Raw genomic sequence first — 57,671 nt, 5'->3', positions numbered from 1 at the left:
GTTAATTGGTATTGAATTAAACAATCCAAATGATTATATTTCATTTATAGAACGGTTAAAGGAATACAAATTCGACTTTATCGAGGTCAATAAAGACCAAACATTGTTCGAATACCTCGTTTAAACAGCAACTAACCCTCCACTATAATAGGATGTAACGGCCGACAGAAATTGTTGGCCGTTGCTCTTTTACACGTAATCCCAACAATTTTTGTTACAATTCAATAAATTATTTCGCTTTAATCAAGCTCCTGAAAATTATTTTTTTTGTTAATAATCAAACTATTACGCTTTAATTTTATTTTAGATATATAGAAACCTATAAAATCAGGAGGAAAACATGAAAGCTTATTCAATCATTTTATGCTTGATGGTCATGTGCAGCCTTGGCTTTGCACAGATAAAAACACCGCCACAAGCACCAGGTCAAAAAGCACCCGCTCAAAAAGCACTTGCCCAGAAACTAAGTCCAGCAGACAGTACGATGGTCAAAACCAACGATGGGGTTACCATTAATATCCATTACAGCAGCCCTTCCTTAAAAGGCCGCAAGATCGGAACGGAGGTGGCAGAATTTGGTAAAGTATGGCGCACAGGCGCAAATGCTACCACCACCATCTCCTTCGACAACAATGTCACCATCAATGGAAAAGCCTTAGAAGCTGGAAAATACGGCATCCATACCATCCCTGGCGAAGCCAATACCACCATTATCTTCAATAAGACTTGGGACCAATGGGGTACTAAATACGATCAGAAGGATGATGCGTTGCGCGTTGATGTCAAGAACGACAAATTATCGAGTAGCCAGGAAAGGATGAAAATCATGGCCGATAAATCTGGCAAGGTGAGCATTGCTTGGGGAACTTATGGCGCTTCCTTCCAAGTAAAAGTAGCCAATTAACAAACGCAGCCAAGAAGCCGCAAAAAGAAACTAAAAGAAACTAAAAAGCCCCCCAGAAATAATATCCAGGGGGCTTTTTTGATAACAAAGAGTTTATTCTTAAATATCCACTACCGCATCCATCATGAAATCCTCATTCTTCAAATGCACGATTTCGGTTGCTTTTTCGTAGTTCGTCGATTTCTTCGAGAAGAAATCGTGTTGTGTCGTCTCGGTGTTCAAACCGTTCAAAACAATCGGATTGACCTGTTTTACTTCAAAAATAGGATCAAACCCTAAGTTCATCAAGGCTTTATTACCATTGTAGCGAACGTATTCCTTTACCTCAGCTGTTAAACCTACCACCGTATACAATTCTTCGGTGTATTTGATCTCATTTTCATAAAGATCGTTCAATAAGGCTAAGAAACGTTGTTTCACTTCTTCCTTGTTTGGAAGCTTCGCAAATACTTCCTGCGCGATCAATCCTACGAATACTCCGTGGATGGACTCATCGGCAACAATTTTTTTGATGATATCGGCAGATGCAACCATCTGTCCTTGTCCACACAACCATAATGGCAGGAAGAATCCAGAGTAGAAAAGGAAAGATTCCAACAGTACGGAAGCAGCCAAAGCCATGAACAATTCTTCATCCGTCACCTTTTCCTTATCGATTGCACGGTAATGGCTATCGATGGTAGATGCTTTATACTGTAAGAATTTGTTCTGGGCAACCCAACCGAATACATCGTTGATCTCGTTGGTGGTAGAAACCGTGGTAAAAATGGTCGAATATGATTTGGCGTGGATCGCTTCCATCATACACATGTACGATAATACAGCTTTGTTCTGTAAGGAATCGATATGATCGATGATCTTAGGCATACCGGTGTGGCTCTGAAGGGTATCCAACAGTGTCAAACCACCTAAGGCTTTCTTATAACACTCTTTCATATCCCAACTCAATCCTTTCCAGCTATCAATATCCTTGGAAGGAATGTATTCCGTATCGATCCAGAACTGGCGGATATTTTGTTCCCAGAACATCAATGCATAGTCGTTGTCCGGTGTATTCCAGTTTACGGCTGTAAATTGTTTACTCATTTTTATAGGTGTCCCCTCTTTTTAATATTTTAATAATTCTTTTCTGACAGCTTATGCTGAACAAGAAATACATTCTTCAATAGTTGATTTACGCGTACGGGTATAGTACAGCGATTTTAATCCCAGTTTATGGGCGTAGATGTAATATTTTGCCAAGTCACGGGTAGAATCCTTTGAATTCGTGTGCAAGATCGTCGATACCCCTTGGTCAATGTGACGTTGGATCACCGAGATCAGTTTCAACACCTTCATCTGATCCATMTCGTATGCCGATTTGAAGTAGAAGTAGTTATCATTCGTCAAATAAGGCATTGGGTAGTAAGTGGTACTATCTCCATACTCTCTCACCTCGATGATGTCCACGATAGGCATAACAGAAGCCGTCGCGTTCATGATGTAAGAAGTAGATTGGTTCGGAGCAATGGCCAAACGGTAAGCATGGTAGATACCGTGTTCCGCCACCTGTGCTTTTAGGTTGGTCCAATCTTCTACGGTTGGAATATGGATGCCTGCGAACAATTCTTTCACCTTGTCGGTTTTAGGTTGGAATTCACGGATCAAATATTGATCGAAATACGTTCCATCCGCATAGCCCGATTTTTCAAATCCTACGAAAGTTCTTTGGCGTTCCTTAGCAATCTCCATCGATGCCTCCAACGAATAGTAGTTCATCATCATGAAGAAGGTATTGGCGAAATCCAATGCTTCTGTAGATTCGTACATGATGAAGCTCTTCGCTAAATACCCGTGAAGGTTCATGGCACCTAGTCCTACCGAATGCAATTCGCGGTTAGCTTTAGCGATGGAGGGAACCATTTCGATATCCGTTACATCGGTTACTACTGTTAAGGCACGCATAGCGGTCTTCACCGTTTCCTTGATGCGTTTATTATCCATCACTGTAGCAATGTTCAAAGATCCCAGGTTACAGGAGATCCCGTAACGGATGGTATCTTCTTTACCGTAGATGTTGATATCAGAAACTTCGGAGATCTGCATGATCTCTGTACATAGGTTCGAGAATTTAACTCTTCCCAATCCGTTCAACGCGTGTGCACGGTTGGTGTTCTCCTTGAAGAAGATGTATGGGTATCCCGACTCTTTTTGCGTTTGTGCAATTTTCACTAACAAGTGACGGGCATTGATTTTTTTCTTTTTAACGTTAGGGTTCGTGATCAGTTCATCATACATCACGTCCATATCCAACTCATCCAGGTACTGACCATACTCCTGCATAACCGTATGCGGATAGATCAAATAACAAGGCTCATCTTTCTCTGCCAATTCCATGAATTTATCTGGAACGATGATACCAATGGATAAAGACTTGATACGTACTTTCTCATCCACATTGATTTTCTTACAATCCAAGAATTCTTCAATGTCCGAGTGGAAAATATTCAAATAGACAGCTCCTGCACCAGGACGTTGTCCCAATTGATTGGCATACGAGAAGGTATCTTCCATGATTTTCATGATCGGAAGAACACCACCTGCGCGGCCATCAACTCCTTTGATCGCTTCACCACGTGCGCGGATCTTTGAAATATTGAAAGACACACCACCACCAATAGATGATAATTTCATGGCCGAATCCACCGCATAACCAATACCGTTCAGGTTATCGCCGATCTCATCCAAGAAACAGGAAACCAATTCGCCGGAACGTTTCTTTCCAGCGTTCAAGAACGTCGGGGTAGCGGGTTGATATTCTTGATTGATCATGATCTCTGCATACTCGATAGCTTTTTGAACGCCTTCTTCTCTTGCTAAGAACAAAGAAACCGCCACCACACGGTCTTCGTAACGCTCTAGGAATTTCTCACCAGAATCATCGCGAAGCGCATAACTTTGGAAAAACTTGAAGGCCGCCATAAAAGATTGGAAACGGAATTTCTTTGCATACACAAAGTTGAATACCTCTTCCATTTGCTCAAACGTAAACCATTCGTAGAAATTGATGTAATAGTTGTTTTCTACCAAATAATCGATTTTTTCCTTCAAGTTGTAGAAGAACACGGTGTTCTTGTTCACATACTCCAAGAAATAGGCGCGCACAGCCTCCTTGTCCTTATCAAGGCTGTACTCGTCATCATGTTTGATCATGATTTCGTTATTAAGCAATATCCAATTTTTCGCTACCTCGTTTGCTATCATAGTATTGGTTTTTAATGATGTCAATAAATTGATTAATATCTTCCAATGTACCAGAAAGTTCGAATTTCATGGCCGTTGGGATTTCGAATTCTGTGCTGATCTTATCAGCTGCTATCGCATAGTTCCTTCCCCAGTTGCGGTTTCCGCTGGATGTTACCGAGTAGATCATATGGCTTTGCATGGTCAATAACTGAGCGGTCTTATCCGGTACTTTACCAAAATTGGTGGTATAAGTGACCAAATGTCCCGGCTCCGAGATCTCCATATGCTCCTCAATACGGATGGCTTTCCATCCCGTAACTTGGATCACCTTGTTGATAAAGCGCTCCACATTACCGGTTCTTGAATCGTAATATAAATTAATCATGGTCCTTTAGGTTTATGGATTAATTACAGGGCAATCTGATCCAACTCTTCTGGCTTAAATCCGATGATTCTATTTTTGATTTCGTCGTTCTCCAATACAATCACGGTAGGAACGGTACGTACTTTGAACTTAACAGCTAATTCCGGCTCATCAAATGGATTGATAGTTTCGTAGGCAATACCTTTGTTGTCTAGGTAAGCCGATACCTGTGCGCATGGTGCACAGTCATTTTTTTCGAATTTAATGATTCTTGCCATGTTATATTAAGTTGAAAAAGAATTTGGGCTTTTTGAGCTCTGCTTCTTTGTTTAAATAAAAAAACGATTGAAATGAGATGGTTTCATACTCATGTAGAACAAATATCCCATATTTTTTAACGTAGGAGGTAATGATACTTTTCCACATTCATGTGGATTCCGTTGGTAAAACCCACTTGGTTACCTCGAATAATTAGTAAGGTGTTCGTTTTCAATTCACTGAGGATGTTGATAACTTTAAATTAGCACTTTGTAGCTATTTGTTGACTCCCTTTTTCTTCCTCTTTTTATTGTCAAAATATAAGAGAATTTTTGGTTAATTATAACAAATTAGTTATATATAAATCTTCCCTTAGCATCCCAATAATATATTGTTAAATTAGCGTTATCAATTTCGAAACAAACACCCAAATGATTATGAAATTCAAATTTTTATTACCCTTTTTATTTCTGAGTTCTTTTGGAAGCCTACAAGCTCAAGAAAGCTTGACCTTTCAAAAACCACCAACAGAAATAATGGCACTCGCCGATTATCAGCGACCTCCGACCGTAAGGATCAGTACCGATAAAAAATGGGTACTCTTCTCCTACCGCCCAACCTACAAAAACTTGGCAGAACTGGGCGTGGAAGAAACCAGATTGGCCGGTCTACGCATCAATGCCAAAGCGAGTATTTCTAGTACCGAAACCTACTTTGATGCCTTGAGCCTGCAGTCTATTGATGGCGAGGACCTGATCAAGATCAACCTTCCGGAGAATGCCTTGATCTCCAATATCGATTTTTCCCCAGATTCCAAAAAACTGGCGTTTACCAATACTAATGAAAACGGCGTTGCCCTTTTCATTTACGATATTGCCAGCAAAGAATTGAAAAAAATAACGGATTACAACCTGAATGCCATTGTACATTCACCGTTCACTTGGTACACGCAGCCGTCATCGCGAGGAACGACGCCATCTTCCGACAAACTTTTAATAAGCTTGGTCAATCCATCTACCGCGCAAACCGACAAGAAAAACAGCTTGGCTACCGGTCCGATTATTTCCAATGCGGATGGTACAGTTTCCCAATTAAGAACTTACCAGGATCTATTGAAAACACCGGCTGATGAGGCTGAATTCCAACGATTGGTCACTTCCACCCTGGTTTGGGTAGACCTTTCCGGAAAAACGGAACCCTTCAAAGCTGCGGATATGTATATGGGCTCTTCCATCTCTCCAGACGGACAATACGTGATGGTCACAACCCTTAAAAAACCATTTTCCTATGTGGTTTCTTTAGGAAGTTTCCCTACCGAGACCAATGTATATGACCTGAAGGGCAACCTGATCAAAAAAGTGAATGAAACTGCATTGATGGAGATCATGCCGAAGGGCTTCTCTTCAACCCGTCCTGGAAAAAGATCCATGTCATGGCGTTCGGACAAAGCAGCAACCCTATCCTTTGTTCAAGCATTGGATGGTGGAGATGCGAACAAACCGGCGGAATTCCGTGATGAGCTCTTCAACTGGGAAGCTCCATTTCAGTCGGAGCCAAAATCAATGATGAAAATCGCAGACCGCTACGCGGGAGTGGTTTGGGGGAATGATGACTATGCCTTGGTATACAGCCAATGGTATGATACCAGAAACTCGAAAACCTACCTGTTGAATCCAAAAACCGGAAGCAATAAGGTGATCTATGATAGAAATAGCCAGGATGTATATTCCGATCCGGGATCGCCTTACCGCGATAAAAATGAATTCGGAACGTACAGCATGTACATCAAAAACGGCAAATCCTACTGGATAGGTTCTGGATTTACCAAAGAAGGTGAATTCCCTTTCATCGAAGAATACGACTTCAAGACCGGCAAGAAAAAACGCATTTATACAGCGAAGGAATCCGATATGCAGGAACGTATCAGCTCGGTGGTCGACATCGAAAAAGGCGATATCTTGGTATCCCTTCAATCGGCTTCCCAATTCCCGAACTATTACGCGAAAAACATCAAATCCGGTAAGCAATCAGCCGTAACCAGCATCGAGAACCCTTTCAAATCGTTGGATGGAGTCCACAAAGAGGTGTTGAACTACAAGCGTAAGGATGGGGTAGAATTATCCGGTACACTTTACCTTCCTGCAGGTTATGACAAGAACAAGAAGGAAAAACTTCCTTTATTGATCTGGGCTTACCCAAGGGAGTATAAAGACAAATCCACTGCCGGACAAAGTACAGCCAATCCGAAAGAATTCACTTTCCCAAGCTATGGTTCCTTCATCTATTGGGTATCCCGTGGTTATGCGGTACTGGATAATGCAGCTTTCCCTATTGTGGGCGAAGGTAAACAAGAACCGAACGATTCCTTCATTCCGCAATTGGTGGCGAATGCTGAAGCAGCCATTGACGCCGTTGATCAATTGGGTTATATCGACCGCAACAAGGTGGCCGTTGGTGGACACTCCTATGGTGCTTTCATGACCGCCCATTTATTGAGCAACTCCAACCTATTTGCAGCTGGAATTGCCCGTTCTGGAGCTTACAACCGTACCTTGACGCCTTTTGGTTTCCAAAGCGAGCAGCGTAACTTCTGGGATGACCCGCAACTGTACATGACCATGTCGCCCTTCATGAGCGCACATAAAATGAAAACACCAATTTTATTGATCCATGGTGCTGCCGATAATAATCCTGGAACATTTACCCTACAGACCGAGCGTTACTTCCAAGCCTTGAAAAACTTGGGTGCAACCGCTAGAATGGTGATCCTTCCAGGTGAATCGCACGGTTATGCAGCGAAAGAAAATATCTTCCATGTACTTTGGGAACAAGATCAATTCCTAGAGAAATATGTGAAAAACAGAGCGGCAACGAAATAAGCCATTCAACAAAAAAATAAGCGGGAATCAATTTTCATTGAATTCCCGCTTTTTATTTGAGAAAGGTATTTTACTTAACCACCATTATATCCTGGATTCTGTTTCAGATTTGGATTAATGGCCATTTGGGTCTGTGGAATCGGAAAGATTTCCTTATTCACATCGCCCGTGGCTTTATGGTCCCACCAGGTTCCGGTGGTGAACTTACCAAAACGGATCAGATCGGTCCGACGCTTCCCTTCAAAGATAAACTCCCGGCCGCGTTCAGCCAACAATTCATCCAGTGTAAGGGTTGCGGTGGTATACCTGTTGGCCGTCCAGTCAGCTGCCGCAAAAGCACGTTGACGGCTGGAATTGATCAGGTCTACTGCCGCTTGATTGGCAGCTCCACCATTCTTACGCATTAAAGCCTCCGCTTTATTGAAGATCACCTCGGTCAAGCGATAGATCACATAATCATTCTCCTGATAATTCTCGTCGGAGGTAATCCCTGATTTATATTTGTTGAACCGAGCACCGGAGTTTTCTTCTCCTTCAGCCATGGATCCTTCCGATGTTTTATCACCCTCACTTTCCCGACGGATGGAATTCACGAAGGATAAGGGTTGTTTGGCATATTCTTCCGTTCCCAGCACCGGTGTGGTCGTCCCGCGTTTGTACTGTGGTCCGAACAGGAACCAATCCTTTTTACGCAGATCCTGTGCATTGTAGGCATCGAAGGCTGTAGGGATCACCACAAAAGCATTCCAACCGCCATAACTTACGCCCAATGCTTCTTTCATATAATCATAGCCCATAAAGAAGCCTCCCCAATCAAAGGTGAATCCGCCCTTACGGCTGTACTGAAATTGAAAGATCGATTCTGGATTTGCCGAATTGGTATTGCTGAAGATCGCGTTGATGTTCGGAGATAATTTTGGTGTACCACCAATCCCGCCACCAGCACCGCTGATCACCTTATCCGCAGCCGCGATACATTCATCCCACATCGGGGTTCCCGTCCATTTTTGGGCGTTCAGGTAAAGCTCTGACAGCATGGCATAACCCGCCGCACGGTTTACTTTACCCACCGTTTCTGCATTCAGGTCCGGAAGTTTGGTCACTTCTGCTTCCAACTCCGTTTTAATGAAATCGAACACTTCCTTGCGGGTCTTGGTCTCCGGATTTACAGGACTGTTGGCAACTTCTGTCACAATGGGAATATTCCCCCACATGTCCATCATGCGGATGTAATGGTATGCCCGTAGGACCTTCAGCTGTGAAACCACGGATTGTACCTCTTCCGCTGTCATGCCGATTTTTTCAGCATCCAAGGTACTAATGTCAGCAATCGCATTGTTGACAAATCCTACCCCGGTCCACATGAGGTTCCATGCATCGCGCATCCGGTTTTCCGTTTCTGTCCAGGTGTGGTAGTGCATGCGGAAATGGTCTCCACCATCATAACCATGACGACCTTTCTGTGGCCAAGCAAGTTGATCAGCCGAAAGTTCAGAATGGTAATAGAATGCACTTGCTCCAGTTGGTGCCAACCAGGCCTGCATATGCGTAAATGGACGTAAGGCCGCCTGCATCACCTCCAGTTTGTTCTTATAGAAAGATTCCTTCTCCAATTTACTGTACATGGTCTCATCCAGGTTGGTACAACCTGTCATCAGACTTGTCCCAATAAAAAGTGCAGCCGCAAATCGTATCGTTTTTTTATCTAGTAATTTCATAATTCCCTCCTTTAAAAGCCAATATTTAATCCCATCGTCCATGATTGCGTCCTCGGATAAAAACCACGCGAATCTATCCCGCCATCAAAACCAGTATCCTGCAGCTCCGGATCGATCCCTGAATAGGACGTAATCGTCGCAATATTTCTTGCTGTCAGGTATACATACATATTGCGGATCAACGGGGTCTTGGTTCTGATGTTATAACCTAAGGTGATGTTGTCGATCTTGACAAAGGAACCATTCTCTAGGTAATAATCGGAATACTGTGGATCATCGTTCAATTGATCATGCTTTCCAAAAGCAGACTCAAAAACATTGTTCGGAATCCATTTCTTGTTACCAAAGAACATGTCGGCCGTATTCAGGATATCATACTTGAATTTTCCACGAAGGAATACCGTCAGGTCAAAACCTTTATAGGTAAAACGGTTACCCAGGGAAGCCTGGAATTTTGGTATCCCGTTTCCGATATACGCACGGTCATCGTTGTTCATATCGCCGGCATGGGCGGTGCTGCCATCTGCTTTATAGAAAAGCCATTTCCCTTCGTCATCGAATCCGGCAAAACGTTTACCATAGAAATTCCCGATCTCGCCGCCTTCTTCCAAACGCATGGCATTACCTAAATTCCCCGGACTAGGAAGTCCTCCGAATTCCAACCAGTTGCTTTTGAAGATATCGCTGGAAAGTTTTGCCAATTTATTTTTCTGGTAATTACCGGTGAAATCGACCTGCCAAGTGAAGTTTTCCCTAGAGATCGGGAAAGCGGTCAATTGCAGTTCCACCCCTTTGTTCACCACCTCTCCTACGTTATACCAAATGCTTGGCTGCACATAGGCAGGCAATTGCGCATTATATTCGTACAGAAGGTCGGTGGTCTTCCGATGGTAGACATCCAATGCACCAGTGATCTTGCTGTTTAGGAGCGCAAAATCCAAACCGATGTTGGTCTCTGCCTTCTGTTCCCATTTCAGATCCGGGTTGGCATTGTTCTCTACACCATAGGTCTGGTAATATACCCCATCCTGTGGGTAATACCCGCCCGTACCTAAACGGATAAAGGAAAGGTAATTCGGGATCCCTTGGTTACCTGTAACCCCATATCCAGCGCGAAGTTTCAATTCATTGACCACGTCCTTGTTGCCGAAGAAATCTTCGTTGCTGATGTTCCAACCAGCGGAGATCGCTGGGAAGTTACCCCATTTATTGTTCGCTCCAAACTTAGAGGAACCCTCTCTACGAAGGATCGCCGTCACGAAATATTTATCCGCATAATTGTAGTTAACCCTTCCAAAAAAGGCGATCAGCGTATTTTCATCCTTGAAAGATCCTAAAGCTGGTCTAGGGTATTTGGTATTGATGATAGCTGTTCCGGAATTGAAATCCCAATCCAGGAATCCATCGGTGGAAAAGCCCGAGTTCGACATGTTGAAATACTCCGCGGTCATGTATTGGTAACTGTAGCCCAATAGACCGGTGAAGGTATGTACATCGTTGAAGGTTTTGTTATAGTCGATGGTACTTTCGAACGTTTTGGTCCAGTTCAGGTCGTTACGCTTATAGGCATACCCTGTTCCGTCATATTCGGTATCATCCGGCCGTTGGTCCCAATCCAGGATCGACCGATATTGTCGGTCATTCCAGTTGTCGCGAACGTAGGAACCGAAAGCGGACACGCTTAATTCATCCAATATCTGGAATTTCAAGCGAGCATCACCGGAGAAGGTCTGCTGGTTTCGCTCTTCGATCCTATGGGCCAAACGGCTCATCGGGTTATAGTTGTTATATTCTTGTGTTTGATAGTAGGTCCCATCTGGATTCATGATAGGTGCCGTCGGATTTCTTTGGATGGTCTGCTCAAAATCGCCTGTTTTTCCGCCTAAAAGATTGGCCTTATTGAAATTGGCAGCCAGGTTAGCGGTCAATGTCAAACGGTTATCCAAACCTGTCTGATTGAAGTTGATACGCCCCCCAAATTGTTCTCTTCCATTCTGTTTGGCAATACCCTTCGCATTTTCATAGTTGAAGGATGCCCGGTAAGTGGAATTTTCTCCCCCACCACTGGCGATGAAATTATGGAAATGGGAAAAATTGTCCTTATTGATCAGCTCATCGTATAGATCGGTGGAAGCACCAAGATCAAGATCGGGTTTGTTTTCACCTTGAACGATCAGCTGTCGGAATTGATCGGCACTTAACATGCTAGGTTTTCGGTTGACTCTTTCGGTCTGTCCATAGGTCATGTATTCGAATTGGGCGGCTCCTGCTTTCCCTTTCTTGGTAGTGACCAAGATGACCCCGCCATTACCGCGGGTACCATAGATCGCAGCGGCGGAACCGTCCTTCAGGACATCGATGGATTCGATATCGCCCTGTTTGATCAGATCCAAGTTCCCGCCCGGAATACCATCGACTACAATCAAGGGTGAATTGGTTCCTTTTAGGGAAGCCATACCCCGTAATTGGATGCTGGTACTGGAATTGGGATTGCTACCTTGGGTACGGGTGATGTTCAGACCGGCCACTTTTCCCTGAACAAGGTCCATGGGACTACGCATCCCGCCTTTATTGAAATCTTTTTCTTTTACGGAGGCTACAGCAGAGGTGATTTCCTTCCTTCTTTGTGTACCGTATCCGACCACCACTACTTCCTCCAGACTTTCTTCTTCGGAAATCAGATTGACATTGGCCATGGTGCCACTAACGGTGACCTCCTGGTTGGCGAAGCCAATATAGCTTACCTGTAGGACATCGCCATTTTCGGCGGCAATGCTGAATTTTCCGGAGGCATCTGTTTGGGTGCTGGCATCCTTTCCTTTGACCTTAATGGTAACCCCTGATAAGGGTGATCCATTGGCACCGTTCTTCACCGTTCCGGTAACTGTCTGTTGAGCGATTACGGAATTTACCTCAACGGTGGCAGCTTTAGGCATGGCATTGGCATACCCATAGCTGCAGGCCAAGAGGGCAAAGCATAAAATACTCCCCCGTACAAAGCCTGTGCGATGATTTTGTTTACTGTAATAGTTCGGCATGTTAATTAACGTTTAGTATATAATTATTTAAAGGTTTATATGTTTCAATGTAATTACTAAAACGGTTTAGTTTTTTAGTAAGATTTGTATCAGATTAGTTACAGTAAGATTAGAACGCTGGCTAAATGGATTTATTATCCATGAGTTGTTAATTTTTGGAAAAAATTGGAAAAATTATGTTAAATGTTGAGGTGGAGGGGGTTGGGTGGGTGTTAGGTTGTTGGTTGTTGGTTGAGGGGTGGTTGAGTGGTGGTTGAGGGCTGGTTGAGGATTTCCTTCGGAGCGAAAGCAGGGTGAAAGTAATGTGAAAGTAATGTGAAAGTATGTAAAATGTATGTTTGGCATATAAAAACACGGTTTAAATATGCTTTAAGCATGATTTTATAGCGAAAATCATAGGTTAGGTTAGTGTTTTGATAAGGAAACGGCATTTTTCATGTCCCTTTCCTTTGTCATTGCGAACCACTCCGTCATTGCGACCCTCTCCGTCATTGCGAGCGCCTATCCGTCATTGCGAGGAACGAAGCAATCTTTGGACTGTGTCATCCTGAGCATCGTCGAAGGATCTGAACGGTTGCATACGAACAGATGCTTCGACTGCGCTCAGCATGACATGGAGAAAGATTGCTTCGTCGTACCTCCTCGCAATGACGCAGAAAGTACCTCCTCGCAATGACGCGAACCCCTTCAATGAGGTACTACCCCACAAAAAAAAACCTAAAATTTTAACCTTGCGTTCATTTCCGCCATGGCGGCTTGATCAAGCAACCATTTCTTATTGTTTTTCCGTTCTCCTTTCCAATCCTTATAGAACAATCCATTTTCATCCTTCAGATTTTCCCAGGCATAATCCAAATTATCCTTAAAACTCTGCAAATAAACTGGATTCCTATCCACCTGGTACAACTCCACAAATCCCCGCATCATCACCGCAATAAACCAAATATCCGAATTCTTCAATAACCTGAACCTTTTCCCAGCCCTTTCCTCCTCCTCATGGAAAAAATATCCATGAGCAGATTTCGCAATGGCTTGCGCATCTTCCAAATACCTCTTCTCCTTCCCTACTTCATACAACAACACCGCTGCCTGCAACATCTGTCCGGAGTTATAGGGAAACTTCGCCCTTCCGATCTTCCCCGACAAGGTCACATGATCAAAATACAAATGGTCCGTCGGATCCTGCAGGTTTTTCTTCGTCCAAGCATACAAGGAAACAGCTTGATCCAAATACGTTTTCTTCTTGGTTGCCTGATATAGTTTCATCAAAAAAACAACACCTGGTGCATTGGAACAGGTATTCTTTGACTCCTTTTTTTGTTCACACCAATAAATCCCTCCACCTAATTTGTCATCCATCCCGCTCGCCACAAAACGCCAGATTTCTTCCGATTTCGCCAAGTACTTTTTGTCTTTGGTGGCTAAGTACAGATCCGCAAAATCTATCCCCAGCCAGACATTATCATCGTAAAACCGATCCGATTGTCGTGCCGTTCGTACATAGGAAGCATAGCCCACCGGTGCTCTTTGGTCTATATACTCCTCCAGTCCGGTCAATACCTTCGTATCGATCTCCTTCCTCTTGGCCTTGTTCTTAGGTTGGCTTTCCAAAAGAGCCACCTGCGCAGATAAACTTCCGGAAAATGGCCAGAGGTAGGAATACGCATTCCCTTTCGGAGCGGGTTTATTATCTCCCAGATAACTGGCCTGATAGCCAGCATCAAAAGGATAATTTTCACGCAACAAGAAAGTTCCATCCACCGCATAATGGGTATAGATGGAATCCAAAATAATTTGAGCCCTTTGTTGCGGGCTAAGTTTATCCGGTTTGGGCTGTGCTGACGCAAAGCCCGAATCCAGGATAAATAAGAAAAGAAACAGGTTGGTTAGGTTGATTATTCTCATCTTATAAATTTCCTTTTTTAAGTTCTGAAACAGCATGATCTACGGCCCTTGCTGCAAAAGCCATGTATGTCAGGGAAGGGTTCTGGGTAGATGTCGAGGTCATGCTCGAACCATCCGTCACATATACATTTTTACAGGCATGTAGCTGGTGCCATTTGTTCAACATGGAGGTCTTCGGATCCAGACCCATCCTTACGCCGCCCATTTCGTGGATATCCAATCCCGGTGCCTGCGAGGCATCATTGCGTTTGATATTCTTAAAACCTGCTGCCAGGAACATCTCTTCCATCGTATCGAGATAATCCTTCTTCATCTTATTATCATTATCATCGTAATCAACCGACACCCGCAATAAAGGCATACCCCATTCATCTTTCTCCTTCCCATCCAAGGCCACATAATTAGAAACCTTCGGTATGGTCTCCCCCATCATATGCGAACCCACGCCCCAGTTTCCCAGCTTCGGGTTGAGGATGGATTCCTTAAGCGAAATCCCTAATCCGGATTCATCCGAATAAGAGGAACGATAGGCTCCAAAGCCAGCAGCATAGCCCCGAAGATAATCCGTTTCCTGTCTATGCAGGTTACGGAATCTCGGGATATAACCACCTCCGGCAGGGTTCCTACCATCGGTTTTATAATCCAGATAGCCTTCATACTCCGCAGAAATCCTTGCGCTGTAATTGTGGAAGGCCACATATTTACCCAGCGTACCACTATCATTTCCCAAACCATTTGGAAAACGTTGGGAGGTGGAATTCAGCAGCAATAAATTGGAATTGAGTGCCGCGGCATTCAGGAAGATTACTTTTGCGAAGAAATCGATTTCCTCTTTGATGTCCTTATCGATGACTTTTACCCCTATTGCCTTCCCCTTGCTTTCATCATATAAAATAGAATGCACGACGGAATTTGGTCGTAAGGTCATATTTCCAGTCTTTGCTGCCCAGGGTAAGGTAGAGGCATTCGAACTGAAATAACCTCCAAAGGGACAGCCTCGCTGGCATAAGGTTCTATTTTGACATTTCACCCTGCCTTGATCGATGTGAATCTGCTTGGCATGGGAAAGGTGCGCACAGCGGGCAGAGATCACCTTTCTTTCTGGATATTTCTGCTCCACTTGCTGTTTGAAATATTTTTCGACGATGTTTAGCGGATAGGCCGGTAGGAATTCCCCGTCCGGTAATTCCGGAAGACCATCCCTATCCCCTGCAATACCGGCAAAACGTTCCACATGATCGTACCAAGGTTTGATATCCGCATAGCGGATCGGCCAATCCACGGCAAAACCATCTCTGGCAGGACCTTCAAAATCAAAGTCCGACCATCGCTGGGTCTGTCTTGCCCAAAGCAAGGATTTACCGCCTACCTGATACCCCCTGATCCAATCGAAGGGCTTTTCCTGCACATAGGGATGCTCCTTATCCTTCACAAAAAAATGAGCGGCATCCTCATGAAAAGCATAGCAACGGTTAACGATCGGGTTTTCCTGTTTTACCGCATAGGGAAGTTCATTCCGATGTTCAAATTCCCAAGGATAGAGGTTTGTAGTGGGATAATCCTTTACATGCTTCACATCCCTCCCCCGTTCCAGGACCAGGGTTTTCAAACCCTTTTCACACAATTCTTTTGCTGCCCATCCACCACTGATTCCAGAACCAATAACGATGGCATCGTAAGTGCGGTTATCTCGTGTATCTATATTCAGATTTGCCATTTTTATGCCTTGATTTTAAAAGCCCCATCATACCTACCGGGAACCAGTTCATAGATCAATTTATTCTTCATCACGTATTCGGAATTCTTATAGCCTTGGATACCGCGTCTTTTCAGGATGCGGAGAAAGACATCGTCCTTTGGAAGACCTTCCAAATAGCTCATCAATTCGGTTTGAGGATTATTTTGAGGTTTAGGCACTGCTTTTAGCCCCTTTAGGAAAGCCTCCTGGTTTTCGGGACTTTCGCAATCATCGACCATCTTCATGACGAAGAGGTGCAGTTTTAAATCTTTTGCTCCAGGGCTATCGGTTTTGGGGATGATGGTTTCCAACAGTTCTGCCAAGAGTTCCTCATCGGCCTTGGTCAGTTTGATCTGTTTTAATGCTATGCTGGGGGCTTCCGCGCTGAAGTCGCAAGAGGAAGCAATCCAGATTCCCCCTGCCAGCACGAAAAACTGCTTTAGCGCCGTCCGTCTATTCATAAGTTTATAATCAAGAAACTAAATTTACGAATATTACGGAAAGATAAAAGGCTTACATCTTAAAATAACGAATTTTTTACCTCTGCTAAATCGTTTAAAAGTAAATCAGCATGGTTAAGTCTTTGGCGTTCTACCGCTTGTTTGCTTACCGCTATACAGTACAGTCCTGCGTCTTTGGCTGCTGTACATCCGGTACTGGTATCTTCAATGACCACAATCTCTTCCTTGGGTATATTCAGCTTTTCGACTGCCAATAAATAGGGTTCTGGATTTGGCTTTGGGCTTTCCACCAATTCACGGGTCACGAAAAAGGAGAAATAATCCAATAGTTGATGTTCTCCCAGAACAGTCTGTACGGTAGTTTGGTAGCTGGAGGTCACCAAGCCTAAAGTAAGCCCTTCCGCCTTTGCTTTATCTAGGATTTCTTTTGCATGCGGCATTAAGCGGATGTTCTTCATGTTTGCCTTGGCATAATTGGCCCGTGTTGCGAACCACATATCTTCTTCATCTACCTGAAGCTGATGCTCCCGGTTCAGCATTTCTACATTATCCTTTAAGGTATGACCGGCAAAGTCACGGATCCAATCTTCAAAATCGATCTCAAAATCGTAATCCGATTTTAAGATCGGTGCCCAGTTGCTAAAATAAAAGTACTCTGAATCAATTAAAGTACCGTCCATGTCGAATAGAACAGCGTTGATGTTTCTCATGTTGCAAAGTTAACCAACACAATATTAACAGACTGTTAATTAAAAAAAACTTAACATACTAGCTTCCAGCAATCGGGCTACCGAAAATACCTACGGCCATTTCTGCCCAGATGACCGCCAAGACGAACAATACCAATAGGATATATATCCAGCTCTTACTTTTATTTTTAACATTTCTGTAGATCAGGTCGATCCCAAATGCCGCCGCAAATAATAATACCGCAGCCACTAAAAAATCGAATAGGCTCCAATTAACTTCATTTGTGAATTGCATAGCAATGGCCGGAACCATCAGCAATATCCCCGCTACCGCGTAAGGGACAAAATTTACTTGTTTTTGAACTGTCATGTTTCTTGTTTTAAATTTTATAAAAGTACTTTGAATTACAAAGTAAATAAAAGTATAGGATGTTTTGCAAGAAAAATATGAGCTATAGGACTTAGGCAGTTCTGTTTCAGGTAATTAAAATTTTAAATCACCTTTAGTTCATTAAAATCCTTCTTCAAATTACCAGTTATCATGTATCATATGTAATACATATAAGCCCTATCTGTTTCTTATATTTCGCGAATTCTGTATCTTAACGGCAATATCCATTTATATATGAAAAGATCTCACCTCTTCAGTTTATTATTATTGAGTCCATTGTTTTCATTAGGGCAAACTGCTCCGGCTCCTTATGGCGCATTACCGAGTGAACGGCAGTTACGCTGGCATGAAATGGAGATGTACACCTTGATCCATTATACCCCTACGACCTTCCAGAACAAGGAATGGGGATTTGGGGATGCAGATCCTAAGATCTTCAACCCAGCAAAATTTGATGCCGATCAGATTGCAAGAGCTGCAGCCTCCGGAGGTTTCAAAGGGTTGATCTCCGTGGCTAAGCATCATGATGGTTTCTGTTTATGGCCAACCAAAACAACATCCTATTCCGTAGCAAGCTCCCCTTGGGAGAATGGAAAGGGTGATATGGTCAAGGAATTCATGGAAGCCGCCCATGATAATGGTTTAAAATTTGGCGTTTACCTTTCTGCCTGGGATCGTAACGATACCCGGTATGGCAGCAAGGCCTATGCTGATGCCTACAGGGAACAATTGACGGAATTGATGAGCAATTATGGGGAACTGTTTACTTCTTGGCACGATGGTGCAAATGGAGGAGATGGTTACTATGGTGGTAAGAACGAAAAGCGGACCATCGATCGAACAACCTACTATGAATGGACTGAAAAAACCTGGCCGATCGTCCGGAAACTGCAACCAAACGCGATGATTTTTTCCGATGTTGGTCCGGATATGCGCTGGGTGGGAAATGAACATGGATTTGCGGCCGAAACCAGCTGGTCGACCATTACGCCCAAAAGCCAGAACGGTAAAACACCTGTTCCCGGCGAAGTAGATGGTTCTAACCTGCCTACCGGTGACCGCAATGGCCAATATTGGATTCCGGCAGAATGCGATGTTCCGCAGCGACCAGGTTGGTTCTACCATGCCGATCAGGACAGCAAGGTAAAAACACCGAACCAGCTGTTTGAGATCTATTTGAAATCCGTTGGTCGAGGTGGTGGCATGAATTTGGGGCTAGCCCCTATGCCGGATGGTTATCTGCATGAAAATGACCTCAAGTCCTTAGCAGCTTTCGGAGAAAAACTGCGGTTGACCTTTGCCTACAATTTGGCGGTGGGAGCTACCGCAACCGCAAGTAATACACGAGAAAACCACACCCAATTTTCAACCAAAAATCTATTTGATGGGGACCGATACTCCTATTACGCCTCGGATGATAAGGTATTAGATCCAAGCTTGGAAATTACCCTAGCCAAAGAACAGACGTTCGATCTTGTCCGTCTTCGGGAAAACATCAAATTGGGGCAACGCCTGGATAGCGTCCAAATCGACATATGGGAAAACAATCAATGGAAACCATTGACCCGTGCAACCAGCATCGGAGCGAACAGACTGATCAAATTAAATAATCCGGTTAGTACATCTAAAATTAGGCTGAAATTATTCGCTCCAGTCGCCCCTACACTGAGTGATTTTGCACTATTTCTAGAAGAAAAATCAGATTTCAAATTCAATTCCGAGCTACCCAATAAATTGGACAAGAAGGAAATCACCATTATCCATGCCGATAAAAATATCCCTGCTGCCTTAGATAATGACCTTTCCAGCTTTTGGGAAACAACCTTGAGTACTCCTGGTTATGTGGAATTCCGATTGTCAAAGACCTATACCCTTTCCGGGATGCAGTTTACTCCTCGACAGGACCAAAAACACACCGGAACACCAACCAAATATCAGGTAGAATTGAGTGTGGATGGAAAGACCTGGCAAGCGGTTGCCCAAGGGGAATTCTCGAATATCAAAGCCAATGCTGTTCCACAGCATATCTCTTTTGGAAGTCCAAAACAGGCGCATTATATCCGATTTATCCCTTCGGAAAATTTAAGTGGCGACAAGCAGTTTGCAGTAGCAGAATTTGAAATATTCACAAAAGAATAAACCAACAATAAATACATCAACCAACCTATGAAAAAAATGTTAATCGGATTATGCTTTATGCTCGGTATGGCGAATGCCCAAGACCTACGCATGTGGTATAACCAGCCTGCCCAAAGATGGGAGGAAACCCTACCCCTGGGAAATGGCCTTATCGGGATGATGCCGGATGGCAAAGTACATGATGAGAGCATCGTGCTGAATGAAATTTCCCTATGGTCTGGAAGTCCGCAGGATGCGAACAACTATGAGGCAAAAAACAGCTTGAAGGAAATACAAGGGCTCTTGTTTCAGGGAAAGAATAACCTGGCTGAAGCGCTAGTGAATAAAAACTTTGTTTGTGTGGGTGCCGGATCTGGTCAGGGGAATGGCGCAAATGTTCCATACGGCTGTTTCCAGAATTTCGGCTGGTTAAACATCCTGCATTTCGACCAGCAAGAAGTGAGCAATTATAAACGTTGGCTGGACCTGGACGAAGCAAAAGCATCTACCTCCTTTACCAGTAAGGGGACTGATTTTCTACGGGAATATTTTACCTCCTTTGATCAGAATGTGGGATTGATCCGCTTATCTGCCAACAAGAAGAAATCCATCGGATTTGCCCTGCATTTCTACCGCGACGAACATATCGACGATTACCAGATCAAGGGAAATGAAATCACGGTTACCGGCAGCCTGCCGGATGGAAAAGGTGGTAAAGGGTTAACCTTTGCAGCAAAGATAAAAGTCATCAACAAAGGTGGAAAAATCACCTTGCATGATAACCAGATCATCTTGAAAGAAGCCGATGAAGCGCAGATCCTATTTTCGGCCACGACCAGTTATTACGATCATGAACCTGTAGCGTATGTTAATCAACAGATCGCGAAAGCTTCCAAAAGCAGTTTCAACAAACACTTTAAGGCCCATGTAAAGAAATATACCGCCAAATTCGATCGGGTGGAACTGACTATTGCAGACGAGCAATCCAAGGACAATATCCCAACGCCGGAAAGGATCAGTAATTTTTATAAGAACCCAGCACAGGATAATGGGATGGCGGTATTGTATTACCAATTCGGTCGATACTTAACCTTGTCCAGTGCAGCGCCTGATCAAGCAAAGGCTTTACCTCCCAATCTACAAGGCTTATGGGCACATCAGATCCAGACGCCATGGAATGGGGATTATCACCTGAACATCAATGCCCAGATGAACCATTGGGGCGTTGAGGTCAGTAATCTATCCGAATACCACAGACCATTTATCGAAATGATCAAAAATGTGGCCAAGGAAGGGACCAAAACAGCCAAGGCCTATTACGGTGCGCCGGGTTGGGTGGTCTATATGATGACCAATGTATGGGGTTATTCTGCACCGGGGGAGCATGCATCCTGGGGAGCCAGTACGGCTTCGGGCTGGCTATGTAACCATCTATGGGAACATTATCAGTTTACCCAAGATAAGGCGTATCTCCGCGACATCTATCCAGTACTGAAGGATGCAGCACTGTTCTATCAAGCCACCTTGGTCAAGGACCCTAAGACTGGTTGGCTAGTAACCTCGCCATCAGTATCTCCAGAAAATGGTTTTAAAATGGCTAACGGCAAACGAGCTGCCGTCGTGATGGGACCAACCATCGACAATCAGATCGTTCGGGAATTATACCTATCGGTCATTGCTGCAGACAGCATCTTAGGGACTTCGGATAACTTTTCCCAATCCTTGCGGCAAGATCTGGGTAAAATACCACCAGCAGTGGTTGTCAGCAAATCCGGACGGGTAATGGAATGGTTGGAAGATTACGAAGAAACGGAACCGCAGCACCGCCATGTATCCCACTTATACGGTCTTTACCCGGCGAATTTCATTTCACCGATTACGAGTCCGAAATGGGCAGAAGCCGCTAAAGAGACTTTGAAGGTTCGTGGTGATGAAGGTACGGGTTGGTCAAGAGCTTGGAAGATCCTATTCTGGGCAAGGTTGCATGATGGAGATCATTCCTTAGAGATCCTTCGTCAATTGTTGAAACCGGCCTATGCACAAAACACCACCTATCAAGGCGCTGGTGCAGGGACTTATCCTAACCTCTTCTGTGCCCATCCACCCTTCCAGATTGATGGGAATTTTGGAGGCTCTGCAGGAATTGCAGAAATGCTTATCCAAAGCCATGATGGAGTAATCCATCTTCTGCCGGCTTTACCTTCTGCCTGGAAGGATGGTCAAGTAAAAGGCCTGAAAGCAAGAGGGAATTATACGGTTGATTTTACCTGGAAAGATGGGCAGGTAATGGATTATAACATCCGAGGTAAAAAAGGCGAAGAGGTAAAAGTGAGGATCAATGATGTAGAAAAAACTATCAAGATCTAATTCTTAATAAAATATTAACAGAGGGTTATTCTTATATTATTATATAGAGAATAACCCTCTGCTTTTGGGTCATAAATTATATTTAATGATATGTAATTATCAGAAAATTAATGATTTATGAAATCAACTATTCAGAACTTTGTCAGATGCACTGTTGTTATTCTATGTTTCCTTCCCTTATATCAGTGCAAGAAATTAATCAATCCCGAAGATCTAAAACCGGAGCTGTTATATGATTTCAAATTTGAAAACAACAATTTCACCTCCATTGTAGAACCCTTTGCCTCCTCTGCAGATTTTTCGAGTCCTAGCCATTCAGTTAGCCTATCAGCTAATCGGAAGGATAATACCAATCATTCCAATCTTTATATCGACCCCAGCTTATTGTACTTATGGCGTTTCAACAGGCGAGAATTCCACCCTGATTATGTATTTGCCAGCGACCACACCCCATCGGTAGAGTTTAGATCAAAAAACAACGGTATTAATGGTATTTCAGATGGATTTTATACCCGACAGTTCCCTGGGGATTATGCCTTGACCGGTACTAATCCGGAGGTCTTCCGGATGCGTTTGCCCCAGAAGTTCAAAGGTCAGCTAAAGACTATTGAATTTGAAATCGGCATCAGTGAGCATTCCGCCAAAGGGTTCACCTTGAGGGCCTACAAAAATGATAGACCCCTACCCGATTTTGAACAGAAATTTGTTTTTCCAACGGGGAGAAAGGAATTTTTTCCGCACAAAAGAAGCTATGATGTCCAAGAAATTACGAAAAAGCAGGACATCGATTATTTTCAATTGCAATTTGATTATCCCGATAATCATAAAGGATCAGGGACGGTGAAGGTGGATAATATCCGTATTTTTGGCGAACGTAGGTCTGTGCCGCATCCTCAACTAAAAAGAAAATTAATGTATATGATCTACAATGAGGACATGGCCCATTGGCAATCGATCGACAGCATCGGATTCGGAGAAAACGCAAGCATAAATCTCAAACTTCCGGAAGGGGATTATCGAGGAGCCTTCCTATTTGCAGAAACCAGCGAGGAATTAAACCTTCCCAGCCGGCAAACGGCAATCGAAAATTTTCGATTCGATCATGATTTTTCAGATGGCAGAGCCCGATTTTTTGGAAATACCAATAGGTTTAGGGTTGGAAAAACCGGAAATAGCAGCTCCATTACCTTACAACGACTCTATAACCAGATCACCATCGAATTGACGGATGTCGCTGTCTTAAACCATTTGGTTAAATTAAGGGTCAGCCCTATCAATAACATGTTGAGTTGGACTCCCTTCAGCAATCAATTACAGATCCATACGCCGGTGAAGGAAGTGAAACCGATAGAAATCTTCAGTAATTTCCAAGTGATGAACCGTTTTGTATTCAACCATTTTGTAGGGAATTTTAAGGAGGATAGAAGGATTGATTATAAGTTGGAACTCTTTAATAGCGTGGGTGTAGATCAATCGACTGTTGTGAGTATAGACGTTAGAAGCAATGTAAAGGTGATGATTCGAGGGAATATGTACCCGACCCCGACAACTGATGCAGGATTCAAGGCCACCTTGGATGAAAGCTGGACGGATGAAAAGATAATAGAATTTTAAGGAGCAGGTGGATAGGGCATTCCTTGGAATGCCCTTCTTCCTATAATTGGTTGATATAGTTATCTAGGTGCTGGGCTCTTTTTCTTAGGTAGGTTTTCATGTTCTTCTTGGTCTCTGCATGGTTGTTTGGACCAACTTTCCATAGGGCAAAATCCAACTGCTGTGATTGGCGGATTTTAGCGGCATAATCCTCGATATAATCCATTAGGGCTTCAAACTGATTGGATTTATAATTTCTCCACGTATTCTTGTACATATTCCTGATTTCAGGATCTTTCAAGAAACGGGTAAAAAATTTATGGCCTAAGCGGCTATCTGTTTCCTTAAATAAGGGAAGCGTTTCAAAATGGAAATATTGCTGTTTGATTTCATCCATACCAAAACCCCAGTCAAAATCCCATATTGGGCCCATGGTATATTTCCCGCCTGGGGTTTTATGCAAATACACACTTTTTGGGTAGTTGATTTCATAATTTGCCGTCAATGCATTGACGATCATATAATTTACCAATTGTTGTTTGTCGATCAGCTTTCCATAATCATTATTCGGAAATTTGGTATCCATCATCAGCCTTTCCAGGTTTTCGAATTCAGATTTGATCGAATTGAATTCTGCATCTGAACTGATGTCTGGTGCTTTGATCATGACCGGCAGATTAAATCCAGCAGATTTAAACTGGAATTCCTCATCAAAATTCATATCCAGCTCCAACAACTGTCCATCATCGCCCACATTTACGCGTCCTTCCTTCACTTCAATCTGTTGGGTCAACATATAACTTCCTCTATATTTTCCATTGATGGTCACATCCACAGGTATCATGGTATTGGTAAAAGGCATACCCAATTGTTGACCAACCTTACAGGCAATAGCATTGCACATAAAGGAATAATCCAAATGGTTGGCCAATAACACCCAGTCTTTGGCTGCAGCAAGGCCTAGTATGGAGGTTGATTCATCAAGTTTCAACCGATATGGCTTTTTTGCCCTGAACCAGGTGGTATTTCCACGACCTTTAATTCTGGTGGTTACTTTTGGTAAATCGGCATAGGCAGATAGTCCATCAATCTCCACTTCTGCATTTAAGTAAACATCCTTTTCTACCACTTCAGCATTGTTTTGGATCTGAAGATACAGATGAGGGATGATAGCAGGCACACTTTCATCCAATGTTGCAAACTCTTCTTTTAGAGGTTCCAATTCTGGGGATTCATTCTTATCACAGGAGCTGTACAGCAAAACTGTCAGCATACTTAAGATAACTATTAGGTTATTTTTCATGATTTTTTATCGTTTAACAATAAGGCTGCAAATCTAACCCCTCTCGGTTATGCCCGATGTCTCATAAATGATTTTCATTTTCAAAAAAAGTTTTGAGAATATCAGAAATTAGAAAAAAGGCTGATTTTCGCTGTGTTAATAGATAAATTAATCTTTGCTTTTTATTCTCTTAATAGTATTACTCTATAATTGCTATATGTCATTATTGATAATACTAACTAGTCTTCAATTCCTGACAGGAATATATTTTTATCATATCAATAGCTTACGGGAAGAAAGGGGATTCTTCCTGCGGTTCATGATGGGTATTATTTTATTCGTATTTATCAACCATTTTTTAACGAGCATATTTACGGGAACTGACCAACAGTTCATTTATAGCAGCGTATCGCTGTGTGTGGCATCGGTCTCCTCCCTATATATCCGGAACAACAGCATCGAACAACAGACCTCTCCTTATCTGCTGCTGATCGCTTTATTTCCCTTTGTGCTGTTTTATGTTTATTACTTTCTCAATCTCATATTTTCTGAACAGCTGCTTCGCGGCGAGATCTTTCACCTACTGGATTTCTTTTACCATAATTTCCAGACCTTTTTACTGATGGGATCTATTGCCTACGATCTATTCATATTGAAGCCGCTAAGTTCTAAAATCAGGATGCTTTCCAGTTCCTTGGATGGTACCTTGGCCCTCGCTTTATTTGCAAGTAAGTTTTGCATGCTACTGGTTTCCATCGGATCAGGCTTTATGTATCATTTTGGTTATTTTTTTAAGATTCCGAACAGCCTCTACCTAAGTCTGGTTTTCCTGTTGATATTCTACTTCCGTTTTTCATATAAAATAAAGGCACTGATTCTTCAGGTACGCTATGCACATGATATCCATAAGTCTTTAGAAATGAAATCTGTGAATGAAAAACTGGAGAAAGAAAAGTTCATCTTTCAACAGATTCAACAGTATTTCTGCCATAAACTGGATTATTTAGACAAAGAATTTGATCTGCATACCTTCGCAAGCCGGACGAAACTCAGCAAAAAAGAAATCGAAACGATCATCAGAAAAGAGGAGAACTGCAGTTTTGCCAGCTTCCTAAAAAGAAAAAGAATCCAATATTGTATGGATCATATCGAGGACTTTATTGGTATTGAAGAAACCATTTATTCCTTGGCAAGTGATCTTGGCTTCAAATCCTTGAGCAGTTTCATTCATGCTTTTAAAAAGGAAGTCGGATGTAGCCCTTATATCTACCTGCATAATAAAAGGCAGAACCTGCTTGAACTTAAAGGTAATTAAATAAAAAAGCCTGTTACGTTTCCATAACAGGCTTTATATATTCCTCTAAAGATTAGATTAATTGTTTCAATAAGCCACTTAAACTTACCCGGTCAGCAATGATCCTTTCTAGAACCTCTGCATTTACACGTTCTTGTTCCATGCTGTCGCGATGACGGATAGTTACGGTATTATCTTCCAATGACTGGTGATCCACTGTGATACAGAAAGGCGTACCGATGGCATCTTGACGGCGATAGCGCTTACCAATGGAATCCTTCTCATCGTATTGGATATTGTAATCCAATTTCAGTTTCGCCATGATCTCTCTTGCTTTTTCAGGTAGGCCATCCTTTTTGGTCAATGGTAACACCGCAGCCTTCACTGGAGCGATCGCTGGATGGAATTTCAAAACCACGCGTGAATCCTGTCTTTCCTCGGTAGAAAGGTCTTCCTGTACCAGGCAATTCGCCAATACGGTAAGGAATAAACGATCCAATCCGATAGAGGTTTCAATCACATAAGGGATATAGCTCTGGTTGATTTCAGGATCAAAATATTGAAGTTTCTTTCCTGAGAATTCCTGATGTTGTTTTAAATCGAAATCTGTACGGGAGTGGATACCTTCCACTTCTTTGAAACCGAATGGGAATTGATACTCGATATCGACTGCAGCGTTCGCATAATGCGCTAATTTCACATGGTCATGGAAACGGTATTTGTTAGGATCTGCTCCTAATGCCAAATGCCATTTCAAACGTGTTTCTTTCCATTGCTTATACCAGTCTAATTCTGAGCCTGGACGAACGAAGAATTGCATCTCCATTTGTTCAAATTCACGCATACGCATGATGAACTGACGAGCAATGACCTCATTACGGAAGGCTTTTCCAATCTGCGCAATACCAAAAGGGATTTTCATACGACCTGTCTTTTGAACATTCAGGAAGTTCACAAAGATACCCTGTGCCGTTTCCGGACGAAGATATACTTGTTCTGCTCCATCAGCCATAGCACCCATTTGGGTAGCAAACATCAGGTTGAATTGACGCACATCGGTCCAGTTCTTGGTTCCCGAAATAGGACAAACGATGTTATGGTCTTCGATAATGGTCTTTAGACGAGCAAGATCGTCAGCATTCAAGGCATTATCTAGATCTTTTTGTAACTGCGCGGCCTTATCCGTTTTACCATCCTTTTCATAACGGTCGATTTTATCTTCGATCAATTGATCTGCACGATAGCGTTTCTTGGAGTCCTTATTGTCGATCATGGGATCATTGAACCCATCCACGTGTCCGGAAGCTTTCCAAGTGGTTGGATGCATGAAAATAGCGGCATCAATACCTACTATATTTTCATTCAATTGCACCATGGATTTCCACCAATAGGTCTTCAGGTTGTTTTTCAGTTCAGAACCTAATTGACCATAATCATATACGGCACTTAGGCCGTCGTATATTTCACTCGAAGGAAAAACAAAACCATATTCCTTCGCATGGGAAATAATATTCTTGAAAAAATCGTCTGTTTGCTTGCTCATAAGGGGCAAATATAATGTATTCGTACGACATATTTTGCCAATAAGTCCCGAATTTGTTGGGTGGCGTTCTTGTTGTCCACTTTTTTGATAATATGTTCGATCTTACCCTCCTCATCGATGACGAAAGTGGTTCTATTGGTGCCCATGTATTTTTTACCGTACATGTTTTTTTCTGCCCAAACGCCATAATCATTCACGATCTTCTGATCCTCATCGGCCAATAAGGTAAAGGGTAATTCAAATTTTTCTATGAACTTCTGATGGGACTGCTCGCTGTCGGTACTTACGCCGATCACTTCGAAACCATCCTGCTTTAGGCTTTGGTAATTATCCCGGAAATTACAAGCTTCGGTGGTACATCCCGGTGTATTATCTTTTGGATAAAAATAAAGGATTACCTTTTTCCCTTTAAAATCCGATAGGTTAACTGTATTTCCTTGTTGGTCCTTTGCTGTAATTGCAGGAGCTTGATCCCCTATTGCTAATGTTGCCATAATCTTTCCTTTCTTATCTTGTGAAATTAATCTTTTGTCTTATCTGGTGAAATTTGCTTCATACACTTTTTCATTGTCCTTCCAATCCTTCACGACCAATTTGAATCGGTGCTGGCCTTTGGAAAGACTAGGTTCAAAGCGATGCCACAGATGCCTATTCTTGGAATCGTATTCCATCAGTACCCATTGATCATCTATATAGGCATTGAACGATTGGATTCCCGAAAAGTTGTCGGCAATGGTAAAATCTATCTTAGATTGGGCGGCCACATTCTTGCCAGGACTGAAATTCCTTGGGGTAATTGTCGGTGCGATGGTATCTACAACGATATAAAAGGAGCCAAATACCTTGGTATTCACGGTTACCCAATCTTTTTCGAATTTACCACCTACCGAACCGTTCTGCACCGATGCAATCAACGCTTTGCTTTCCAAATGGGGTGGCAGATTGGTTGGTTTTATGCTCAACTTATAGGTCGAAAACAATGGGACCATGGTGCTTCCTACATGGTGCACTTGGGAATAGGAATTCGGGCGTTGAGCACTCTGGCTATAATTGAAATCCAAATCGGAATATAATGCGCCTTCTGGAATATCTACCTGGATAAAATCTACCGTATATTTATTATCCTTATTATAGGCGAAGAGTTCGCCTTTTGCAGGATTAACTTTTGGTTGATAACTGGATCTATTCTGAACCTTAAAATTCAATTCACTGCAATTTCCGCGGACATCCTTTACCACATATTTTACATCATGGACCTGATCATCCTTCAGTTCAATGATCCCTTGGTTATCCAGGTGCTTGAAGATATTGATGGGGTTTCCCGGATCCTTGAAGCTTTTCTGCACTTTCGCTTTGGTTCTTTTAAAAGTGGCAAAGTCGATATATCCGTGGATAGCACTGGAGCTGTTGAAATCCAGTTCTTCAAAGAGCACGGTAGAGATCGCTTTTCCATCCAAAAACAATTCGATGGAATAGACGCCGTTCTGAAATCCTCCTGCCCGATGTCTATCAATGGTATTGATCCCTAAACCAAACTTTCCATTCACAGGAATTACTGCACCGGAGGCTAGGGTATAACGCCCAGACCCCAATGCCTTAACGGCTTGAGGACGTCTTGGCGTGCCTTCATTGAACAAGGGATCTTGGAGATCATACACCGTAATCCCATTAATGGTTGGATTAAAATTATCGGTAAACTTCAGCCCGAAAAGTTGTGGATTCTGAGGTCTTTGGGTTTTCGTATCCCGGATTTCAAAATGCAGGTGTGGACCGGCAGAACCTCCTGTATTTCCCGCATTTCCGATAAACTGTCCCTTGGTTAATTTCACCTGCCCTTCCTTCAATTCCATATCCACATCAAAACGCTTCTGTTTGTATTGTTCCGCTTTCATGATGTTGGTCAAGGTAGAATTAAAGCTATCCATATGCAGGTATACCGTAGTATAGCCATTTGGATGGGTGATGTAGACAGAATTTCCGCCACCACCGATCTGTACCCTTAATCGGGAAACATAACCTTCAGCTGCAGCATGCAAAGGCAATCCAATGCGCTGCTGGGTCCTGTAATCATCCCCCGCATGAAAATGGGTGGACCTTAATTCTCCAAAAGTACCGGAAGCATCCTGCGCAATATTCAAAGGGTTTCTAAAATACCCTTGTGGATAGGTTTTGGAGGTAATGATATTTGGGTTCTGTGCCTGGGTTGTTAGGCCAAGCATCAGGGTTGTTATCAATGTGAGTGTGCTTTTTTTCATATTATTTGATATGGCAGGTAAACATGCTTTTGCCTTCCAAAAACCCTTCCAGTTTATCCCCGATCTGGATAGGTCCTACGCCGGCAGGTGTACCTGTGTAAATTAAATCGCCTTTTCTAAGGGTGATGTAGGTTGATACAAAACTGATCAGGCTATCATAATCAAAAATCATATCCTGGGTATTTCCTTCTTGAACAGTTTCGTCGTTCTTCTTCATGGAGAAAGAGAGCTTGCTAGGGTCCTCGAATTGATCTTTCGGAATCAGCGGACTGATCACTGCAGAATCGTCGAAGGCCTTTGCCAATTCCCAAGGTAAGCCTTTTGCTTTGTGGGCTGACTGAATATCACGAGCGGTAAAGTCGATCCCTAAACCGATGGCATCGTAATATTTATTGGCAAATTTCTTGGAAACATGTTTTCCTTCGTTACAAATGCGTAATACTACTTCTACTTCATAATGTACATCTTTGGAAAATTCTGGATAGTAGAAATCTTTATTGTCTTTTAGTATGGCCGTATCGGGTTTTAGAAAAATCACCGGACTTTCAGGGACTGGATTATTTAATTCTTTGGCATGATCAATATAGTTTCTACCAATTGCAATTACTTTCATTTATTTGATTTTGATGTTTTTCAATTTGGACTGGAATCCAAATCCTTCTCAAACAAATCTAAAGAAATTGCCTTGCTATGGCAAATCCTAAGGCAAGTAAGCAAACCTTTGCGTAATAAAAAACAGGGATTTAGGTGGAAAATTATGGTTAGTATTTGGAGATTTTTCTTAAAAAGTAAATACATTTGTTCATCATGAACAAAGAACAATCCAAAATCATCCGAGAACAGGCTCAACGATCCAACATCCGGGAGCATTCGGTGCCCTTATACCTAACATCCAGTTTTATATTCGACAGTGCGGAGCAAGGCCGTGCGGTTTTTGCGGAAGAGGAAGAGGCCATGGTCTATTCCCGATATGCCAACCCGAACACAACGGAGTTCATCAATAAGGTGTGTTTGTTGGAAGGCGCTGAGGCTGGCTTGGCCTTTGGATCGGGCATGGGTGCTATTTTTGCTTGTTTTGCAGGCTTTATAGAAAGTGGAGACCATATCGTTTCTTCTAGAGCAATCTTTGGCTCTACCCATCAATTGTTCACGCAGTTGTTCCCCCGCTGGGGAGTGACCACCACCTATGTGGATGCGATCAATCCGGAGGAATGGGAAAAAGCGATCCAGCCGAACACCAAGTTCATCTTTTTGGAATCGCCTTCTAATCCGGGTCTGGAATTGGTGGATCTGGAATGGTTAGGAGGTTTGAAGAAGAAATACCCGAACATTATTTTTGCGATCGATAATTGCTTTGCTACGCCATACCTTCAGAAGCCTTTACAATATGGCTTTGATCTATCCATTCATTCGGCCACTAAATACATGGACGGACAAGGACGTGTATTGGGCGGGGTGATCGTTGGAAAGCAGGAATTGATGGATAAACTGATGTTTTTTATTCGCCATACCGGACCAGCGATGTCGGCATTCAATGCTTGGGTTCTTTCGAAGAGTATAGAAACATTGGGATTGCGGATGGATCGTCATTGTTCAAATGCATTGGCATTGGCCGAGACTTTGGAAAAACATGATGAGATTCTGGATGTGAAATATCCTTTTCTGCCTTCGCATCCGCAGTATGAACTGGCGAAGAAACAAATGAAAGCAGGGGGTGGTATTGTGACGATTGAGGTTAAGGGTGGTAAGGAAAGGGCATTTAAGTTTTTGGATGCTTTGAAAATGATTCTTTATACTTCGAATTTAGGGGATTCAAGGTCTATTGCTACACATCCCGGGACTACTACTCATTCGAAATTGAAGGAAGAGGAAAGGGAGAAATTGGGGATAAGACCTGGGACAATCAGGTTGTCGATTGGTATTGAGGATCAAGAGGATATTATTGAGGATATCTTGCAAGCTTTGGAAGCGAGTAGGTAGGATCGTTTTTGGGAGCCTTATCGTCATTGCTAGGGTTTTCGTCATTGCGAGCCCTATCGTCATTGCGAGGAACGAAGCAATCCATCATCATTGCGAGCCTTATCGTCATTGCGAGGAACGAAGCAATCTTCAAAAAATGTCATGCTGAGCGTAGTCGAAGCATCTGTTCGGATACTAACGTACAGATCCTTCGACTACGCTCAGCATGACAGGGGAAGGATTGCTTCCTCGTACCTCCTCGCAATGACGGGTTACAAAGCTGCTAAAGCAGCTTCATAATTCGGTTCTTCTACCGTTTCAGCGACCTGCTCTGTATATTTCACTTTTCCATCTTCATCAACCACCACCACTGATCTACTCAACAAACCTGTCAAAGGGCCATCCGTAAATTTCACACCATATGCCTGAGCAAAAGACTCATCTTTAAAATCCGACAAAGTAATCACATTATCCAATCCCTCTGCTGCGCAAAATCTACTTTGCGCAAAAGGCAAGTCCTTCGAAATACACAACACCACCGTGTTATCCAATCCTGATGCTTTCTCATTAAATTGTCTAACCGACGCTGCACAAGTTCCCGTATCAATACTTGGGAAAATATTTAATATAACCTGTTTTCCTGCAAAATCCTTCAATGATTTTTGTGACAGATCTCCTGTCGTCAATGTAAAATCTGGAGCTACATCTCCTACTTTGGGAAGATTTCCACTGGTATGCACTGCATTACCTTTAAATGATACTTCTGCCATAATAGCTTATTTTTTTTAGTTTCTATAAATCTAAAACCAATATAGCTTAAAATATGTTTGATAAAAAATGGATTACCTACCGATTTATTAAAAGTTGACAAATATTTAATATTTTAATAATTATTTACTATGTTAGCATAATATTAAAATAAACTTAAAACGCTAATCAATATTTATATGAAACGATTATTACTCTGTTTACTCATGGCATCGCCTGCCCTTGCCTTTTCCCAAGGTTCGCAGGTAAATACCCAAAGCCAAAAAGCAGTGGGTATGGCTGGAGCAGGATCCGCTTTGTTTATTGATGAAACATCGATCCTCTACAATCCAGGTGCATTGGTAAAAATGGAAAACAACGCCATTTCCCTGGGTGCAAGTGCGATCATGTATCGCTCCGCCTTCCAAGAGAAAGGTAGCTCCGAAGTACATCATACACGTTTTCAAATCTCTCCTCCGGTTTCCTTGTTTGCTGCATTTGGACCGAAGGATTCTTGGTGGAAAGCAGGTATCGGGATCTATACCCCTTACGGTGGATCGGTAGATTGGGGCAAGGAATGGCCGGGAAGATATTCATTGACCAATCTTTCCATGCGTGCATTTTACATCCAACCAACATTAAGCTTTAAGATCACAGACCAATTCAGCGTTGGTGGTGGTTTTGTGTATAACGTAGGTATCGTAGATTTAGGAAGAGCATTACCGGTATTCGGTTCTGACGGAAAAGCCGGCCAGGCTGATCTAAGCGGAACAGGCACAGGAATGGGATATAACCTAGGTGTTCATTATAACCTAGCCGATGAATTTGCTATTTCCTTGAACTACCGTTCTAAAGTGATCACGAAATTAGAAGGTGGAGATGCAACTTTCGATGTTCCGGCATCTTTGGCTGCCAATTTCCCGAATGGTAAATTTGATGCAGAATTGCCTTTACCGGCTTCTTTCAACGTAGGTATTGCTTTCCCAGTTTCTGAGAAAGTGAAAACAGCGATTGATGCTTCCTTCATCGATTACAGCATCTACAAAGAGTTGGTGTTCGATTATGAGAACAACACCCCTACCCTTCAAGATACGCGATCCGAAAAAAATTATCAAAATGCATTTTCAGCGAAAATTGGCTTCAACTATGAGGCCACAGATAAATTGGAGCTACGAGCAGGTACCGGTTATGTGTATACACCCGTGCAGGCAAAATACGTATATCCTGAGACGCCAGATAACAACCGTATGATGGCAGCAGCTGGATTGACTTATAAGTTCACGCCTAATTGGCAAATGTCTGCGGCTTATGTGTTCCAAAAAATCCTGAAAAGAACAACTACCAACGCGGAAACCCAATTATCAGGTGCTTACGAAACCAATATTCACGCTCCAGGAATTTCATTAAGCTATTCTTGGTAGGAATCAAATTATGATCAACATGAAAAATAAATTTAACTTATATATCGGATTAGCTTTATTGGGATTGGCTAGTTCATGTGCGCCCAGCTTAGATGAATTGGAAGCGACCAAAGGTACAGCAGATTTTTCAAAATTCATTGCTGTCGGAAACTCCCTAACGGCTGGATATTCCAACAATGGCCTTTACTTAGAAGGACAAAAAGTGGCATTCCCGAACTTGATCGCTGAAAGGATGAAAGAAGTTGGCGGTGGAGCATTTACCTCCCCATTCTTTAGTGCCGACCAAGCAAATGGTTCTGGATATATTACCTTCAAAGGGTTTACAGATTCCGGATCACCGATCACTGAACCAGTTGCTGCACAGGCCGAAAGAGGAAAGAACGCCCAAGGAGGTCCTTTATACACGAAATATTTGGATCTGATCCAAAACTTAGGTGTACCAGGCATGCGTTTGGATCTTGGAACACAACCAGGCATGGGTTCGGAAGCAGGAAACCCTTACTTTGAGCGTTTGTTACCTGATGCTACCAAAAATTCTACCAGCTATCTACAATACGTAGGATCACATGATTATACTTTCTTCTCCTTTTGGTTAGGAAATAACGATGTGTTAGGTTTTGCGACAAATGGTGGCGTGGAATCAAACATTACCAACAAATTAATCAGTTTGGAAACTTTCAAAGCGGCCTATACTGCTTTCATCACGACCTTAACTCAAGGAGAGAAAAAAGGGGTGGTAGCGACCATTCCTGATGTAACCAGTGTACCTTTCTTTAATACGGTTACCACAGCACGTTTAAATGCAGCAGTAGAAGCGGCGACTGGTGGACAAGCCAAAAATGTATATATCGCAACTGGAAACGGCACACCACGTATAGCAACAGCTAACGATCTGTTTATATTGACTTTCCCAACAGCTAAATTGGGTGTTGAAAATGCATTAAAAATCCCTTATGGTTTGCATCCATTGAATCCCATTGAAAGTAAATATGTTTTGGATGAAGGAGAAATCAACTTAGTGGTTTCCCGTATCTCAGAGATCAATGCTTTCATCAAAGAAACAGCTGCGGCCAAAAAACTAGCTTTAGCGGATGTTCATGCCTTTTTGAACAAGGTTAAAACGGGTTATATCTATAACGGCGTGATGATCAGTTCAGCATACATCACCGGCAATGCGTTCTCATTGGATGGTGTGCATTTAACCCCTATGGGCAATGCTATTGTAGCCAACCTGTTCATTGATGCCATCAACAAACAATACGGCTCTTCCATTGGTAAAATGGACATCAGCCTATATCCTGGTGTTAATTTCCCAGGCTAATTTTAGAAAAATACCTGACGACTTATAAAAAAGCTACCCTTCGGGGTGGCTTTTTTTCTTATTTTCGCATTATGATCTTACAAGCCAACAACATATTCAAATCCTACGGAGATTTGGAAATCCTGAAAGGGGTAAGTGTATCGGTAAAGAAAGGAGAAATCGTTTCCATCGTAGGAGCCTCCGGAGCCGGAAAGAGTACCTTATTGCACATTATTGGCACCTTGGATAAGCCTGACCGTGGAACGATCATGTTGGAAGGCCAGGATGTTTTCTCGCTTTCAGAAAAGCAGTTAAGTGATTTCCGAAACAAACATATCGGCTTTGTATTTCAATTCCATCATCTTCTTCCGGAATTTACCGCTTTGGAGAATGTCTGTATTCCGGGTTATATTGCCGGCAAGGACCGCAAGACCGTAGAACAGAAAGGCTTGGAGCTCTTGGAGATCCTGGGTGTAAAACATCGGGCCAATCACAAACCTTCGGCCATGTCGGGAGGTGAGCAACAACGGGTTTCCGTGGCCAGAGCCTTGATCAATGATCCTACATTGGTCCTAGCAGATGAACCTTCGGGTAACCTGGATTCTGAAAATGCCACCGCTTTGCACCAATTATTCTTTGACCTTCGGGATAAGATGCAACAGACTTTTATCATCGTAACGCATAATGAAGAATTGGCGAGGATTTCTGATCGCACCATTCATATGCGTGATGGTTTGATTTATTAGAATTACACTATGCAAAAAATATTGATTACCTATGGGACCCGTCCCCTGGCGCAACGTTTGGCCAAACAATTTTCAGCTAAATTTGAAGTCGTTTTTGCCAGCTCTGAAGAAGTACCTAGTTTCCTACAGGCAAATTACCTAAAAATACCAACGGGAGTAAATCCGACCTATGCCCATGAATTGTTGAAATTAAGCTTGGACAAACAGATCGATTATATCCTGCCTTTGGGCGAATCGGAGATCAATAGTTTAGCAGAATCTAAGTTATTGTTCGAAGAATACGATATTATTCCTTTAGTGCCTAATCTATCGGATCTACCTGTGTATTTTACGATTGAAAATCCTCCCTCCCAAGCGGAGATCCATATTTATTTACAAGGCAAAGGCCTGGATGTAGAACAGAAACTGCATTTACCGGCAACCGGATTATTGATGGTCTCGGATGATCAAGAAGAATTGGCCTTAGTAACTATATAAAGCTTTAGTAATCATATAAAGATGAATTGGAAAGATATCCCAATGCATAAGAAAGTATATCTCTTTGAATTGGATGATGTGCTTTATCCTAAGCACGATTATTTGTTACAGATATATTACCTCTTTGGACAATTTGTTGAATTTTCGGAGGCTCGGGAAATTAGCAAATCCCTAACTGCTTTTATGAAGGAAAAGTTGTTTTCCGAAGGTGAGGCTGCTGTATTTGAGGCGGCTAAAAAAGAATTCAAGTTTGAACAGGATTATAGCGAAAATTATGAGCGATTGCAGGTTAATGGGCATTTACCGCTAAAACTATTGTTATTTAATGAAATTAAGTTGCTTTTTGCAGCCTTATTGGAACAAGGGAAAACGATTGCCGTTTTGACTAAGGGTAATCCTGCCTTACAGTTGAATAAGCTCAAGCAAATCGACTGGCAAGGGTTAGAAAAAGGGGTGAAAGTCTATTTCATCGATGAATTGGTATTCCGCAATATAGATCCAATTCCTTATATTGCTTCTGAAAATGGGTGTTTACCCGAAGAGATTATTTTCATAGAAGAAAAACTAACCTAATTATGTTTAAAAAGAAAATCCTTGTGGGGGCGCTTTTAGCCCTAGTGGTAGCCGCCAGCTGTAAAAAAGATCCTGTAAATACGGAGACTGATAAAGATGCTGAAAAAGAAATTTTGTTCAGAGATTCGGCATATTATTATTCTTTAGCCCTATCCTTATGGACGGATAAATTACCGCAACCAAAACTGATCGGTAATGAGCCAGACTTAAAATCCTTCACTGGAAAATTTAAGACAGCAGAAGAGGTGTTGGATGAGTTGAGAAAATCCGCTACACTGGATCGTTTCAGTTTTGTAGACCGTGCCGGAACTGTGAGTGAAGAAATTCAACAAGGTGTGTATAAAGAGACCGGTGCTACACCGATATTCCTGTTGGAATCAGCAGGATCAACCAACGCGAATCTTTATATCCGTTATGTTCAAAAGAACTCACCAGCAGCTAAAGCGGGTTTGATTCGTGGAATGCGAGTAGTCAGCATCAACGGAGATACTAAGGTAGATTATAATTCGGAGAGTGCTAATGAATTTAAGAACGCCATGAAATTCTTCTCTGGCGAGACCTTAAAATTAGTGGTTATAAGCCCTGTTGATGGTAAGGAAAGCACGATTACAGTTACAGGCGATGCCTACCAGATTGATCCGATCATGGTCAATAAAGTAATCGATCATAATGGTAAGAAAGTAGGGTACATGGCATATACTTCATTTGTCAATCTATACAACAACCAGGGGCAGCCAAACAGCTATCATACAGCGATGGAAAATGTGTTCAAAGCTTTTGAAGGCGTGGATGAGCTAGTGATTGATCTGCGTTATAATGGTGGTGGATCAACTTGGTCTGCGGAATATTTAGCCAATCAATTGGTGCCAACCACCCATGCAAAAGCATTGATGTATAAATATAAAGTGAACTATGTTTTGGAAGATGCTGGATTATTGCAACCCGGTAAAGCTTTTGGTCCTGTTTATTTCGACAAGAAAAATACCCTGAACCTAAAACGCGTATATTTCCTTGGAACAAAACAGACTGCATCGGCTAGCGAATTGGTGATCAACAGCTTGAAACCGTATATGGATGTACAATTGATCACAGTGAGAGGCAATGATGGGTCCATTGGAACTTATGGAAAACCTGTAGGTTTCTTTGAATCCAAAGCAGTCCATGGTTATGGTTCTTATTACATCACCTCCTTCCAAATGGTAAACAAAGATGAATTTGGTGATTATTTCAATGGATTAAAAGGTGAAAAAACGGATTCGTACGAAAGCTTTGCACTTCAATTAGGAGATCCAAACGAGCGTATGTTTTCTGATGCGCTATATCATATCACGAACGGAACATATCGTAGTGCTTCAGCGAGTATGCGCAGAACGACAAAATCGGGAAAACCTGAGATGGAAGCAACGAGCATACAACCTCAGACACCTCACATTACCGGTATGTTTAAGTTTTCAAATGAGCAAAATTTAAAAAACATCCTTAAGTAATTAATCTAATCAGCATGTGCTAAGTCTATAATTTGGAATTATAATTGCGCAAGCAACAATACATACATATTAACATAGAATTGGCACATGCTGAATAAATATTTCACCCTACTTTTTTTAGTCCTTATCGGACTATCATCCTGTAAAAAGGATACGGATAAAATCCCATCTCCTGAAAAACCTCCTGTAAGCAACAACAGAACTACGGATGAGAAAGTGCGGGATAGTATCTATTTCTATTACAAATACCTTTCTTACTGGGAATCCAGCATTCCTGTGTATAACCCGATTTCGGACATCAGCGATAAATATACTAGCGGCGAAAGCTTGTTAAATCATTTAATGGGATTAACACCTGTTAAAAATGATTATGTATTTCATGGTCCTGGACAGAACATCGTTGAAAATTATACCGGTCCTTTGGATAGGTTCTCTTGGATCGAAGATATCAGTTCGACTTCTAGCAGAAGTGCCCGGGCAGATACATATGATGGTTTCGGGCTCTTTGTCGTTTTTGAAGGTGGAGATGCCAATTCAGCAGCCTATGTAGGCCTTTCAGAAGGTAATTCACCAGCCGACAAAGCGGGTATCAAGCGTGGAGATAAAATCATCAGAATAAATGGTGTGGAGGCATTGGGTAAAAACTTCAGATTAATTGAAGCGGAACTGAACAAAACCCAATTGGTATTGGATCTGGAAAGAGCCGGAGTTCCTTTCACTAAAACACTTACTTATGGTTCCTACGATATTTTCCCGGTGGTAAAAGACAGTGTTTATACCGTAAATGCTGATAAGGTTGGTTATTTCGCGTTATCATCCTTTGAAGAAATGACCAATGATGCTGGTCAATACACGGCCATGTATAATGCCATGAATGCAGCTTTCAATAAATTTAACCAACAGGCCATCAACAAGATTATTATCGATCTTCGATATAATACCGGTGGTTATGTCAGTACTGCTATATACTTGGCGAACAAAATCGTCAACAGCAATGGCGCAGGTAAATTGATGTTCAGCTACGATATCAACAAAAACCTGAAAGAAGAGAAGGCCAAAGGAAGTCGTGAATTTGATGATGTAATGTTCAATAATTCGGCGACAAATATTACCGATGTATATTTCTTGGTATCGGATTATACCGCATCAGCTTCAGAAATTGTAATTTCCGCGCTGAAACCCTATGCTAATGTGCGCCTTATTGGAGAACATGGAAGTACTTATGGCAAACCCGTTGGGTTTTTCCGTCAGGATATCCTAAACAAAGTTGGACTATGGGCAGCATCCTTCAAGATTGTAAACAGCGCAGGCTATACCGATTATTGGGATGGCATTCCAGCCGATAAACCAGGTGTATTTGACAATGTTCGCTTTGATTTTGGAGATCTTCGTGAGGATATGTTAGCTACGGCTATACAGCATATCCGTTCAGGTTCTTATACCTTATCAGGAAGCAGTGCCAAAGCAAGTAGCCGAACAGGTACAACCAGAACATCTTCTGCAGTTCCGGTTAATAAATTACGCGAGAGGAATATGATTAAGGATTAAGAATTAGTTATTTAATTCTTAACTTTACTGCATGGCAGGGAACAAACCAACAACGATTAAGGAAATTGCGCGAAAGTTGAAGATTTCACCTTCAACGGTTTCGCGCGCATTGAACGACCATCCGAGTATAGGCTTGGTCACGACCATGCGTGTAAAGAAAATGGCCGAGGAAATGGCTTACGAGCCTAACCAGACCGCTATCTTTTTCAAACAGCGTAAGACCTTTACCATCGGTGTTATTCTCCCGAAATTATCGGAACCTTTCTTTTCGGAGGCGATCAGTGCCATCGAAGATGTGGCGGATGAAAAGAAGTACACTGTACTATTAGGGCAATCCCTGGATGATGAAAACCGCGAAAGCCATATCATCCAGACCTTCAAAAAGCATCGTGTGGATGGTATTTTGATTTCCCTAGGGAAAAACACGGGAGATACCGACTTTGTGGATATCCTCTCCAAAACCGAAATCCCAGTAGTATTTTTTGATTGTGTTCCCGATCTGGATAACGTTCATAAAGTATATAGCGACCTTTCTTCCGGCATGATCGAGGCCATCGATGCCTTCGTAGAAAGAGGACATCGTAAGATTGCCTTGATCAATGGGCCAGAATCCCTACTCGCCTCCAAAGAACGTTCAGAAGCTTTTTTGAAAGCCCTTAAAAAACAAGGAATCACTTCGGATGAAAGCTATGTCGTCCATACCGATCTAACCGAAAAGGGTAATGAAGAAGCGATGGAAAAACTATGCTCCTTAGCCGACCGACCATCTGCCGTAGTCTCCTTCAATGATTTTGTAACCTTAGATCTGATCCGGTATGCGAAGCAGAAGGGCATTGTTTTGAATCAGGATATGTTCTTCATCTCCTACGCCAATTATCCATTATGGAAATACATGGACAATCCACCAATGGGAAGCATTGAACAATACCCGGATAAGCAGGCCCAGAAGGCTGCGGAAATCTTATTCGATTGCATCGATAAGAAAGAACATGTTGCAGAACCACAACATGTCGTTTTCCCATCGAAATTAGTAATGAAATAAGGCTTAGTTGATCTGAATGCTGTAGGTGATATCCACACCACCCTGAGCTAACATATCATGTACAGAGCAATATTTTTTCACGGCAAGTTCAGCTGCTTTTTGCGCTTTTGCTTCATCAATATCGCCTTTTAAACGGAATGCAATATGAATTTTCGTGAAGATATTAGGTATTTCTTCCCGACGGTCTCCTGTTACTTCCACTTGAATATCCTGCAGATCCTGACGTTGTTTTTGGAGGATGGTAGTCAAATCGAATACACTACAAGAACCCAAAGCCATCAGCACCAATTCCATAGGTCTGACACCTTTTCCTTCGCCGCCGATGGAATCTGGCCCATCAATATTTACTTTCACGGATGACAACTCGCTGGATGCTTCGAAATGAACCGCATCGTTCTGTCTTGATAAATGTACTTTCATTGTTTTTTAATCTCTATGCTTATACAAATTTAGCAAAAAAACAAGGCAATTATCGAAATAATATCTTGCCCCTTCCGAATAAATAACCTATTTTTACAGCAAATTTTTTTATCAATGAACATTCACGAATATCAAGGAAAAGAAATACTTAAGAGTTTCGGAGTAAGAGTACAAGAAGGTATTGTTGCTGAAACCCCAGAGCAGGCTGTTGAAGCTGCTAAGAGAATGAAAGAAGAATTCAACTCGGATTGGGTTGTGGTAAAAGCACAGATCCATGCGGGTGGCCGTGGTAAAGGTGGTGGTGTGAAATTAGCAAAAAACCATGATGAAGTATTGCAACGCGCAACAGACATCATCGGTATGCAATTGGTTACTCCACAGACTGGTCCAGAAGGTAAAAAAGTTAACAAGGTTTTGATTGCACAGGATGTTTACTACCCTGGCGAAAGCGAAACAAAAGAATTCTACATGTCTGTATTGTTAGACCGTGCAACTGGTCGTAACATCATTATGTACTCTACTGAAGGTGGTATGGACATCGAGGAAGTAGCTGAGAAAACTCCTCACTTAATTTTCAAAGAAGAAATCGATCCTAAAGTTGGTCTTCAAGGTTTCCAAGCACGTAAAATTGCTTTCAACCTAGGATTAACTGGTGCTGCACATAAAGATATGGTGAAGTTCGTAGCTGCATTATACAAAGCATACGATTCTATTGATGCTTCTATGTTCGAGATCAACCCGGTATTAAAAACATCTGATGATAAGATCATGGCAGTTGATGCTAAGGTGAACTTAGATGAGAACGCATTATACCGTCATGCTGACATCGCTGCTATGCGTGATGTTACGGAAGAAGATCCAACTGAAGTTGAAGCGGGTGAATCAAACCTTAACTACGTTAAATTAGATGGTAATGTAGGTTGTATGGTAAATGGTGCTGGTTTAGCGATGGCTACCATGGATATCATTAAGATTGCTGGTGGTGAGCCTGCAAACTTCTTGGACGTTGGTGGTACTGCAAATGCAGAAACAGTGAAAGCTGGTTTCAACATCATCTTAAAAGACCCTAACGTAAAAGCAATCTTGATCAACATCTTCGGAGGTATCGTTCGTTGTGACCGTGTAGCGCAAGGTGTTATCGACGCTTACAATGAAATCGGAAATATCCCAGTTCCTATTATCGTACGTCTTCAAGGTACAAACGCTAAAGAAGCGAAAGAATTGATCGACAAATCTGGTCTTCAGGTATACTCAGCGATCTTATTGAAAGAAGCTGCTGAATTAGTAACTAAAGTATTGGAAGAAGGTAAATAATCTCCTTCTAAAAGATAATGAATGGCCTTCCTTTGGGAGGCCATTTCTTTTAATACTAATTCGTAAATAGTACCTTTGTTAAAATAAAAAACATTAAGAAATGACAACAACTACTTCGGATATTTCACGTAAGAAATCAGCGGAATTATTTGAGAAGGCAAAAGCATATTTCCCGGGAGGGGTAAACTCTCCTGTTCGCGCCTTTAAATCTGTTTATGGAACTCCCCTATTCATTGAGCGTGGAGACCAGGCACATTTATGGGATGCCGATGGCAATGAATTTATCGATTACTGTTGTTCTTGGGGGCCATTGATCTTAGGACATAACAACGCCAAGATTCGAGAAGCGGTACAGGAACAATTGGGCAAAGGCTTGAGTTTTGGTGCTCCAACGGAATTGGAAAACCACTTGGCCGAACTTATCCTCAACAACAACAAAAAGATTGAAAAAATACGTTTTGTAAGTTCTGGAACGGAAGCGGTGATGTCGGCTATTCGTTTGGCAAGAGGCTATACCAAAAGAGATAAGATCGTGAAGTTTGAAGGTTGCTATCATGGCCATTCCGATTCCTTATTGGTGAAGGCGGGATCCGGTCTGGTAACCTTTGGAGAAACCTCTTCTGCAGGTGTTCCGAAAGCGTTTGCGGATGAGACGATCGTTATTGCATTGAACGATAAAGAGGCTTTGGAAAAGGTTTTTGCGGATTTCAAAGATCAGATCGCTGCAGTGATCATCGAAGGAGTACCCGCGAACAATGGCTTATTGATCCAGGATAAGGATTATATCCACTTCCTACGTGATATTACCAAAGAAAATGGATCATTATTGATCTTTGATGAAGTGATAACCGGATTCCGTTTGGGATTCGAAGGGGCTTCGAAATATTACGACATCCAACCTGACATCCTAACTTATGGTAAGATTATCGGTGGCGGGATGCCTGTAGGTGCCTATGGCGCATCAAAAGAAATCATGGGATGCATCTCTCCTGATGGAGCCGTTTATCAGGCAGGTACGCTTTCTGGAAATCCGGTAGCTATGGCGGCTGGAATTGCCGCATTATCCATTCTGGCAGCTCCTGGATTCTATGAAAAGCTGGAAGCGACCACTCAAAAGTTTGTGGAGGAAATCCGTGCTTATATCCAAGAAAAAAAATATGTGGTCAACATCATTACGATCGGATCTATTTTCTGGTTTGCATTTTCTGAAAACGATAAAATCCAACGTGCGGATGAAATTGATCCTGCTTCCATGGATAAATATAAGGTAATGCACCGAGAGCTTTTGAACCGTGGTATTTATTTTGGCCCTTCTGGATATGAAGTGGGCTTTATTTCGGCAGCACACACAGAAGATGACTTAAATCAGACATTAGTTGCTATAAAAGCGGCTTTAGACGTCGTATTTCAATAAAAAACAAACTATCTTGGATTCAAATTGTTATCATATTATCAATTCGACTAAATATAAAAAAATGAAAACATTAAAATCAGCATTGGCAGTAGTTACAGCAACAGTATTATTGGCTTCATGTAACACTCCAACCAAAAACAAGGATGGCGAAGTTAGAGACACCACTGCATTAGCAGATTCTGTTGGTGCAATTGCCGTAAATCCACTTCCTCATGCTAAGGATTTTCCAGGTGCGACATTGAAAGTTACCGAATTAACATCAGAGAAATTAGGTGCCGATTCAGCGAAGATCACTGTAAAATACGGTGTGTCAAACTTTAACTTGACTGAACAGACTGAGCATACCCATCATATGGCGAATTCCCATGATGGTCAACATATCCATTTTATCTTAGATAATAAGCCTTATGTTGCTTTGTATAAACCAGAACATACGTTTACAGTTCCTGTAAACTCTGAGCATTATTTATTGTCGTTCTTGTCACGTTCATTCCATGAGTCGATCAAGACTGCAGATGCTTCGAAATTGATCAAGTTCAAAGTAGAAGCTGATGGAAAGATCACCGAACTTCCTCAACCAACTGAACCATCGGTATTCTATAGCCGTCCGAAAGGCGATTATAAAGGCGATGAGACTAATGTATTGCTGTTGGACTTCTTTGTATCTAATACTACATTAGGAGCGGATGCAAACAAGGTAAAAGCGACTATCAATGGTCAAGAGTTCATGTTGGATCAATGGGTTCCTTATGAAGTATTGAACTTACCTAAAGGCGAAGCAACTGTAGTTCTTACCTTGGTAGATAAAGATGGAAATGCAGTAACAGGTGATAACGTTTCTGTTGAAAGAAAAGTTAATTTGTTGGAGAAATAGATAGTAATATCTATTAGACATTAGATAATAGATATTAGATAATAGACTTTTGACAAGTGTGCTAAAATTGTTCATTGATTAATGAACGTGTTTTAGTTTAAATAGAAAGCCTGGGAGAATTGATCTTCCAGGCTTTTTTATTGTTTTGTTTGTTTACTGTTTTCGGATTTTTATTTCTTTTGTTCAACCCCGTCATTGCGAGGAGCTTTGCCGTCATTGCGAGGAGGTACGAGGAAGCAATCTTTGGACTTTGTCACCCTGAGCGCAGTCTTTGTCATCCTGAGCGTAATCTTTGTCATCCTGAGCGCAGTCGAAGAATCTATACAGTTACTAACGAACAGATGCTTCGACTACGCTCAGCATGACATGCGGGAAGATTGCTTCGTTCCTCGCAATGACGGATGAAGTCTATCATCTAACGTCTAACATCTATAATCTACCTCCCTAGAATCCCACCGACTTCAAATTCAAGCCAGCTCTTTCATCCAAACCAAACATCAAGTTCATGTTCTGAACAGCTTGGCCGGATGCGCCTTTCAGCAAGTTATCCGTTGCGTTTAAGATCAATAATTTATTGCCATGCTTCTCCAGATGCATGATACTTTTATTGGTATTCACGACCTGTTTCAGGTCAATGTTAGCTTTTGAAACATGTGTAAATGGATGCGCTGCATAAAAATCCTCATACAACTCATAGGCTTCTTCCTCCGAAAGATCAACATCTACATAAATAGCAGAGAAAATTCCTCTTGCAAAATCTCCGCGTTGCGGAATAAAATTAATCCTACTTGCTGCACGTTCTAACAAAGAACCTTCAGCAGCTGCCAATGGTCCATCACCTTCCGGTAAAAAGCCAGGCTGCAATTGATCAAGTGATTCCGAGATCTCCTGCAGATGTTGGTGTTCGAAAGATTTATAGGCTGAAAGGTTATTGTTCCTCCAGGAGAAATGGGTAGTTGCTGATGGCTTCTGCCCAGCCCCAGTAGAACCCGTTGTGGCATTCACATGGATCTCACCTTTCAATAATCCTTTTGAAGCCAATGGCAATAATGCCAATTGGATATTGGTAGCAAAGCAACCCGGATTAGCAATGTATTGAGCCGATTTTATCGCTTCCTTATTCAATTCCGGCAAACCATACACAAACTGTGCGCCTTGATAAGCCGTATTTGCCCGTAAGCGGTAATCCTGAGAAAGATCAATGATCTTTACCCTTGGATCCACAGGATTCGCATCCAAGAACTTCTTGGCATCTCCATGGCCCACACAAAGGAACAGGACATCCACATCACTGTGAAAATCGGACGAGAAGGTCAATTCCGTATCGCCAAAAAGATCGTTATGAACATCGGCCAATTTATTACCGGCATTCGAAGCCGAATTGGCAAATACAATATCCACCTGTGGATGGAATATCAAAATACGCAGGAGCTCACCTCCCGTGTATCCTGCCGAACCAATAATTCCTACCCTGATCTTTTCCATTTTTCCTCGCTGTTTCCTTAAAATTCCTTGTTGTTTACTTATGTTATCCTTTGCTGTTTACTTTATGCCAGATGATGGTTTGGTTACCAAAAATCTTGGAAAACCCTTTCACATCATCCCCAGTATATCCTTTATTCATTTCCCCATAGCTTCCAAATTTATTGGACATCAAGTCATGCTCCGATTCGACACCCAAAATAACAAAGCGGTAAGGGTGTAATTCTACAAAAACACGACCTGTTACCGTTTCTTGAGAACTTTGCAAGAAAGCCTCCATATCACGCATTACAGGATCATGCATTTGGCCTTCATGCATATAATTCCCATAAAAACCAGCCAATTGGTCTTTCCAAGACAATTGCCATTTGGTCAAAGTATGTTTTTCTAAAGTATGATGCGCTTTGATCAAGATCAATGGACCAGCAGCCTCAAATCCTACACGGCCTTTGATACCGATAATGGTATCTCCAACGTGGATATCGCGGCCGATTCCATAAGGTTGAGCCAAAGCCTGTATTTCTTGTATTACTTTTACAGCGCCAATTTTATTGCCATTCAAACCAACAGGCTCACCTTTTTCAAAGTCGATGCTAACCTGCATTGGCTCGGTTGAAGTAACAGGGGTTGGCCATGCCGCTTCTGGTAGGTATTGGTTGGAAGTCAACGTCTCCGCACCTCCTACAGATGTACCCCACAAGCCTTTATTAATAGAATATTTTGCTTTTTCTGCCGAATATTCCACACCATGCTTATTCAAATATTCAATTTCATCCTCGCGAGATAACTGAAGATCACGGATTGGCGTGATAATCTCCACTCCGGGAATCAAGGTCTGGAAGATCATATCAAAACGTACCTGATCATTTCCTGCTCCGGTTGAACCGTGAGCAACACATTCAGCACCGATCTTCTTCGCGTAATTGGCAATTGCTGTTGCCTGGCTAACACGCTCCGCAGACACCGAAAGTGGATAGGTCGCATTCTTCAGTACATTACCAAAAATTAGATACTTAATCGTTCCACGGTAATAGTCTTCAGTTTCATCAATGGTCGTATGGGATTTCACGCCTAACTCGTACGCCCTATTTTCAATTGTCTTTAATTCCTCATCCGAAAAACCACCGGTATTAACGATGACAGAATGAACTTCCAAACCTAGGTCACGAGAAAGATAGATACAACAGAAGGAAGTATCCAACCCACCACTAAATGCTAAAACTACTTTTTTCATTTTATAACGATTAATATGCTGATAATAACAAAAATAACAATTTAAAAACCTTTTACAGGTTTAACGCCTACCGGAAACACAGTTGCTACCATTTTTTTGGTTGACTTCCATAGCTTCGCTTCAATACGTTTCAATAAAGACTGTTTCTTGGAGATACGGTCCAAACGTTCTTTAGCTTCCGCTTTACGCTGGATCTTTTCCTTAAGCTCTTTTTCTTTTTCCACTGGATCCCAAAGCATGGCGGTACACATGCAGTTCTTACGGTCTTTCGCCATCAGAATATCGTAATTCACACAAGATTGACATCCTTTCCAGAATTCTTCATCTTGGGTCAATTCCGAATAAGTCACCGGTTCGTAACCCAGGTCCGAGTTGATTTTCATGACTGCCAGTCCGGTAGTCAGACCAAAGATCTTTGCCTTCGGATATTTTTCATGCGATAATTCAAAGACCCTTTTTTTGATGGCTTTTGCAAGACCCACCTTACGGAAAATAGGATTGACGATCAGGCCAGAGTTGGCCACATAGTCCCCATGGCTCCAGGTCTCGATATAACAGAAACCTGCCCAGGTACCGTCCTTGTGCAAAGCGATCACTGCCTTCCCTTCCTCCATCTTTCTGGCCACGTATTCGGGTTTACGACGTGCAATACCTGTACCACGAGCCTTTGCAGACTCAAACATTTCGTCACAGATAACCTCAGCATAACCAATATGATCTGCTGTAGCGGGAATAATCAAAAAATCTGAAAGTGTCATTTAAATTTATCGACCTAAAATGTAAATACCGAAGTATTTGGATTATCTAATCTTACTCTAACCATCTTCCATCGAGCTTGATGGAAAATCAATATGGGAAATTTGCCTGCCTCGTAAATCAAGCTCGAGGCAGAATAGGTCGTCGGAATCGAAGTATTGGACAATTAAATGATCGAACATGCACATAGGAAACCTGAACAAGCTTGTAGAAAGCTTGGCCAAATAATCCCAAAAATGTTCTGTTACAAATCATCGTTTTATATCCTGTGATCAGACTGCGCAAAAGTAAACAATTATTTTTTTCTTTTATGCAATATCAATGTAGTTTTTTTACATAAAAAATTACATCTATTCTACTTATTTGCAATCCTTTCAATTAGACCACTACATTATTGAAACGTTTAAAATCTTTCATTGTTTTGTAAGATTTTGGGAGATTGGCGGGAGAATGGTGGGAGATTGGTAGGGATATGCTCCAAACCGTAAATATTTCCTTAGTTTTGCAGAAATATTTAAATATCATGGTTGGTCCAAGTATTATTTTCTATATCCTTTTCGTGATTCCTTATGTGTATTTTATGTACTGGCTGGTTAAGCAGGACAAGAAAAAGCACATGTGGGGGATATTGGCGGTTACGGTGATTGCGATTGCTGGGGTATTGGTGTCGCAGACAGCAAGTAAGGTTGCGATGGAAAATTATAAGCAGCATCAGGTTGATGCGAGGGAGCAGGAAAATGAGGCGAGAGAGCAGGAGGTTCAATTGCAAGCGGACAGCTTGAAAAATAAGAAATAAGGTTTACGTCATTGCGAGGCTTCGCCATTGTAAACTTCGCGTCATTGCGAGGAACGAAGCAATCTTTAGCCATGTCATGGTGAGCGAAGTCGAACCATCTGTTCGTACATAACCATACGTACAGATCCTTCGACTGCGCTCAGGATGACATGGGGCGCCAGCATATCCAAAGATTGCTTCGTCGTACCTCCTCGCAATGACGCGAAGGTATCACTCACGCGAAGATTTCGAATTCCCAACTCCGAAATCCCCACTTCGAATTCCCTACTCCCTTATCCCTTCCAGCTTAAACAAGAAAGCATAATTCAGCGCTACATCCTTCAAGTAATCAAACCTTCCAGAAGCGCCGCCATGCCCATAATCCATATCCGTTTTCAACAAAATCACATTACTTCCTTTTTTGGTAGCCCTTAATTTCGCCACCCATTTCGCCGGTTCAAAATACTGCACCTGCGAATCATGCAAGCCCGTTGTCACCAACAGATTCGGATATTCCTTCGCTTCGATATTCTCATAAGGCGAATACGATTTCATATAATCATATGCTTCTTTCTGGTTCGGGTTCCCCCATTCATCATACTCATTGGTCGTCAATGGAATCGTTTCATCCAACATGGTGTTCACCACATCCACAAAAGGAACCTGCGCAATAATACCGTTCCAAAGTTCCGGTGCCATATTGATAATTGCACCCATCAATAATCCACCGGCACTACCGCCCTGCGCATACAAATGGTCTTTCGACGTATATTTCTGATCCACCAAGAACTGGCCACAATCGATGAAATCCGTAAAGGTATTCTTCTTTTTCATCATCTTACCGTCCTCATACCATTGTCTTCCCATTTCCTCTCCCCCACGGATATGCGCGATGGCAAAAATAAAACCCCGATCCAATAAACTCAAACGGGTCGAACTGAAGGTCGGATCCATTGAACTTCCGTATGATCCATACGCATACAACAATAAAGGCGCCTTCCCATCCTTCTTCGTTCCCTTCTTATAAACGATCGAAATCGGAACTTCCACACCATCCCTTACCTTAGCCATTATCCTTTCGGTGGTATATTGGTTGGCATCATATCCTCCCAAAACCTCCTGTTGCTTCAACAAGGTCTTATCCTTGGTCTTCATGTTGTAATCATAGGTGGAAGATGGGGTAACCATCGAGGTATAGCCATATCGAACCACATCCGTATGGTATTCCGGATTGGCACTGGAATATACCGTATAGGCTGCTTCGCCAAAATCCATGTAATGTTGGCTGTTATCTTTTAGATTACGGATCGCCAGGTTGGTCAACCCATTCTTGCGTTCAGAAACCACCAAGAAATTCTCAAATTCATCCAAGCCCTCGATCAGCACATCCTTTCTATGCGGGATGTATTCCTTCCAGTTTTCCTTTCCGGTCTTATCCAAAGGCGTTTCCATCACCTTGAAGTTCTGGGCACCATCATTCGTTTGAATCAGGAAACGATCCGCTAATGGCGTTACAGAGTACAGCACATTCTTCATCCTCGGCTGGAACACCTTAAAGGTTCCGTTCGGATCATCCGAACGCAGGTATAAGGTTTCCGAACTCAATGTACCTCCCGATTGGATGAAAATATACTGATCATTCTTGGATTTCCATACCCCAATATAATTGGTGTTATCCTTTTCATCATAAACGGTCGCATCGGTCTTGGAATCGGTTCCCAAGGTATGACGCTTAATCTTTTCACTCAATAAAGTCACCGGATTTTTAGCCGTGTAGAAAAGGGTCTTGTTATCATTCGCCCAGATCGCAGAACCAGAAGTCCGCGCGATCCTGTCCTTTAATATCTCCCCTGTTTCCAGGTTTTTGATGTAGATCACATATTCCCGACGGGATACCGTATCCACCCCATAAGCAACCATTTTATTATCCGGACTTACCGAAACACCACCCAAGGAGTAATAAGGAAATCCTTCGGCCATTTTATCCACATCCAAAAGCACCTCCTCAGGAGCTTGAAGATTACCTTTCTTCCGACATACCTTGTAATATTGCTTCCCTTCTTCGGTACGTTGGTAATAATAATAGCCATTTTTCAGATAGGGAACACTTTCATCCGTTTCCTTGATCCTGCTCTTCATCTCCTTGAAAAGCACATCCTGAAAACCTTCCGTGTCCTGCATCATCGCCTTGGTATAATTATTTTCCGCTTCCAGGTAAGAAACAACTTTTGAAGAGTCTGGGCCCTTCTTAAAATAATCATTCATCCAATAGTAAGGATCCTGAACGGTATCGCCATGGATTATACGTTGGAATGCTTTTAATTCCGCAATGGGAGCTGTGGCCTCTGGCCAAATTATAGGGTCTTTTTTCACGCTTGTCTCTTGTGAACATGATGAAATAATCATCGATAGTATTAAACCAAAAACAATTTTTTCTTTCATATATTTAAATTTAATAATGGTCTTAGTTGGGATTAAATTTAGCAATAATATCTAGTTTTTAGATTAATTAACAGATGAATATCCCATAAAACATTAATTTTGGAAAATTATAATCTTAATAAATATGTTAAAAACAAATAAATTGTTGTGCTATCTCGCTTTAGGTATCCTACCTTTCTATAGCGTTGCCCAAGAAAAAGATAAAGCTCCGGCCAATTGGTTCAATTTGGATCACCAAAAAGATGGAGCGATGGGAATCAGCACAGACAAAGCCTACGAATTATTAAAGGGCCGTAAAGCTAGCCCGGTAATCGTGGCCGTATTGGATGGTGGCGTGGATATCCATCATGAAGATTTAAAAGATGTGCTTTGGAAGAATAAAAAGGAAATCCCTGGAAATGGTAAGGATGATGATGGCAATGGCTATATCGATGATGTATATGGTTGGAATTTCCTTGGGAATGCCAAAGGTGAAAACGTGGACCACGATAACCTGGAAGTGACCCGTTTGATCCGGATCTATGAACCTAAATACATTTCTGTCCTTCCTTCTACACCACTTTCCGAAAAAGAAAGAAGAGAATTTGTCGCTTATCAAAAAATGGTGACCGATTATACTTCTAAAATGGATGAGGCAGCCTTCGGTAAACAGAACTATGTGCGTATCAAAGAAAGCTTGGAAGCCATTGTAAAAGGTATCGGAAAGGACCCTAAGGCTATTACGGCAGCGGATCTGGATGCATTCCCTAACCCAAACAACAACCAAAAGAATATCATCCGAATCGCTAAAAAGGAAATGGAAAAAGGAAGCTTTGAAAAATTCTTTGAGGACATCAAAGAAGGTGCTACCTATTTCAGCGATCAGGTAGATTACCACTTGAACAAAAGTTTCGACCCGCGTCCGTTGATTGGCGATACGTACGATGATGCATCGGAACGTCATTATGGAAATGCAGATGTAAAAGGTCCTGATGCCGACCATGGTACCCACGTAGCAGGGATCATCGGCGCCAAACGCAAAAACAACCTGGGTATCGATGGCGTGTCCGATCAGGTACAGATCATGTCGGTTCGTGTGGTTCCCAATGGTGATGAAAGAGATAAGGACGTAGCCAATGCCATCCGTTATGCGGTAGATAATGGCGCAAAGGTGATCAATATGAGTTTCGGAAAAGGTTATGTCTACAACAAAAAAACATTAGATGAAGCCCTTAAATATGCCGAATCGAAGGATGTCCTTTTGGTTCATGCCGCTGGTAATGATTCCAAGAATGTCGATGTAGAGAAAAATTACCCCATGAAATATTTTACGGATAGCGTGGATGCGATCATCGGTGAAGCTAAAAACTGGATCACGGTTGGCGCCACAGCTTGGAAAGTAGATGCCGACCTATTGGCAGAATTCTCCAACTACGGATACCGTAGCGTAGATGTATTTGCTCCAGGGGTGAAAATCTATTCGACCATGCCGGAAAGCAAATACAAAGATATGGATGGAACCAGTATGGCTGCTCCAGTGGTATCAGGATTAGCTGCCTTGATCCGTGCATATTACCCAAGCTTTACAGCAGAAGAAGTAAAACAAGTGATCATGAACTCGGTGACCAAGATCGACCAAAAGGTAAAAGTAAAGGGAGAATCTGGAAACAAACGTGTTTACTTGGATGAAATTTCCGTTAGCGGTGGTGTGGTGAATGCTTATAAGGCCATTGTAGAGGCTGATAAGCTACTTTCCAAGAAAAAGTAAAAAAATGTTAAATTTTTCACAATATTGATAAGTATCTTGCGTTAACTATATAAAACAAAGATGCTTATGGTTGAAAATTCTACTAAAACAAATGAATTAAACTACGAAGAACAATTCTCGAATACAGTAGAGAATAATGAAGTTGAAGTATCATTCGAGGATAAGATTAAAGGTTGCATTTCGAAACTATCAAAAAATCCAGAAGATAAAACAATAGCAAATATACTCAACTATTCAAAGTCACTTCGTAATTTATAAAACATAGCCACTCAGACAGCGGAGTGGCTATGTTCCTTTTTAGTATATTTGTACATGCTAAAAAAAGATAGATATAAGGCATTCGTCGAATACTTCTCTACCCATAATCCCGATGCACAGACTGAATTGAACTACTGCAACCCTTATGAGTTGTTGGTCGCTGTTATTCTCTCTGCACAATGTACGGATAAACGCATCAACCAAGTTACCCCTGCCCTTTTCGAACGCTTCCCTGAACCGGAATCTTTAGCCGCCAGTTCCGTGGAAGAGATTTTTTCCTATATCCGTTCCGTGAGCTATCCGAACAATAAAGCAAAGCATCTGTTGGGTATGGCTCAAAAACTGGTAGCGGAATTCGATTCTACCGTACCGGAGAAAATCGAGGATCTGGTCAAATTACCGGGAGTTGGTCGTAAAACGGCTAATGTCATATCTTCTGTTGTTTACCATAATCCGGCGATGGCGGTGGATACGCATGTATTCCGGGTCAGCAATCGCTTGGGACTTACCAGCCGGGCAACTACCCCATTGGCCGTCGAGAAACAACTCATCAAATACCTGCCGAAGGATACCATCGCTATTGCGCATCATTGGTTAATCTTGCATGGGCGATATATCTGCGTGGCCAGAAAGCCGAAATGCGAAATCTGTCCCATTACCTACTTCTGTAAATACTTTGAACAGAAATATAAGGCCAAACTGGTAGAAAAAACTTAACCAATATTTATCTTTAAACTAACTTTAACTGCTATTAAACATCTTATTTTTAAATAAATACAATATTTAAACTAATTTTTTTAGTAAATAATTTGCAGTTATCTAAACAATACGTTATTTTTGATCTTAATATACTAAAAATATGAGCAACTCAGACAAATTAAAAGCTTTACAGCTTACCTTAGATAAACTAGAGAAATCCTACGGAAAGGGAACCATCATGAAATTGGGAGATTCTGCCGTAGAACCGATCGAAGCTATTTCTACCGGTTCTTTGGGATTGGACATCGCCTTAGGTATTGGTGGAGTTCCAAAAGGTCGTATCATTGAAATCTACGGTCCTGAATCCTCCGGTAAAACCACGTTAGCTACACATATTGTTGCTGAGGCTCAGAAAAAAGGGGGTATCGCTGCCATCATTGATGCGGAACATGCCTTTGATAAATACTATGCCCAAAAACTGGGGGTAGATATCGAGAACCTGTTGATCTCACAACCAGATAATGGTGAACAGGCATTGGAAATTGCCGATAACCTGATCCGTTCAGGAGCGATCGATGTGATTGTGATCGACTCCGTAGCCGCTTTGGTACCTAAGGGAGAGATCGAAGGCGAAATGGGAGAATCTAAAATGGGTCTTCAGGCGCGTTTGATGTCCCAAGCCTTACGTAAATTAACCGGAACGATTGCCAAAACAAACTGTTGTTGTATTTTCATCAACCAATTACGGGAAAAAATTGGGGTGATGTTCGGAAACCCAGAAACGACAACTGGTGGTAATGCATTGAAATTCTATGCTTCTGTACGTTTGGATATCCGCCGTACTTCGCAGATCAAAGATTCGGATGAGGTAGCAGGTAACCGCGTAAAAGTAAAGATCGTTAAAAATAAAGTTGCTCCTCCATTCCGAGTGGCAGAATTTGACATCATGTTCGGTGAAGGTATTTCCAAAGTTGGGGAGATCATCGATTTAGGTGTGGAATATAACATCATCAAGAAATCAGGCTCATGGTTCAGCTATGGGGACACCAAATTGGGACAAGGTCGTGACGCCGTGAAATCCCTATTATTCGACAATCCGGATCTGATGGATGAACTAGAGGCTAAGATCCGTGCGGAGGTTACTGGACAGGATCTTGACCAAGCCATTGTGAAAGAAGAAGAATAGTTAATAGAAGAAGAATAGTTTAACAAATACCCGAATGGGGCAAATGGGCAATCCGCAAACGATTGCCCATTTTTTATTCATCGCATTCTTGTTACAACCAAAACAGTTTCCTTATGTTTAAAAGGCTTAATTTTAAGGTATTAATTGATCATCAACCCATACTTAAATAATGAGCTTTAATAGAAGAAATTTCCTAAAAGGACTAGGCCTGATGGGCTTAAGTGCAAGCATCCCTGCGCATGCCAAGCAGGAAAACCTTTCCTCCAGTTTCTTGGACAGTGCAGATCAAGCGCAAAGCTTTGATTTCGCAACAGCGCCATACCTACAGAACCTGACTGACCGTGAAGTCAGCATCTGTTGTATTTTTAATAAACCTTGTATTGCCTGGGTGGAAGTGTTGGATAATAACAAGGCTATAGTCGAAACGATTTACCAGGTTGAAGATGGGATGCGGAATGCGAATACCGATCTCTTTAAGTTTCGGGTGAAACGGAATGGACCAAGCTTGACCTATCGGGTAGCCGCTAAGGAAATCACCCGTTTTGAGGCGTATAAGATTGAGTATGGTCAGGCTATAAAATCCAAGGAGATTACTGCTAATCTGGCTTCCAGTAATCAGGATAGTGTCCACGCCTTGATTTTGAATGATATCCATGAGAATAGAAATTCTTATGGCGTATTGTATAAAAAAAGCGGACTTCCTAAAAAGGATTTGGTGTTTTTGAATGGCGATTCTTTCCATTATGTGAATAATCAGAAAGACCTTACGGATAAGTTATTGAAACCGGTAAGTGCTGAATTTGCTGGGCAAACGCCTATGGTGATGGTGCGAGGAAACCATGAGACCCGAGGAGCTTTTGCGAGGTCTTATAAGCCCTATTTTGAATATCCGGAGGGTAAGTTCTATCATGCATTTAAGATGGGACCGGTGTATTGGGTGGTATTGGATAGTGGCGAGGATAAACCGGATAGCCATGAGGTTTATGCAGGTGCGGTGGATTACGATGGATATCGATTGGAACAGAAGGCTTGGTTGGAAGGGGTATTGAAATCGAAGGAAAGGAAATCAGCTAGGCATACTATTGTGGTGACGCATATTCCATTTCATCATTCGGATGAGTGGCATGGGACAAAGCATAATAAGGAATGTTTCCATGAGGTATTGCAGAGGAATAAGGTGGATGCTGTTATTTCAGGACATACGCATAGGCATGGTTTTCATGAGCCTAATAATGAGCATAGTTATTATGTGATTATTGGTGGGGGTCCGAAGGAAGGTGAACGGACGTTTATTGATGTGAGTGCGGAAGGAAAAATGTTGGAGGTGTCGTTGGTTAAGGAGACTGGGGAGGTGTTAGGAACTTTTGGTAAGGGGAAAGGTTAGGAACTTTTGGCAAGGGCAAGGTTTAGCGTCATTGCGAGGAAATTTCACGTCATTGCGAGGCTTATCGTCATCGTAAGTTTGTAAGTAAGTTATAGGAATTAAAGAGACAGAATATAATTTTGTATTTCATTTAGGATACAGCGAGAGAGGGAGTAAGATTTTTAATCGTCATTGGTCCTTGAGAGACCCTTCGCAATGTTAATCCCCCTCTCTTATTCCTATCATAAACTTGGACAGTTCATTAGGCCAGGAGCCTGTTTTTACGATTGATAAGTTATGATAAGAGCTGCTGTAATCCACAAATATGATATACAAATATGGTAACAGGTATTGATTGTTCAAAGGATTATTTTGACATTTCTGT

The 57,671-nt window shown here is 42.0% G+C and carries 46 protein-coding genes (1 of these 46 running past the window's edge); 24 read left to right on the top strand and 22 right to left on the bottom strand.

Annotated features, from left to right (window positions below):
• Both ilvA and CRJ00_RS18340 read left to right on the top strand, forming a co-directional pair.
• Positions 1 to 124, top strand: partial view of a threonine ammonia-lyase IlvA gene (ilvA, locus tag CRJ00_RS18345; RefSeq protein WP_099368173.1) — the final stretch only. 1,130 nt of this gene lie to the left of the window's left edge; the window shows 124 of its 1,254 coding nt (coding positions 1,131–1,254); its start codon lies off the left edge, out of view; its stop codon occupies positions 122 to 124.
• Between the two features lie 216 nt (positions 125 to 340).
• On the top strand, positions 341 to 904 hold the full coding sequence (locus CRJ00_RS18340; protein ID WP_257213841.1) for a DUF2911 domain-containing protein: 564 nt from the start codon (positions 341 to 343) through the stop codon (positions 902 to 904).
• A gap of 99 nt (positions 905 to 1,003) precedes the next feature.
• On the opposite strand, the gene nrdF is transcribed toward CRJ00_RS18340, so the two are convergent.
• Genes nrdF through CRJ00_RS18320 form a run of 4 tightly spaced genes read right to left on the bottom strand, consistent with a single transcriptional unit; the run spans position 1,004 to position 4,771 of the window.
• Positions 1,004 to 1,990 (bottom strand): class 1b ribonucleoside-diphosphate reductase subunit beta, encoded by a 987-nt coding sequence (nrdF, locus tag CRJ00_RS18335; RefSeq protein WP_099368172.1) that lies wholly within the window; start codon positions 1,988 to 1,990, stop codon positions 1,004 to 1,006.
• Between the two features lie 51 nt (positions 1,991 to 2,041).
• The gene (nrdE, locus tag CRJ00_RS18330) at positions 2,042 to 4,147 is read right to left on the bottom strand and encodes a class 1b ribonucleoside-diphosphate reductase subunit alpha (protein WP_099368171.1); all 2,106 of its coding nucleotides are present in this window, start codon (positions 4,145 to 4,147) and stop codon (positions 2,042 to 2,044) included.
• Complete coding sequence (gene nrdI / locus CRJ00_RS18325) at positions 4,107 to 4,514, bottom strand: class Ib ribonucleoside-diphosphate reductase assembly flavoprotein NrdI (RefSeq protein WP_099368170.1); 408 nt, start codon at positions 4,512 to 4,514, stop codon at positions 4,107 to 4,109. The genes nrdE and nrdI overlap by 41 nt, the downstream gene beginning before the upstream one ends.
• A gap of 23 nt (positions 4,515 to 4,537) precedes the next feature.
• Positions 4,538 to 4,771, bottom strand: coding sequence for a glutaredoxin family protein (locus tag CRJ00_RS18320; protein ID WP_099368169.1), 234 nt, complete (start codon positions 4,769 to 4,771; stop codon positions 4,538 to 4,540).
• A gap of 417 nt (positions 4,772 to 5,188) precedes the next feature.
• Here CRJ00_RS18320 and CRJ00_RS18315 point away from each other — a divergent pair, with 417 nt between their 5' ends.
• Positions 5,189 to 7,630: an alpha/beta hydrolase family protein gene (locus tag CRJ00_RS18315; RefSeq protein ID WP_099368219.1), complete on the top strand. Its 2,442-nt coding sequence runs from the start codon at positions 5,189 to 5,191 to the stop codon at positions 7,628 to 7,630.
• A gap of 74 nt (positions 7,631 to 7,704) precedes the next feature.
• Here CRJ00_RS18315 and CRJ00_RS18310 read toward each other — a convergent pair whose 3' ends face one another.
• From CRJ00_RS18310 to CRJ00_RS18280, 7 genes are all read right to left on the bottom strand, one after another.
• Entirely contained in the window at positions 7,705 to 9,348 is a 1,644-nt protein-coding gene (locus tag CRJ00_RS18310; RefSeq protein ID WP_099368218.1) for a RagB/SusD family nutrient uptake outer membrane protein, read from the bottom strand.
• A gap of 11 nt (positions 9,349 to 9,359) precedes the next feature.
• Positions 9,360 to 12,386 (bottom strand): SusC/RagA family TonB-linked outer membrane protein, encoded by a 3,027-nt coding sequence (locus CRJ00_RS18305; RefSeq protein ID WP_099368168.1) that lies wholly within the window; start codon positions 12,384 to 12,386, stop codon positions 9,360 to 9,362.
• 717 nt (positions 12,387 to 13,103) lie between these two features.
• Complete coding sequence (locus CRJ00_RS18300) at positions 13,104 to 14,291, bottom strand: glycoside hydrolase family 76 protein (RefSeq protein WP_099368217.1); 1,188 nt, start codon at positions 14,289 to 14,291, stop codon at positions 13,104 to 13,106.
• A gap of 1 nt (position 14,292) precedes the next feature.
• Positions 14,293 to 16,008, bottom strand: coding sequence for a GMC oxidoreductase (locus tag CRJ00_RS18295; RefSeq protein ID WP_099368167.1), 1,716 nt, complete (start codon positions 16,006 to 16,008; stop codon positions 14,293 to 14,295).
• A gap of 2 nt (positions 16,009 to 16,010) precedes the next feature.
• Positions 16,011 to 16,490: a gluconate 2-dehydrogenase subunit 3 family protein gene (locus tag CRJ00_RS18290; RefSeq protein WP_099368166.1), complete on the bottom strand. Its 480-nt coding sequence runs from the start codon at positions 16,488 to 16,490 to the stop codon at positions 16,011 to 16,013.
• A 59-nt stretch (positions 16,491 to 16,549) separates the two neighbouring features.
• Positions 16,550 to 17,200, bottom strand: a complete 651-nt coding sequence (locus tag CRJ00_RS18285; RefSeq protein ID WP_099368165.1) for an HAD family hydrolase — start codon at positions 17,198 to 17,200, stop codon at positions 16,550 to 16,552.
• Positions 17,201 to 17,258: 58 nt separating this feature from the next.
• Positions 17,259 to 17,549, bottom strand: coding sequence for a hypothetical protein (locus tag CRJ00_RS18280; protein WP_099368164.1), 291 nt, complete (start codon positions 17,547 to 17,549; stop codon positions 17,259 to 17,261).
• Between the two features lie 255 nt (positions 17,550 to 17,804).
• Between CRJ00_RS18280 and CRJ00_RS18275 the strand changes: the two genes are divergently transcribed.
• From CRJ00_RS18275 to CRJ00_RS18265, 3 genes are all read left to right on the top strand, one after another.
• Entirely contained in the window at positions 17,805 to 19,709 is a 1,905-nt protein-coding gene (locus CRJ00_RS18275) for an alpha-L-fucosidase (RefSeq protein WP_099368163.1), read from the top strand.
• 27 nt (positions 19,710 to 19,736) lie between these two features.
• Positions 19,737 to 22,055, top strand: coding sequence for a glycoside hydrolase family 95 protein (locus tag CRJ00_RS18270; RefSeq protein WP_099368162.1), 2,319 nt, complete (start codon positions 19,737 to 19,739; stop codon positions 22,053 to 22,055).
• A 117-nt stretch (positions 22,056 to 22,172) separates the two neighbouring features.
• Positions 22,173 to 23,669, top strand: coding sequence for a hypothetical protein (locus CRJ00_RS18265; protein WP_099368161.1), 1,497 nt, complete (start codon positions 22,173 to 22,175; stop codon positions 23,667 to 23,669).
• A 40-nt stretch (positions 23,670 to 23,709) separates the two neighbouring features.
• Here CRJ00_RS18265 and CRJ00_RS18260 read toward each other — a convergent pair whose 3' ends face one another.
• Positions 23,710 to 24,951, bottom strand: coding sequence for a CotH kinase family protein (locus CRJ00_RS18260; RefSeq protein ID WP_099368160.1), 1,242 nt, complete (start codon positions 24,949 to 24,951; stop codon positions 23,710 to 23,712).
• Between the two features lie 196 nt (positions 24,952 to 25,147).
• Between CRJ00_RS18260 and CRJ00_RS18255 the strand changes: the two genes are divergently transcribed.
• The gene (locus CRJ00_RS18255; RefSeq protein ID WP_099368159.1) at positions 25,148 to 26,245 is read left to right on the top strand and encodes a helix-turn-helix domain-containing protein; all 1,098 of its coding nucleotides are present in this window, start codon (positions 25,148 to 25,150) and stop codon (positions 26,243 to 26,245) included.
• Between the two features lie 52 nt (positions 26,246 to 26,297).
• Here the strand turns inward: CRJ00_RS18255 and CRJ00_RS18250 are convergent, their stop codons facing one another.
• Genes CRJ00_RS18250 through CRJ00_RS18235 form a run of 4 tightly spaced genes read right to left on the bottom strand, consistent with a single transcriptional unit; the run spans position 26,298 to position 30,635 of the window.
• Complete coding sequence (locus CRJ00_RS18250) at positions 26,298 to 27,767, bottom strand: glycine--tRNA ligase (protein ID WP_099368158.1); 1,470 nt, start codon at positions 27,765 to 27,767, stop codon at positions 26,298 to 26,300.
• On the bottom strand, positions 27,764 to 28,261 hold the full coding sequence (gene bcp, locus CRJ00_RS18245; RefSeq protein ID WP_099368157.1) for a thioredoxin-dependent thiol peroxidase: 498 nt from the start codon (positions 28,259 to 28,261) through the stop codon (positions 27,764 to 27,766). The genes CRJ00_RS18250 and bcp overlap by 4 nt, the downstream gene beginning before the upstream one ends.
• Positions 28,262 to 28,300: 39 nt before the next feature.
• Positions 28,301 to 30,022 (bottom strand): M23 family metallopeptidase, encoded by a 1,722-nt coding sequence (locus tag CRJ00_RS18240; RefSeq protein WP_099368156.1) that lies wholly within the window; start codon positions 30,020 to 30,022, stop codon positions 28,301 to 28,303.
• A 1-nt stretch (position 30,023) separates the two neighbouring features.
• Positions 30,024 to 30,635: a fumarylacetoacetate hydrolase family protein gene (locus CRJ00_RS18235; protein ID WP_099368155.1), complete on the bottom strand. Its 612-nt coding sequence runs from the start codon at positions 30,633 to 30,635 to the stop codon at positions 30,024 to 30,026.
• 194 nt (positions 30,636 to 30,829) lie between these two features.
• Between CRJ00_RS18235 and CRJ00_RS18225 the strand changes: the two genes are divergently transcribed.
• Entirely contained in the window at positions 30,830 to 32,002 is a 1,173-nt protein-coding gene (locus CRJ00_RS18225; RefSeq protein WP_099368153.1) for a trans-sulfuration enzyme family protein, read from the top strand.
• Between the two features lie 251 nt (positions 32,003 to 32,253).
• On the opposite strand, the gene tpx is transcribed toward CRJ00_RS18225, so the two are convergent.
• Positions 32,254 to 32,751, bottom strand: coding sequence for a thiol peroxidase (gene tpx / locus CRJ00_RS18220; RefSeq protein WP_099368152.1), 498 nt, complete (start codon positions 32,749 to 32,751; stop codon positions 32,254 to 32,256).
• A 177-nt stretch (positions 32,752 to 32,928) separates the two neighbouring features.
• Between tpx and CRJ00_RS18215 the strand changes: the two genes are divergently transcribed.
• The 8 genes from CRJ00_RS18215 to CRJ00_RS18180 all read left to right on the top strand — a co-directional run bounded on the left by CRJ00_RS18215 (position 32,929) and on the right by CRJ00_RS18180 (position 41,322).
• Positions 32,929 to 34,149: an OmpP1/FadL family transporter gene (locus CRJ00_RS18215; RefSeq protein ID WP_099368151.1), complete on the top strand. Its 1,221-nt coding sequence runs from the start codon at positions 32,929 to 32,931 to the stop codon at positions 34,147 to 34,149.
• Between the two features lie 19 nt (positions 34,150 to 34,168).
• On the top strand, positions 34,169 to 35,470 hold the full coding sequence (locus CRJ00_RS18210) for an SGNH/GDSL hydrolase family protein (RefSeq protein ID WP_099368216.1): 1,302 nt from the start codon (positions 34,169 to 34,171) through the stop codon (positions 35,468 to 35,470).
• Positions 35,471 to 35,541: 71 nt separating this feature from the next.
• Entirely contained in the window at positions 35,542 to 36,195 is a 654-nt protein-coding gene (locus tag CRJ00_RS18205) for an ABC transporter ATP-binding protein (RefSeq protein ID WP_099368150.1), read from the top strand.
• Between the two features lie 9 nt (positions 36,196 to 36,204).
• Positions 36,205 to 36,672: a hypothetical protein gene (locus CRJ00_RS18200; protein ID WP_099368149.1), complete on the top strand. Its 468-nt coding sequence runs from the start codon at positions 36,205 to 36,207 to the stop codon at positions 36,670 to 36,672.
• A 21-nt stretch (positions 36,673 to 36,693) separates the two neighbouring features.
• Complete coding sequence (locus tag CRJ00_RS18195) at positions 36,694 to 37,245, top strand: HAD hydrolase-like protein (RefSeq protein ID WP_099368148.1); 552 nt, start codon at positions 36,694 to 36,696, stop codon at positions 37,243 to 37,245.
• A 2-nt stretch (positions 37,246 to 37,247) separates the two neighbouring features.
• On the top strand, positions 37,248 to 38,732 hold the full coding sequence (locus tag CRJ00_RS18190) for a S41 family peptidase (RefSeq protein ID WP_099368147.1): 1,485 nt from the start codon (positions 37,248 to 37,250) through the stop codon (positions 38,730 to 38,732).
• Between the two features lie 87 nt (positions 38,733 to 38,819).
• Complete coding sequence (locus CRJ00_RS18185; RefSeq protein WP_099368146.1) at positions 38,820 to 40,280, top strand: S41 family peptidase; 1,461 nt, start codon at positions 38,820 to 38,822, stop codon at positions 40,278 to 40,280.
• Between the two features lie 31 nt (positions 40,281 to 40,311).
• Positions 40,312 to 41,322, top strand: coding sequence for a LacI family DNA-binding transcriptional regulator (locus tag CRJ00_RS18180; protein WP_099368145.1), 1,011 nt, complete (start codon positions 40,312 to 40,314; stop codon positions 41,320 to 41,322).
• A 3-nt stretch (positions 41,323 to 41,325) separates the two neighbouring features.
• Here CRJ00_RS18180 and CRJ00_RS18175 read toward each other — a convergent pair whose 3' ends face one another.
• Positions 41,326 to 41,742 (bottom strand): OsmC family protein, encoded by a 417-nt coding sequence (locus tag CRJ00_RS18175; protein WP_099368144.1) that lies wholly within the window; start codon positions 41,740 to 41,742, stop codon positions 41,326 to 41,328.
• Between the two features lie 114 nt (positions 41,743 to 41,856).
• Here CRJ00_RS18175 and sucC point away from each other — a divergent pair, with 114 nt between their 5' ends.
• From sucC to CRJ00_RS18160, 3 genes are all read left to right on the top strand, one after another.
• A complete protein-coding gene (gene sucC, locus CRJ00_RS18170) occupies positions 41,857 to 43,056 on the top strand; it encodes an ADP-forming succinate--CoA ligase subunit beta (protein ID WP_099368143.1) in 1,200 nt (399 codons plus the stop codon).
• A gap of 100 nt (positions 43,057 to 43,156) precedes the next feature.
• Positions 43,157 to 44,470, top strand: coding sequence for a glutamate-1-semialdehyde 2,1-aminomutase (hemL, locus tag CRJ00_RS18165; RefSeq protein WP_099368142.1), 1,314 nt, complete (start codon positions 43,157 to 43,159; stop codon positions 44,468 to 44,470).
• 61 nt (positions 44,471 to 44,531) lie between these two features.
• A complete protein-coding gene (locus tag CRJ00_RS18160; protein WP_099368141.1) occupies positions 44,532 to 45,344 on the top strand; it encodes a hypothetical protein in 813 nt (270 codons plus the stop codon).
• 444 nt (positions 45,345 to 45,788) lie between these two features.
• Here the strand turns inward: CRJ00_RS18160 and argC are convergent, their stop codons facing one another.
• The 3 genes from argC to CRJ00_RS18145 are packed head-to-tail and all read right to left on the bottom strand — an operon-like array spanning position 45,789 to position 48,818.
• A complete protein-coding gene (gene argC / locus CRJ00_RS18155) occupies positions 45,789 to 46,829 on the bottom strand; it encodes an N-acetyl-gamma-glutamyl-phosphate reductase (protein ID WP_099368140.1) in 1,041 nt (346 codons plus the stop codon).
• A gap of 43 nt (positions 46,830 to 46,872) precedes the next feature.
• Positions 46,873 to 48,060, bottom strand: coding sequence for an argininosuccinate synthase (gene argG / locus CRJ00_RS18150; protein WP_099368139.1), 1,188 nt, complete (start codon positions 48,058 to 48,060; stop codon positions 46,873 to 46,875).
• A gap of 41 nt (positions 48,061 to 48,101) precedes the next feature.
• On the bottom strand, positions 48,102 to 48,818 hold the full coding sequence (locus CRJ00_RS18145) for an N-acetyltransferase (RefSeq protein ID WP_099368138.1): 717 nt from the start codon (positions 48,816 to 48,818) through the stop codon (positions 48,102 to 48,104).
• A gap of 470 nt (positions 48,819 to 49,288) precedes the next feature.
• On the opposite strand from CRJ00_RS18145, the gene CRJ00_RS18920 reads away from it, so the two are divergent.
• Positions 49,289 to 49,612 carry a hypothetical protein gene (locus CRJ00_RS18920; RefSeq protein WP_180268539.1) on the top strand — a complete coding sequence of 108 codons (324 nt, stop codon included), beginning with the start codon at positions 49,289 to 49,291 and terminating at the stop codon, positions 49,610 to 49,612.
• Positions 49,613 to 49,876: 264 nt separating this feature from the next.
• Here the strand turns inward: CRJ00_RS18920 and CRJ00_RS18135 are convergent, their stop codons facing one another.
• Positions 49,877 to 52,033, bottom strand: coding sequence for a S9 family peptidase (locus CRJ00_RS18135; RefSeq protein WP_099368137.1), 2,157 nt, complete (start codon positions 52,031 to 52,033; stop codon positions 49,877 to 49,879).
• A 124-nt stretch (positions 52,034 to 52,157) separates the two neighbouring features.
• Between CRJ00_RS18135 and CRJ00_RS18130 the strand changes: the two genes are divergently transcribed.
• The 4 genes from CRJ00_RS18130 (at position 52,158) to CRJ00_RS18110 (ending at position 57,307) form a co-directional block, all read left to right on the top strand.
• Positions 52,158 to 53,780, top strand: coding sequence for a S8 family peptidase (locus CRJ00_RS18130; RefSeq protein ID WP_099368136.1), 1,623 nt, complete (start codon positions 52,158 to 52,160; stop codon positions 53,778 to 53,780).
• A 312-nt stretch (positions 53,781 to 54,092) separates the two neighbouring features.
• The gene (gene nth, locus CRJ00_RS18120; RefSeq protein ID WP_099368134.1) at positions 54,093 to 54,755 is read left to right on the top strand and encodes an endonuclease III; all 663 of its coding nucleotides are present in this window, start codon (positions 54,093 to 54,095) and stop codon (positions 54,753 to 54,755) included.
• A gap of 142 nt (positions 54,756 to 54,897) precedes the next feature.
• The gene (gene recA, locus CRJ00_RS18115) at positions 54,898 to 55,923 is read left to right on the top strand and encodes a recombinase RecA (RefSeq protein WP_099368133.1); all 1,026 of its coding nucleotides are present in this window, start codon (positions 54,898 to 54,900) and stop codon (positions 55,921 to 55,923) included.
• Positions 55,924 to 56,092: 169 nt separating this feature from the next.
• Positions 56,093 to 57,307, top strand: coding sequence for a metallophosphoesterase family protein (locus CRJ00_RS18110; protein ID WP_099368132.1), 1,215 nt, complete (start codon positions 56,093 to 56,095; stop codon positions 57,305 to 57,307).
• The last annotated feature ends 364 nt before the right edge of the window (positions 57,308 to 57,671 follow it).

The organism is Sphingobacterium sp. 1.A.4, assembly GCF_002734245.1.
Classification (GTDB): Bacteria; Bacteroidota; Bacteroidia; order Sphingobacteriales; family Sphingobacteriaceae; genus Sphingobacterium; species Sphingobacterium tenebrionis.
This window is presented reverse-complemented; position numbering and strand designations above follow the sequence as displayed.

What these genes read in the sequence shown, in the direction of transcription:
- CRJ00_RS18265 (WP_099368161.1), top strand. Translation starts at nt 22,173, where the DNA reads ATGAAATCAACTATTCAGAACTTTGTCAGATGCACTGTTGTTATTCTA.
- CRJ00_RS18300 (WP_099368217.1), bottom strand. Translation starts at nt 14,291, where the DNA reads ATGAGAATAATCAACCTAACCAACCTGTTTCTTTTCTTATTTATCCTG.
- CRJ00_RS18250 (WP_099368158.1), bottom strand. Translation starts at nt 27,767, where the DNA reads ATGAGCAAGCAAACAGACGATTTTTTCAAGAATATTATTTCCCATGCG.
- hemL (WP_099368142.1), top strand. Translation starts at nt 43,157, where the DNA reads ATGACAACAACTACTTCGGATATTTCACGTAAGAAATCAGCGGAATTA.
- argG (WP_099368139.1), bottom strand. Translation starts at nt 48,060, where the DNA reads ATGAAAAAAGTAGTTTTAGCATTTAGTGGTGGGTTGGATACTTCCTTC.
- CRJ00_RS18315 (WP_099368219.1), top strand. Translation starts at nt 5,189, where the DNA reads ATGAAATTCAAATTTTTATTACCCTTTTTATTTCTGAGTTCTTTTGGA.
- CRJ00_RS18160 (WP_099368141.1), top strand. Translation starts at nt 44,532, where the DNA reads ATGAAAACATTAAAATCAGCATTGGCAGTAGTTACAGCAACAGTATTA.
- recA (WP_099368133.1), top strand. Translation starts at nt 54,898, where the DNA reads ATGAGCAACTCAGACAAATTAAAAGCTTTACAGCTTACCTTAGATAAA.
- nrdI (WP_099368170.1), bottom strand. Translation starts at nt 4,514, where the DNA reads ATGATTAATTTATATTACGATTCAAGAACCGGTAATGTGGAGCGCTTT.
- CRJ00_RS18185 (WP_099368146.1), top strand. Translation starts at nt 38,820, where the DNA reads ATGCTGAATAAATATTTCACCCTACTTTTTTTAGTCCTTATCGGACTA.
- sucC (WP_099368143.1), top strand. Translation starts at nt 41,857, where the DNA reads ATGAACATTCACGAATATCAAGGAAAAGAAATACTTAAGAGTTTCGGA.
- CRJ00_RS18190 (WP_099368147.1), top strand. Translation starts at nt 37,248, where the DNA reads ATGTTTAAAAAGAAAATCCTTGTGGGGGCGCTTTTAGCCCTAGTGGTA.
- CRJ00_RS18145 (WP_099368138.1), bottom strand. Translation starts at nt 48,818, where the DNA reads ATGACACTTTCAGATTTTTTGATTATTCCCGCTACAGCAGATCATATT.
- CRJ00_RS18205 (WP_099368150.1), top strand. Translation starts at nt 35,542, where the DNA reads ATGATCTTACAAGCCAACAACATATTCAAATCCTACGGAGATTTGGAA.
- CRJ00_RS18280 (WP_099368164.1), bottom strand. Translation starts at nt 17,549, where the DNA reads ATGACAGTTCAAAAACAAGTAAATTTTGTCCCTTACGCGGTAGCGGGG.
- CRJ00_RS18110 (WP_099368132.1), top strand. Translation starts at nt 56,093, where the DNA reads ATGAGCTTTAATAGAAGAAATTTCCTAAAAGGACTAGGCCTGATGGGC.
- CRJ00_RS18320 (WP_099368169.1), bottom strand. Translation starts at nt 4,771, where the DNA reads ATGGCAAGAATCATTAAATTCGAAAAAAATGACTGTGCACCATGCGCA.
- CRJ00_RS18175 (WP_099368144.1), bottom strand. Translation starts at nt 41,742, where the DNA reads ATGAAAGTACATTTATCAAGACAGAACGATGCGGTTCATTTCGAAGCA.
- CRJ00_RS18305 (WP_099368168.1), bottom strand. Translation starts at nt 12,386, where the DNA reads ATGCCGAACTATTACAGTAAACAAAATCATCGCACAGGCTTTGTACGG.
- CRJ00_RS18290 (WP_099368166.1), bottom strand. Translation starts at nt 16,490, where the DNA reads ATGAATAGACGGACGGCGCTAAAGCAGTTTTTCGTGCTGGCAGGGGGA.
- argC (WP_099368140.1), bottom strand. Translation starts at nt 46,829, where the DNA reads ATGGAAAAGATCAGGGTAGGAATTATTGGTTCGGCAGGATACACGGGA.
- CRJ00_RS18310 (WP_099368218.1), bottom strand. Translation starts at nt 9,348, where the DNA reads ATGAAATTACTAGATAAAAAAACGATACGATTTGCGGCTGCACTTTTT.
- CRJ00_RS18195 (WP_099368148.1), top strand. Translation starts at nt 36,694, where the DNA reads ATGAATTGGAAAGATATCCCAATGCATAAGAAAGTATATCTCTTTGAA.
- CRJ00_RS18210 (WP_099368216.1), top strand. Translation starts at nt 34,169, where the DNA reads ATGAAAAATAAATTTAACTTATATATCGGATTAGCTTTATTGGGATTG.
- CRJ00_RS18340 (WP_257213841.1), top strand. Translation starts at nt 341, where the DNA reads ATGAAAGCTTATTCAATCATTTTATGCTTGATGGTCATGTGCAGCCTT.
- CRJ00_RS18130 (WP_099368136.1), top strand. Translation starts at nt 52,158, where the DNA reads ATGTTAAAAACAAATAAATTGTTGTGCTATCTCGCTTTAGGTATCCTA.
- CRJ00_RS18275 (WP_099368163.1), top strand. Translation starts at nt 17,805, where the DNA reads ATGAAAAGATCTCACCTCTTCAGTTTATTATTATTGAGTCCATTGTTT.
- CRJ00_RS18200 (WP_099368149.1), top strand. Translation starts at nt 36,205, where the DNA reads ATGCAAAAAATATTGATTACCTATGGGACCCGTCCCCTGGCGCAACGT.
- CRJ00_RS18215 (WP_099368151.1), top strand. Translation starts at nt 32,929, where the DNA reads ATGAAACGATTATTACTCTGTTTACTCATGGCATCGCCTGCCCTTGCC.
- tpx (WP_099368152.1), bottom strand. Translation starts at nt 32,751, where the DNA reads ATGGCAGAAGTATCATTTAAAGGTAATGCAGTGCATACCAGTGGAAAT.
- nth (WP_099368134.1), top strand. Translation starts at nt 54,093, where the DNA reads ATGCTAAAAAAAGATAGATATAAGGCATTCGTCGAATACTTCTCTACC.
- CRJ00_RS18260 (WP_099368160.1), bottom strand. Translation starts at nt 24,951, where the DNA reads ATGAAAAATAACCTAATAGTTATCTTAAGTATGCTGACAGTTTTGCTG.
- CRJ00_RS18225 (WP_099368153.1), top strand. Translation starts at nt 30,830, where the DNA reads ATGAACAAAGAACAATCCAAAATCATCCGAGAACAGGCTCAACGATCC.
- CRJ00_RS18135 (WP_099368137.1), bottom strand. Translation starts at nt 52,033, where the DNA reads ATGAAAGAAAAAATTGTTTTTGGTTTAATACTATCGATGATTATTTCA.
- CRJ00_RS18270 (WP_099368162.1), top strand. Translation starts at nt 19,737, where the DNA reads ATGAAAAAAATGTTAATCGGATTATGCTTTATGCTCGGTATGGCGAAT.
- CRJ00_RS18285 (WP_099368165.1), bottom strand. Translation starts at nt 17,200, where the DNA reads ATGAGAAACATCAACGCTGTTCTATTCGACATGGACGGTACTTTAATT.
- CRJ00_RS18235 (WP_099368155.1), bottom strand. Translation starts at nt 30,635, where the DNA reads ATGAAAGTAATTGCAATTGGTAGAAACTATATTGATCATGCCAAAGAA.
- CRJ00_RS18255 (WP_099368159.1), top strand. Translation starts at nt 25,148, where the DNA reads ATGTCATTATTGATAATACTAACTAGTCTTCAATTCCTGACAGGAATA.
- CRJ00_RS18920 (WP_180268539.1), top strand. Translation starts at nt 49,289, where the DNA reads ATGCTCCAAACCGTAAATATTTCCTTAGTTTTGCAGAAATATTTAAAT.
- bcp (WP_099368157.1), bottom strand. Translation starts at nt 28,261, where the DNA reads ATGGCAACATTAGCAATAGGGGATCAAGCTCCTGCAATTACAGCAAAG.
- CRJ00_RS18180 (WP_099368145.1), top strand. Translation starts at nt 40,312, where the DNA reads ATGGCAGGGAACAAACCAACAACGATTAAGGAAATTGCGCGAAAGTTG.
- CRJ00_RS18240 (WP_099368156.1), bottom strand. Translation starts at nt 30,022, where the DNA reads ATGAAAAAAAGCACACTCACATTGATAACAACCCTGATGCTTGGCCTA.
- nrdF (WP_099368172.1), bottom strand. Translation starts at nt 1,990, where the DNA reads ATGAGTAAACAATTTACAGCCGTAAACTGGAATACACCGGACAACGAC.
- CRJ00_RS18295 (WP_099368167.1), bottom strand. Translation starts at nt 16,008, where the DNA reads ATGGCAAATCTGAATATAGATACACGAGATAACCGCACTTACGATGCC.